General features: G+C 51.3%; 48 protein-coding genes and 2 riboswitches (1 of these 50 only partly in view). Of the genes, 29 read left to right on the top strand and 19 right to left on the bottom strand.

Annotation, left to right across the window (positions count from 1 at the left end; genetic code table 11):
- From ICL55_RS30820 to ICL55_RS30805, 4 genes are all read right to left on the bottom strand, one after another.
- On the bottom strand, positions 1–1,913 hold the 5' portion of the coding sequence (locus ICL55_RS30820; RefSeq protein WP_188105007.1) for a TonB-dependent receptor. Its footprint begins 1,282 nt before the window's first position; only the first 1,913 of its 3,195 coding nucleotides appear in the window; its start codon is at positions 1,911–1,913; its stop codon lies off the left edge, out of view.
- Positions 1,914–2,178: 265 nt separating this feature from the next.
- Complete coding sequence (locus ICL55_RS30815; protein WP_188105004.1) at positions 2,179–3,375, bottom strand: FecR family protein; 1,197 nt, start codon at positions 3,373–3,375, stop codon at positions 2,179–2,181.
- A 109-nt stretch (positions 3,376–3,484) separates the two neighbouring features.
- Entirely contained in the window at positions 3,485–5,011 is a 1,527-nt protein-coding gene (locus ICL55_RS30810) for a DUF6630 family protein (protein ID WP_188105002.1), read from the bottom strand.
- Between the two features lie 5 nt (positions 5,012–5,016).
- Complete coding sequence (locus ICL55_RS30805) at positions 5,017–5,643, bottom strand: RNA polymerase sigma factor (RefSeq protein WP_188104998.1); 627 nt, start codon at positions 5,641–5,643, stop codon at positions 5,017–5,019.
- Between the two features lie 139 nt (positions 5,644–5,782).
- Here ICL55_RS30805 and ICL55_RS30800 point away from each other — a divergent pair, with 139 nt between their 5' ends.
- The 10 genes from ICL55_RS30800 (at position 5,783) to ICL55_RS30755 (ending at position 24,230) form a co-directional block, all read left to right on the top strand.
- Complete coding sequence (locus ICL55_RS30800) at positions 5,783–6,493, top strand: SGNH/GDSL hydrolase family protein (RefSeq protein WP_188104996.1); 711 nt, start codon at positions 5,783–5,785, stop codon at positions 6,491–6,493.
- 490 nt (positions 6,494–6,983) lie between these two features.
- Positions 6,984–10,064, top strand: coding sequence for a SusC/RagA family TonB-linked outer membrane protein (locus ICL55_RS30795; protein ID WP_188104994.1), 3,081 nt, complete (start codon positions 6,984–6,986; stop codon positions 10,062–10,064).
- A gap of 3 nt (positions 10,065–10,067) precedes the next feature.
- Complete coding sequence (locus ICL55_RS30790; protein WP_188104992.1) at positions 10,068–11,762, top strand: RagB/SusD family nutrient uptake outer membrane protein; 1,695 nt, start codon at positions 10,068–10,070, stop codon at positions 11,760–11,762.
- Between the two features lie 71 nt (positions 11,763–11,833).
- Positions 11,834–13,555: an FAD-dependent oxidoreductase gene (locus ICL55_RS30785; protein WP_188104990.1), complete on the top strand. Its 1,722-nt coding sequence runs from the start codon at positions 11,834–11,836 to the stop codon at positions 13,553–13,555.
- A 148-nt stretch (positions 13,556–13,703) separates the two neighbouring features.
- On the top strand, positions 13,704–14,297 hold the full coding sequence (locus ICL55_RS30780; protein ID WP_188104988.1) for an RNA polymerase sigma-70 factor: 594 nt from the start codon (positions 13,704–13,706) through the stop codon (positions 14,295–14,297).
- Between the two features lie 69 nt (positions 14,298–14,366).
- Positions 14,367–15,530: a FecR domain-containing protein gene (locus ICL55_RS35320; protein ID WP_188104986.1), complete on the top strand. Its 1,164-nt coding sequence runs from the start codon at positions 14,367–14,369 to the stop codon at positions 15,528–15,530.
- A 319-nt stretch (positions 15,531–15,849) separates the two neighbouring features.
- Positions 15,850–19,104, top strand: a complete 3,255-nt coding sequence (locus ICL55_RS30770) for a TonB-dependent receptor (protein ID WP_188104984.1) — start codon at positions 15,850–15,852, stop codon at positions 19,102–19,104.
- A gap of 18 nt (positions 19,105–19,122) precedes the next feature.
- A complete protein-coding gene (locus ICL55_RS30765) occupies positions 19,123–20,709 on the top strand; it encodes a RagB/SusD family nutrient uptake outer membrane protein (RefSeq protein WP_188104982.1) in 1,587 nt (528 codons plus the stop codon).
- 5 nt (positions 20,710–20,714) lie between these two features.
- Positions 20,715–22,775 (top strand): glycoside hydrolase family 2 protein, encoded by a 2,061-nt coding sequence (locus ICL55_RS30760; protein ID WP_246496729.1) that lies wholly within the window; start codon positions 20,715–20,717, stop codon positions 22,773–22,775.
- A gap of 9 nt (positions 22,776–22,784) precedes the next feature.
- On the top strand, positions 22,785–24,230 hold the full coding sequence (locus ICL55_RS30755; RefSeq protein ID WP_223151644.1) for an alpha-L-fucosidase: 1,446 nt from the start codon (positions 22,785–22,787) through the stop codon (positions 24,228–24,230).
- Positions 24,231–24,374: 144 nt separating this feature from the next.
- On the opposite strand, the gene ICL55_RS30750 is transcribed toward ICL55_RS30755, so the two are convergent.
- From ICL55_RS30750 to ICL55_RS30735, 4 genes are all read right to left on the bottom strand, one after another.
- Positions 24,375–25,370: a S1C family serine protease gene (locus ICL55_RS30750; RefSeq protein ID WP_188104979.1), complete on the bottom strand. Its 996-nt coding sequence runs from the start codon at positions 25,368–25,370 to the stop codon at positions 24,375–24,377.
- 100 nt (positions 25,371–25,470) lie between these two features.
- Entirely contained in the window at positions 25,471–25,875 is a 405-nt protein-coding gene (locus ICL55_RS30745; RefSeq protein ID WP_188104977.1) for a VOC family protein, read from the bottom strand.
- Between the two features lie 171 nt (positions 25,876–26,046).
- Positions 26,047–26,835, bottom strand: coding sequence for a TlpA family protein disulfide reductase (locus ICL55_RS30740; protein WP_188104975.1), 789 nt, complete (start codon positions 26,833–26,835; stop codon positions 26,047–26,049).
- A 171-nt stretch (positions 26,836–27,006) separates the two neighbouring features.
- A complete protein-coding gene (locus tag ICL55_RS30735; protein WP_188104973.1) occupies positions 27,007–27,663 on the bottom strand; it encodes an NAD(P)-dependent oxidoreductase in 657 nt (218 codons plus the stop codon).
- A 164-nt stretch (positions 27,664–27,827) separates the two neighbouring features.
- Between ICL55_RS30735 and ICL55_RS30730 the strand changes: the two genes are divergently transcribed.
- Entirely contained in the window at positions 27,828–28,463 is a 636-nt protein-coding gene (locus tag ICL55_RS30730) for a 4'-phosphopantetheinyl transferase family protein (RefSeq protein WP_188104970.1), read from the top strand.
- 46 nt (positions 28,464–28,509) lie between these two features.
- On the opposite strand, the gene ICL55_RS35495 is transcribed toward ICL55_RS30730, so the two are convergent.
- Both ICL55_RS35495 and ICL55_RS30725 read right to left on the bottom strand, forming a co-directional pair.
- Positions 28,510–28,641 (bottom strand): hypothetical protein, encoded by a 132-nt coding sequence (locus tag ICL55_RS35495; RefSeq protein ID WP_281392639.1) that lies wholly within the window; start codon positions 28,639–28,641, stop codon positions 28,510–28,512.
- Complete coding sequence (locus ICL55_RS30725; protein WP_188104968.1) at positions 28,625–31,765, bottom strand: lantibiotic dehydratase; 3,141 nt, start codon at positions 31,763–31,765, stop codon at positions 28,625–28,627. The genes ICL55_RS35495 and ICL55_RS30725 overlap by 17 nt, the downstream gene beginning before the upstream one ends.
- Positions 31,766–32,046: 281 nt before the next feature.
- Between ICL55_RS30725 and ICL55_RS30720 the strand changes: the two genes are divergently transcribed.
- The 10 genes from ICL55_RS30720 to ICL55_RS30675 all read left to right on the top strand — a co-directional run bounded on the left by ICL55_RS30720 (position 32,047) and on the right by ICL55_RS30675 (position 42,072).
- Positions 32,047–32,205, top strand: a complete 159-nt coding sequence (locus ICL55_RS30720; protein WP_188104965.1) for a class I lanthipeptide — start codon at positions 32,047–32,049, stop codon at positions 32,203–32,205.
- 20 nt (positions 32,206–32,225) lie between these two features.
- Positions 32,226–32,399 (top strand): hypothetical protein, encoded by a 174-nt coding sequence (locus ICL55_RS30715; protein WP_188104963.1) that lies wholly within the window; start codon positions 32,226–32,228, stop codon positions 32,397–32,399.
- A gap of 30 nt (positions 32,400–32,429) precedes the next feature.
- Entirely contained in the window at positions 32,430–32,588 is a 159-nt protein-coding gene (locus tag ICL55_RS30710) for a hypothetical protein (protein ID WP_188104961.1), read from the top strand.
- A 132-nt stretch (positions 32,589–32,720) separates the two neighbouring features.
- Positions 32,721–33,941, top strand: a complete 1,221-nt coding sequence (locus tag ICL55_RS30705; protein ID WP_188104958.1) for a lanthionine synthetase C family protein — start codon at positions 32,721–32,723, stop codon at positions 33,939–33,941.
- A gap of 129 nt (positions 33,942–34,070) precedes the next feature.
- The gene (locus ICL55_RS30700; protein WP_188104956.1) at positions 34,071–34,703 is read left to right on the top strand and encodes a response regulator; all 633 of its coding nucleotides are present in this window, start codon (positions 34,071–34,073) and stop codon (positions 34,701–34,703) included.
- A gap of 17 nt (positions 34,704–34,720) precedes the next feature.
- A riboswitch (cobalamin riboswitch) is annotated at positions 34,721–34,923 on the top strand.
- A 123-nt stretch (positions 34,924–35,046) separates the two neighbouring features.
- Entirely contained in the window at positions 35,047–37,062 is a 2,016-nt protein-coding gene (locus ICL55_RS30695; RefSeq protein ID WP_188104954.1) for a TonB-dependent receptor, read from the top strand.
- A gap of 5 nt (positions 37,063–37,067) precedes the next feature.
- Positions 37,068–38,219 (top strand): YncE family protein, encoded by a 1,152-nt coding sequence (locus tag ICL55_RS30690; protein WP_246496727.1) that lies wholly within the window; start codon positions 37,068–37,070, stop codon positions 38,217–38,219.
- A gap of 12 nt (positions 38,220–38,231) precedes the next feature.
- Positions 38,232–39,401 carry a PKD domain-containing protein gene (locus ICL55_RS30685; protein WP_188104950.1) on the top strand — a complete coding sequence of 390 codons (1,170 nt, stop codon included), beginning with the start codon at positions 38,232–38,234 and terminating at the stop codon, positions 39,399–39,401.
- Positions 39,402–39,481: 80 nt separating this feature from the next.
- Positions 39,482–39,698, top strand: a riboswitch (cobalamin riboswitch).
- A gap of 254 nt (positions 39,699–39,952) precedes the next feature.
- A complete protein-coding gene (locus ICL55_RS30680) occupies positions 39,953–41,101 on the top strand; it encodes a DUF5074 domain-containing protein (protein ID WP_188104948.1) in 1,149 nt (382 codons plus the stop codon).
- A gap of 35 nt (positions 41,102–41,136) precedes the next feature.
- Complete coding sequence (locus ICL55_RS30675) at positions 41,137–42,072, top strand: PKD domain-containing protein (protein WP_188104946.1); 936 nt, start codon at positions 41,137–41,139, stop codon at positions 42,070–42,072.
- Positions 42,073–42,137: 65 nt separating this feature from the next.
- On the opposite strand, the gene ICL55_RS30670 is transcribed toward ICL55_RS30675, so the two are convergent.
- Together ICL55_RS30670 and ICL55_RS30665 are read right to left on the bottom strand one after the other, a co-directional pair.
- Positions 42,138–42,593 (bottom strand): NUDIX hydrolase, encoded by a 456-nt coding sequence (locus tag ICL55_RS30670; RefSeq protein ID WP_188104944.1) that lies wholly within the window; start codon positions 42,591–42,593, stop codon positions 42,138–42,140.
- 50 nt (positions 42,594–42,643) lie between these two features.
- Positions 42,644–43,207, bottom strand: coding sequence for an AAA family ATPase (locus ICL55_RS30665; protein WP_188104942.1), 564 nt, complete (start codon positions 43,205–43,207; stop codon positions 42,644–42,646).
- 602 nt (positions 43,208–43,809) lie between these two features.
- On the opposite strand from ICL55_RS30665, the gene ICL55_RS30660 reads away from it, so the two are divergent.
- Positions 43,810–44,544: a LuxR C-terminal-related transcriptional regulator gene (locus tag ICL55_RS30660; RefSeq protein WP_188104940.1), complete on the top strand. Its 735-nt coding sequence runs from the start codon at positions 43,810–43,812 to the stop codon at positions 44,542–44,544.
- Here ICL55_RS30660 and ICL55_RS30655 read toward each other — a convergent pair.
- On the bottom strand, positions 44,510–45,586 hold the full coding sequence (locus ICL55_RS30655; RefSeq protein WP_188104938.1) for a DUF2238 domain-containing protein: 1,077 nt from the start codon (positions 45,584–45,586) through the stop codon (positions 44,510–44,512). The genes ICL55_RS30660 and ICL55_RS30655 overlap by 35 nt on opposite strands.
- Before the next feature lie 98 nt (positions 45,587–45,684).
- Between ICL55_RS30655 and ICL55_RS30650 the strand changes: the two genes are divergently transcribed.
- Positions 45,685–46,791, top strand: a complete 1,107-nt coding sequence (locus ICL55_RS30650) for an ABC transporter permease (protein ID WP_188104935.1) — start codon at positions 45,685–45,687, stop codon at positions 46,789–46,791.
- 124 nt (positions 46,792–46,915) lie between these two features.
- On the opposite strand, the gene ICL55_RS30645 is transcribed toward ICL55_RS30650, so the two are convergent.
- Positions 46,916–48,052 carry a glycoside hydrolase family 172 protein gene (locus ICL55_RS30645; RefSeq protein WP_188104933.1) on the bottom strand — a complete coding sequence of 379 codons (1,137 nt, stop codon included), beginning with the start codon at positions 48,050–48,052 and terminating at the stop codon, positions 46,916–46,918.
- 126 nt (positions 48,053–48,178) lie between these two features.
- On the opposite strand from ICL55_RS30645, the gene ICL55_RS30640 reads away from it, so the two are divergent.
- Entirely contained in the window at positions 48,179–48,847 is a 669-nt protein-coding gene (locus ICL55_RS30640; RefSeq protein WP_188104931.1) for a hypothetical protein, read from the top strand.
- 78 nt (positions 48,848–48,925) lie between these two features.
- On the opposite strand, the gene ICL55_RS30635 is transcribed toward ICL55_RS30640, so the two are convergent.
- Positions 48,926–49,729 carry a hypothetical protein gene (locus ICL55_RS30635; RefSeq protein WP_188104929.1) on the bottom strand — a complete coding sequence of 268 codons (804 nt, stop codon included), beginning with the start codon at positions 49,727–49,729 and terminating at the stop codon, positions 48,926–48,928.
- A gap of 159 nt (positions 49,730–49,888) precedes the next feature.
- Here ICL55_RS30635 and ICL55_RS30630 point away from each other — a divergent pair, with 159 nt between their 5' ends.
- Positions 49,889–50,266: a hypothetical protein gene (locus ICL55_RS30630; protein WP_188104927.1), complete on the top strand. Its 378-nt coding sequence runs from the start codon at positions 49,889–49,891 to the stop codon at positions 50,264–50,266.
- On the opposite strand, the gene ICL55_RS30625 is transcribed toward ICL55_RS30630, so the two are convergent.
- Together ICL55_RS30625 and ICL55_RS30620 are read right to left on the bottom strand one after the other, a co-directional pair.
- Positions 50,263–51,321, bottom strand: a complete 1,059-nt coding sequence (locus tag ICL55_RS30625; protein ID WP_188104925.1) for a response regulator — start codon at positions 51,319–51,321, stop codon at positions 50,263–50,265. The two genes, ICL55_RS30630 and ICL55_RS30625, sit on opposite strands and share 4 nt — an antisense overlap.
- Before the next feature lie 4 nt (positions 51,322–51,325).
- A complete protein-coding gene (locus ICL55_RS30620) occupies positions 51,326–52,918 on the bottom strand; it encodes a sensor histidine kinase (RefSeq protein ID WP_246496725.1) in 1,593 nt (530 codons plus the stop codon).
- Positions 52,919–53,081: 163 nt separating this feature from the next.
- Here ICL55_RS30620 and ICL55_RS30615 point away from each other — a divergent pair, with 163 nt between their 5' ends.
- Positions 53,082–53,477, top strand: a complete 396-nt coding sequence (locus ICL55_RS30615; protein WP_188104924.1) for a hypothetical protein — start codon at positions 53,082–53,084, stop codon at positions 53,475–53,477.
- Positions 53,478–53,488: 11 nt separating this feature from the next.
- A complete protein-coding gene (locus tag ICL55_RS30610; protein ID WP_188104922.1) occupies positions 53,489–54,322 on the top strand; it encodes a universal stress protein in 834 nt (277 codons plus the stop codon).
- Positions 54,323–54,328: 6 nt separating this feature from the next.
- Here ICL55_RS30610 and ICL55_RS30605 read toward each other — a convergent pair whose 3' ends face one another.
- Positions 54,329–55,750: an MFS transporter gene (locus ICL55_RS30605; RefSeq protein ID WP_188104919.1), complete on the bottom strand. Its 1,422-nt coding sequence runs from the start codon at positions 55,748–55,750 to the stop codon at positions 54,329–54,331.
- Between the two features lie 84 nt (positions 55,751–55,834).
- On the opposite strand from ICL55_RS30605, the gene ICL55_RS30600 reads away from it, so the two are divergent.
- Together ICL55_RS30600 and ICL55_RS30595 are read left to right on the top strand one after the other, a co-directional pair.
- Positions 55,835–56,239 (top strand): winged helix-turn-helix transcriptional regulator, encoded by a 405-nt coding sequence (locus ICL55_RS30600; protein ID WP_188104916.1) that lies wholly within the window; start codon positions 55,835–55,837, stop codon positions 56,237–56,239.
- Positions 56,226–57,050, top strand: a complete 825-nt coding sequence (locus ICL55_RS30595) for a sigma-70 family RNA polymerase sigma factor (RefSeq protein WP_188104914.1) — start codon at positions 56,226–56,228, stop codon at positions 57,048–57,050. Before ICL55_RS30600 ends, ICL55_RS30595 begins: the two co-directional genes overlap by 14 nt.
- On the opposite strand, the gene ICL55_RS30590 is transcribed toward ICL55_RS30595, so the two are convergent.
- Positions 57,047–57,667, bottom strand: a complete 621-nt coding sequence (locus ICL55_RS30590; RefSeq protein ID WP_188104912.1) for a hypothetical protein — start codon at positions 57,665–57,667, stop codon at positions 57,047–57,049. The two genes, ICL55_RS30595 and ICL55_RS30590, sit on opposite strands and share 4 nt — an antisense overlap.
- Between the last annotated feature and the right edge of the window lie 4 nt (positions 57,668–57,671).

The following is a 57,671-nucleotide window of genomic DNA, read 5'->3' as shown; positions in this document are numbered from 1 at the left end:
TACGTATTGGATTTGGAGGTGAGCTTAGCGGCGGCATTCATGTTTTCCAGCATGGCATCGCTGGAATAACCTTCGCCCACCACCCAGTTGCCTTTGCGGAGGGCTTCCTGCCAGCTGCCGCCTACCAGTACCTGCAGGTCGCCTTTGCCGACATGGGTGGTATAGTCGATCTGTGGTTCAATGATGTAGGTGTTGGCTTGTGTATTGCCATAGTTGGCCATACTGGTCGTGGTGGTATTGGGGTTATTGCTTTTCAGGGGTACCAGCTGCGTTTGTTGCATATCGCTGCGGGTATAGCCTACATTGGCTTTCAGGTTGAGGCCGGGAAACAGGGTGTAGCGAATATCCGTTTGTGCCACCAGGTTATTGGTGCGGGTATCGGAGCTACGGAGCAGGAAAGCCATGGGGTTGAGGCTGTTGGGTGTCCAGTAGTAGTTACCGGTAGAATCATAGATGGGATAGTTAGGAGCCATGTCGGTAAAACCAGCCAGGCTGGCGGCGATGGAGTTATCCCTAAGTGTGGAATAGTTAGCGACAGCGCCGATATGAAAACGGCCATCTTTATTACTATGGTCAATGCTGAAGCTGCCCGCACCTTTGGTGAAACCGAGATTGTTGGGCATCACGGTTGTTTCTTTACGAAAAGTGCCGCCCAGTCTGAACTGCGTTTGGGTGTTGCCACCGGACACGCTGCCTTGTGCTTCTGTCACGTGACCGGTATTGCCGATCATCAGTTTTTGCCAGTCGGTGGTTTTCTGCTGGTCCCAGAGCGTCAGGTCAGGGGCTGTCTCGGTATCGTAGGTTTTGTTATCGTTTTTAAACGCTTCTTTGCGCATCTGCACATATTGCGGGGTGGAGAGCATGTCTACCATGTTCACTACCTTGCTGGCGCCGGTATAAACATTGAACTCCGTCTTTGTTTTACCGGCTTTCCCGCGTTTGGTAGTAATGAGCACCACGCCATTAGCGCCTCTGGAGCCGTAGATGGAGGTGGCGTCTGCATCTTTCAATACATCGATCCTTTCTATGTCGGCCGGGTTAATGGATGCCATGGGGCTTTGATTGCCGTTGGCGGAGGTGAACTCATTGAGGGGGTCTGTGATGAAAGGCACGCCATCGATGATGAACAGCGGCTGGTTGGCTTGTAATACGGAATTCTGGCCTCTGATGCTTACGTTGAAAGCGGAGCCGGGCAGCCCATTGCTGGAAGTGACCAGTAGACCCGGTACGCTGGCCTGCAGGGCAGACAGCGGGTCCATTACGGGATTGGAGGCGATGTCACCGGTTTTAACGCTGCTGACAGAGCCGGTATTGAATCTTTTGCTGGTGGTGCCATAGGCGATGACTACGGTCTCGTTCAATGCGTTCACGGCGGTTTGCAATACCACCGGGATGGCGGTGTTGCTGCCAACGGTGATTTCTTTCGGTTCAAAGCCTACATAGGTGACCACCAGCACGTCGCCTGCATTGGCTTTGATGCTGAATTTGCCTTCTGCGTCCGTGATGGTGCCGGTGCTGGTACCTTTTACCTTCACCGTTACGCCCGGCAATGATACGCCGGCCGCGTCTTTTACGGTGCCGGTCACGGGCTCCTGTGCTACCGGTGTGCTCACAGGCAGCTCGCGCCGTTTGATGAAAACGGTCTTGTCCTTGATCGTGTAATCCAGTGGCTGGCCTTTAAACACGTCCGCCAGGAAGTCCTGCAGCGGCTGTTGTTGCGCCTGAATACTTACCGGCCGGGTGCTGCGCAGGAGTGCCCGGTCATAAAAGAACAGGTAGCCGGTCTGTTTTTTAACAGCCGTAAACACATTTTCCATGGAGATGTTGCGCGCAGAAAGCGACACTGTCTGCGCAGAAGCGCCGGCAGAAACCTTTAGTGTGGCCGCAATCAGTAACATCACTGTTAATCTCATTGTTAGTGCAATTTTGGTTGGTAAAGACCCCGGTATAGAAAGAGTCTTTGCATAAAGATTCAATTGCATAGATTTGCATTGTTTGGATGTAAATAATCAGTATTTAAGTCGTCAAGCTTAATAATGGCTGTCTTCGTCCTGACATTCGCCGGGGGTGGGTCCAATCACCTCCGGTTTTTTTATGGGCAAGACAGCCGTTCCTGTGTTAGTGGTGGCGCATATACGTGATAGATGGCTGGTTTCGCTCGTTGTGAATCATGACAATTTATGGTTGTACAATAATGTTTCTTCCTTTCATATGAAAACGGATGCCTGTTGATTGCAGGCCTTCCAGTATGTCTTCCAGTGGCAGGTTGCGTTGTATTTCGCCCTGGAAGGTGCGGGCAGGGATGTGGCCCTCGTATACCGCATGTACGTCGTACCATCTTTCCAGTTGCCGCATGATGGCGGGTATATCAGCATTGTTAAAATAGAACTCCCCGTTTTTCCAGGCGATGGCGGCGGCGGTGTCTGTTGGGCTTACCCGTATGCTGCCATTGGAGATCTGTGCCTGCTGGCCGGGAGCGAGGGTGCGGGAAGTGCTGCCGGTGTTGACTTTTACCGCGCCGCTCACCAGGGTGGTGCTGATGGTATTTTCGTTGGCATAGGCGCTGATGCAGAAGCTCGTGCCCAGTACGTCTACAGTGGTCTGGTCGTTGAGCCTGACCTGAAAGGGATGGTTGGCTTTTGATGTTACTTCCAGATAAGCTTCACCGGTGATGCTTACCTGTCTGTTGCCTTCGCGGAAGGCGGTGGGGTAGGTGATGGAAGAGGCGGCGTTGAGCCATACGGCGGTGCCATCGGGGAGTATTACCCTGAACTGGCCGCCACGGGGAGTAGTCAGTGTATTCAGTGCAGGTGCTGCGTCCGGATTTTGTACGTCGTAACGGAGTTGCCCGTTCTGTTGCCGGATGCTGGCGGCGCCCTGTGCAATTACCTGCTGTCCGGCGCTGTCCAGCTGTATGGTGGAGCCGTCGGCCAGGGTGAGCACAGCTTTGCTGGTGCCTGGCAGTACAGGGGCCTGTTCCTGCTGTTGGGCAATAGGGGCGGCAGGGCGGGAGCGCTGGACGTACCAGGCGGTGCCGGCCAGCAAAACCACCGCTGCGGCGGTGCTCCAGTGGCGCCAGGTCAGCCGGAAGGTTTTGCGTGGTGCACGTTCTAAGTTGGCATCGGTCAGGTGTTTGGCCCGGAAGGCTTCCCAGGCGGTGTTAACATCGGGTTGGGAATACCGTTGTAGTTTGTCGGCCAACAAACGGGTGTCGTTCCATTGTTCCATAAAACGACGGTTCTCTGGTGTGGCATCCAGCCACGCACGCAGTTCTTCGGCTTCACCGGTGGTGAGCTGATCTTGCTGGTGCCGGCTGATCAGGTAGGCGACCCGTTGTAAAAATGTGGTTGGTTGTTGGCTGTCAGGTACTCCCAAAGTTGATGTTTTACTATAGAAACAACAACTTGTTAACTTCGATGAAAAGAAAAAGCAAAAATTTTGAAATTTTTTTAAAGTTGATGGGTAACTGTTTGAGCGTAAGTGTCTAGAACTCCACGGTTACGTCCAGCGCATCGGCCCATTGTTGCAGTTGCGGGATGCTGGCCACCGGCATACAGGCCAACAGGTAGTTCCCCATGCCGGCGTTTACCCGTACGATCATGGCGCCATGCGGCTGTAATTCCGCATTTACAAAATGCAGGTACGCTTCGCTCACCGGTGCTTCATCATAAGGTGGCGGCGTCTTAAAGTTGGTATTCCGGTAGAGCTGACCTATTTCATTCAGTTTATGTATCTCCGCTGATATAGGTTCACGGTAGGAGAGCTCCGCAAGGAGGCCGTGTTCCAACAGCCCGTCCAGCAGGGAAACCGGCAGTGCGGCGCCGGGCGCTTCATCCAGCCCGCGAAGCGCACTGTCTTCGGGGTAACGGCTATGGATATACGTGTAAGGATATTCAGCTGCCAGCACCACCCGTTGGAAGATAGCAGTAGCTGTGGGAGCGAAATCATCGGTGTTGTCAGCAGGATTAAACAGCCAGACCAACTGCCACAATTGCTCTTTGTCTATATCTCTTTGGTAATACTTGTTCCAGGCGGTTTTGGCGCTGACAACAGAACGGGCTTTGTTGAAGTAGCGGAATAACTGTTGCCCTGTTTCTGAGGTGAGATCGGTGATGGCCTCATACTCGTTTTCGGCGACCTGCTGATGAAAAGACAGCGGCTTGCCCGGCGCGGTGGAAATAAAAAAAGCACGCCCTTCTTTTTCATTGCTGATATAGAGGGTGTCCAGTTTCCAGTCTTCCGGCCTGGGGCCATATTGGGAGAAACGCAGTGTCCACGCCTGTTGCACGACCGTCAGGAAGAAGAGGTCCGGAGCAAATAAGTCATTGCGCAACAGCTGGTAAAAGTCATCTGAAGAAATACTGGTCCGTGTAAGGTCCTGTTTGAAAACGGGTTGTCCATCCCGGATAAGCCGTATCAGATCAGCATTGCCGGCAAAGAGGTAGCCGTCCTTCAACAGTTGAGCGGCCATTTCCGGCAACAATACATCATGCCAGTTCGTGTAATCCGGCGTGGTGATCTGCTCGTCCGGCCCAAAGGTAACTGCCTGTACCTGACCGTGCACGATGGTCTGATGATCGTCTTCTATCCACAGGTGGGCGTGCAGGTCGCCGGCGATGGTCACTTCGCCGTGGTTGTAATATCCGATGAAAGTTTGTTGCACGGTGACGTTGCCATTGACGTAGATGGGAACGCAGCCGGCAATGAGGTTGCGGCAGGTGAGGTTGCCCGCCACCCACAGAAAGCAGGCGTAGGTGTCCGGTTCATAATCGATGATGGAGTTGTCTACCTGCAGGTTGCCCCGGAAAATCATGCCGGCGATGTCCTGTTCTACATAGATATCATACAGGTCCAATAGCTGACCGGTATGTACATCTTCCTCAAAAACCAGCACTTTCAGTCCGGGAACATCTTCGGACAGAAATTCAAAATCGTAGGAAAGACCGGCTGTCAGTCCTTGCCGGATGGCATCTTCCAGCGTGAGTGTAATGGGATTAACGTTTTCGAACATAGGTTTTATCCGTTATAGTCATAGTATCGCAACAGCGTGAGATAAAGCGGCAACAAAGGCAGCACTTGTTTTTTCAGCACGCTGCTGCGTAATAGCTTAATAGCACGCAGTTTCTGGGTCCGTACCGTATTGTAGGAGATATTGAGCGCGGTGGCGATCTCTTCGTTTTTGCGACCTTCCAGGTACCCCATTTTAAATACCCGCTTGCATTGCGTGGGTAGTTGTTCAATGGCGGCGTACAGGTGTTGCAGCAGCTCTGTTTCTGCCAGCAGCGGATCGAAGCCGGCCGGCAGGGGAGCCGTTTGTTCATCCTGATGGTACAGGAATTCCTGTTCCCGTTCGGACAGCCGGTTTTGTTGCTTCAGGTAATTCAGGCAGGCATTACGGGTGGAGATAAACAGAAATGCTTTGATACTGGCGGTGCTTTGAAAATCGCCCCGCTTGTCCCAGAGTTTGGAAAAAGCTTCCTGTACCAGGTCTTCCGCCGCGTGGGTATGGGAGATGATGGAACCGGCAAAATAACACAGGGCTTTATAATGCCAGTCAAACAACTGCCGGAATACCTGTTGGTCTCCTGCCGCCAGTTGCTGTATAAATGCACCCTCTGTGTAATTGTTATGCTGATCACTCATCCCTATAGCCGCTGAATAATTGAACCATAAAAATACCAAATCAATTACGAATTACGAATTACCAATTACGAATGTGGAGCTATATCTTTATCCGGTCCTGTCCAAATTCGTAATTCGTAATTGGTAATTCGTAATTGAAATGCGTTATTGGCTTTTATGCTGTCTGATGGCTTGTATAGCCTGTACGTCACGTCCGTATACCGTGATCAACAAAGGAATTGGTGGTAACAGCACTTCCGATCTGCTAACGAGGGTGGAGAAAGATGTCGTGGCCCTGAAGCCGGAGCTGGTGGTGCTGATGGCCGGCACCAATGATATGGTCAATTCTCAGAAACTGGTGCCGTATGCACAATATGCGTTGCAATACCGGCAGTTGGTGCAGCGTATCCGGGAAAGCGGCGCCACGGTGGTGCTGATGACTTCCCTGCCGGTAGATACCGGATATCTCTTTCAGCGCCACCAGCGTGGACGGTATGATGCGGACCCTAATCGCAGAATAGACAGTGCCTGCGCCCTGGTGCAGGAAATCGCTGCTGCTGAGCGGGTGTACTGCCTCGATCTGCATAAAATTTTTGTCAGTCGTGGTGAACCGGGCAGAACGGCCGCTTCCATGATTGTCAATGCGGCCAATATGGGCCGGGAAGATGGCGTCCATCCCACGGCCGCCGGTTACCGGTTTATGGCTGCGCAATTGTATACTTTTCTGAAGGCGCATCGCTTGCTGCGCCGGCATCACCGTGTGCTCTGTTTCGGTGATAGTATTACCTACGGCGCGTTTATGGACGGCGCGGGCACCGACAGCGGAGATACTTACCCCGCGGCCTTAAAGCGGTTGCTGAACCACGAGTAGGGTGTTTTAGGAAAAGATCTAAGCACGTCCGTGTGTTTTGTTTGCCAGGGTGGCTGGCGGTATCCACCTGTCTTCCTATACTTTTTTATATCCTTTTGTATTTACTCGATAAATTTAAAACCCCTTCCAGTATACGTTTTGATATTGTTTTTAAAAAAATTAATTAATTATGCAGTAATTAATTAAAAGAATTACTATTTTAGTTCTCGCCATGGCATTTATTATAAAGTAGGCATTTTGCGGCCCTGTATTTTATAAACGCAACCAAAATTCTATACACGTTCTGATGAAACTAACACTACCGGTCAACAGCGGCTGGCGGCGATGCCTTACTGCGTATGCCGGCCATCACCATAACAACAGCTATCAACAATATGCGCGAACACTAAACGATCACTAACACCTGTAATCACCGTCACCGGCTGCATGTGGGCCGGCTATGTCAACCATTCATTAAATCAAGCTTTTTATCAATCAAAATTCGTTTTGTATGGGAAAATTTACCCGTCACTGGCGACTGAGCAGCTTCCTGCTCCTGCTCCTCGTCATCCTGCAACAGCCGTACGCCTTCGGGCAGAAAAGCTATCTGTTCAAAGGCAGCGTGAAAGATAAAGACGGTACGCCGCTCATCGGTGTGAACGTGGTCATGAAAGGCACCACCAAAGGAGGTACTACCAACGCCAACGGTGACTTCCAGTTTGCCGGTACAACGGAAACGGCTACACTCGTTTTTTCTTTCGTAGGGTATAAGACACAGGAATGGGAAGCCAACAGCCAGCGGGCGGTCAACATCTACCTGGAACCGGCCAACAAACAAATGGGGGAAGTAGTGGTAGTAGGTTATGGTACCCAGAAAAAAGTGAACCTCACCGGCGCTGTTTCCGTCATCGACGGTAAAACGATGAACACCCGCTCGGTGGCCTCGGCCTCTCTGGCTTTACAGGGCGCGGCCCCCGGGGTGACCGTCACCCAGCAGTCCGGCGTGCCCGGCGGCGATGGCGGCACCATCCGCATCCGCGGCATCGGCTCCATCAACGCGGGCCAGAACCCGCTGGTGCTGATCGACAACATCGAAATGAGCCTCGATGCCATCGACCCTAATAACATCGCCAGCATCTCCGTGCTCAAAGACGCGGCAGCAGCGGCCATCTACGGTTCCCGCGCGGCCAACGGCGTTATCCTCATCACCACCAAACGCGGTATCAACGGCGTGAGCTTAAGTTATAACGGCTATGTGGCCAAACAATCACCGACCCATCTGCCTAAAAAAGTAAATGGGCTGGACCATATGAAACTGTGGGACATCGCCCAGGTGAACGCCGGGCTGCCACCCGCTTTCACACAACAGATCGCGGACTATGAAAAACTGGGGCCGGATAATTTCGCCCGCTTCAATACCGACTGGAAAGACCTGATACTGGTGAACAACGGCATCATGCACAACCACAACCTGAGCCTGTCTGCCGGCAGCGAAAAAATCAAAGTGTTCGGCTCCGGCGGATACCTGGACCAGAACGGCCTGACCGCCAATACCAATTTCAAACGCCTCGATCTGCGCTTTAATACAGACATCGCCATCACCAGCAAACTCTCTGCTGCTGCAGATGTGGTGGTGAACAGAACAGAACGCAACTGGCCCGGCCAGTCATCACCACAAGGCATCATCCGCGCCATGATAGGCCTGCCGGCCATTGCGCCCGGACAATTCAACACCGGCGAATGGGGCGAAGGATGGTCCAACATGAACCCTGCCGCACAAGCGAAAGACGGAGGCTGGGACAAACGTGTCACCGATTCACGTATCCTTACCGGTACGCTGACCTACAAACCCATCAAAGGCATGGAACTGTTGGCCAGCTATAGCTCCAACACTGCCAACGGGCACGCGCGGCAGCTGACCAATCAGTACAAAATTTATACACCCGATATCGCCAACAATAAATTGCTGTTTGCCCGCAACTGGCCGGCCAACAATTCCCTGATCGACAACAATGCACAAACCACCCGCAACGTGTTCCGCTCTCAGGCAAGCTACAACTGGAACATGGGGCAACACGGCTTCACCGTCTTAGGCGGCTTCACCACCGAGCTGTTTAAAACCAGCTACGTGAATACACAACGTCAAAACCTTATCTCTCCTTCACTGCCATATCTGGATGCGGCAGATCCATTGGGACAAACCATGTCAGGTGCGCAGAGTGAATATGCAATGGCATCTGCCTATTCCAGAATTAACTACAACTACAAAGAGAAATACCTGCTGGAGCTCAACGGCCGCTTCGATGCATCGTCCCGCTTCCGCAAAGAAAACTGGTGGAAACTGTTCCCCTCCGTATCTGCCGGCTGGCGTATCTCTGAAGAGAACTTCTGGAAATCCATCAGCCACGTGATCAACAGCGCCAAGATCAGGGGTTCTTATGGTTCGCTCGGTAACCAGGACCTCGTGGTGAACGGCGTGGCGAATTATTATCCTACCTACGCCATGTATAGCACCGGCGGCTCTTTCGACTATTACTTCAACAATGTGGTGAACGGAGGATATGGCCTGACCACCGCCGCCAACCCCTTTATCCGCTGGGAGACTTCCAAAATACTGGACGCCGGTATCGACTTCACCGCGCTCCATGATCATCTGACTGTAACAGCCGATTACTTTAAACGTAACATCACGGATATGTTGCAACTCGATGGCGTACCTACCTACGTTGGGCTGGGCGCGCCTTTCGTGAATATCGGCTCTATGCGCAATACCGGCTGGGAACTGGGTATCGGCTGGAAAGACCGCGCAGGGGAATTTACCTATTCCGTACAGGCCAATGTGTCTGATGTAAAAAATGAAGTAGTGAGTCTGGGCGGTAAAGAATATATCAATGGCGCCCTCATCATGCGTGAAGGCAATCCGCTGAATTCCTATTATGGTTATCAGGCGCAGGGTTTCTTCCAGTCACAGGATGAAATCGACAAAGCTCCATTCCATTTTGCGAACACCAAACCGGGAGATATCCGTTATGCCGATGTGAGCGGCCCTGATGGTAAACCGGATGGTAAAATCAACGCCTACGACCGTGTAGTATTGGGCAACTCGTTTCCGCGTTATGAATACAGCCTGTCGCTCAACGGCCAGTACAAAGGATTTGACCTGAACATCTTTTTTCAGGGCGTAGGCAAACGGAACAACTACATGTCCGGCACTGGTGCGCAGCCTTTTTATTCCGCCAATTTCCAGGGCACCATCTTCGAACACCAGACAGACGCATGGTCACCGGATAACACGGACGCTGCCTATCCAAGGCTGACGCCCAACAGTATCGCCAACAACTATGTTACTTCTTCTTTCTGGATGCGTTCCGGCGCTTACCTGCGACTGAAGAACGTAGTGCTCGGCTATACGTTGCCTAAAACGGTGACCAGCAAAGCGAAACTGCGCTCCGTAAGGATCTACGCCAGTGGTCAGAACCTGCTGACCTGGGATAAATTCTTCCCCGGTTTTGATGTGGAACAAACGAATACAGCAGGAGAATTTTATCCGATCATGAGAACGTTCACTATCGGTCTTAACGCAAATTTCTAAGCCATGAGAAAACTTTTTTATAGCATCATCGGTTGCACCTTTTTCCTGGCGGGCATGTCAGGATGTAATAAATTCCTGGACAGGGCGCCACTCAGCGCACCGGCCACCGGTACTTTTCTGAACAACGAAAATGAGATCAATGTATCCCTGACAGCCGTGTATGGTTCTATCAAATGGGAGTTCGGGCTGGTACCCTACCAGTCGGGCAGCGATGGCTGGACAGACCTCGCCATTCTGCGTGCCAACGAATTGGGAGAAGGTACTTTTGATACGTACAATAGTCATCCGGCGGCCATCTGGTCGTTTGCCTATACCACTATTCAGCGTGCCAATACCATGTTGGACGGCATGGTGAAAGCCAAGCCCAATGTGGCCCCGGCTACCTATGGCCGCATGGAGGCCGAAGCCCGTGTATTGCGTGCGTGGGCTTATTTTTATCTCACCGCTATGTTTGGTGATGCGCCACTGATCACCAAACCCTTACAGCCCAACGAATTTTATAATCAGAAACGCGCGCCTAAACAGGAGGTGGTGAAGTTTATTTACGACGAGCTGGATGCTGCGTCACAGTCGCTCGACTGGATGCCCAGCGTAAGAGGACGGGTCAGCAAATCCATGGCGCTGGGCCTGAAAGCCCGCACCGCACTGTATAACAAAGACTACGCTGTTGCTGCCGATGCCGCCAAACAAGTGATCGACAAAGCGGGTCTTTCCCTGAATCCCCGTTACCAGGACCTGTTTACCCGCAGTGGTCAGAAGCCGAATGCCGGCAATGAGATCATGCTGGAGGTCCTGTATACCGATGCGCTGGCGGGGTCTATCACCTATCTGCCGCTGGGTAATGCTTCCCGCGCCGCAGGGGGGCAGTCAGGCCGCTTTCCCAACCAGCGCCTGGTGGACCAGTTTGAATGTACCGATGGTAAAAGGATCGATGAGTCTCCCTTATATGATCCGCAACAGCCCTCCAAAAACCGGGACCTGCGCCTGAAATATACGGTGGCAATGCCCGGCGATACCCTTACCATGAACAACACCACGTTTGTGTATGATATCTATAAATCATCTACGGCGTTTAAAAACGCGGATGGCAGCTGGTCGGTGAAAGGGAATGCCGATTACGACAATGCTTTCGGTCCGGCTAAAAGTGGTGTAGGTTATTTGTGGACCAAATACACCATGACCGATGAAAATGTGTTCCTGGCCAAGGTGAGCTTTATCCTGATGCGTTATGCGGAAGTGTTGCTCACCTATGCGGAAGCTAAAATAGAATTGGGGCAACTGGACGGCACCGTTACCGCCGCTATCAATAAAGTCAGACAGCGTGCGGGGCAACCGCCGGTACCGGCCGCCATCGAGGCCGATCAGAACGAAATGCGTAAGCTGATACGCCGGGAGCGTACCGTGGAATTTGCCGTGGAAGGCTTCCGCTGGCTGGATATCCGTCGCTGGGGTATTGCCGACCTGGTGATGCCGGGCAAGGTAGTGGGCATCGCTAAAAGTCCTGCTGCCATGCCGCCGGTACCCAATTTCAAAAAGACCGCCGCACATGACCTGAACAGTATCCCTGATTACACCGGCCAGCTGGACTTGCGCTATACCCGCGAAACACGCTTCTGGACACCGAAGCTGATGTTGTTGCCCGTACCACAGGCAGAAAGGGATATCAATCCGGGATTGACGCAGAACGAAGGCTGGTAACTGTGATGGACATGATGATTAAATCCGTCAATACAAATCAGTAAATGGGTAAATGATAAAATAGCTAAATAATGAAACGGAGGAACTTTTTAGAGATGCTGGCGCTAAGTAGTGGCGCTGTGATAGCACAGCCTGCGCTGGGATTGGCGCAGGAGAAAAAACAGCAGGCGAGGGCGAAAGGGAAAGGAAAGGCTAAGCCGGAAACCATTACCGCCGATGTGATAATTGCCGGTGGCGGACTGGGGGGCGTGTCGGCAGCACTGGCGGCGCTGCATAACCAGCAAACAGTGGTGCTGACAGAAGAGACGGAATGGATAGGCGGACAGCTTACCCAGCAGGGCGTGCCGCCTGACGAACACCCGTGGATTGAAACCCATGGAGCGCCTGCCCGTTATCGTGAACTGAGAAACCGTATCCGTGAATACTATGTCCGCAACTATCCACTCACGGCCGATGCCCGGCAACGGACGCACCTGAATCCGGGCGACGGCTCCGTGTCCAGGCTCTGTCATGAGCCTAAAGTGGCCTTGGCCGTGATGCTGGATATGCTGACGCCTTTTATCAGCAACGGCCAACTGGTGTTGCTCATCGATACCAAAGTGGTGCGTGCGAACGTGTCGGGCAACAAGGTATTGTCGCTTGCCGCGGAGGACCTGCGCCATCATCGGGAGATGGTCTTACAGGGCAGCTATTTTGTGGATGCCACCGAAATGGGGGACCTGCTGCCCTTGACCGGCACCGAGTTTGTGACCGGTACTGAATCCAGGCAGGAAACGGGGGAACTGCATGCCCCCGAAAAAGGTAATCCGGAAAACAACCAGGCTTTCACCGTTTGTTTTGCGTTGGACTATGTGCCTGGTGGCAACTTCGTCATCGAAAAGCCCGCAGAGTACGAGTTCTGGCGGAACCATGTGCCGAAGCTCACACCTGCCTGGTCGGGCAGGCAGCTGGACCTGCACTATTCAGATCCGCGTACGCTGAAACCTAAATTGCTGGGTTTCCATCCGGAAGGCATCGCCACCGGCGATGCGCTGAACCTGTGGAACTATCGCCGTATTATCAACAAAGGCAACTTCGAAGAAGGGATGTACAGCGGTGATGTGACCATCGTCAACTGGCCACAGAATGATTATATGCTGGGCAATCTGATCGGCGCCAGTCCGGAGCAATTCCATCATCATGTGGAGCGGGCCAAACAACTCAATCTGTCGCTGATCTACTGGCTGCAAACCGAAGCGCCCCGCCCTGACGGCGGTAAGGGCTGGCCCGGCATCCGTTTGCGTAAAGACATCATGGGCACCGCCGACGGGATGGCCAAATATCCCTATATCCGGGAGGCACGGCGTATTAAAGCAGTGTTCACCGTGCTGGAAGAACATGTGGGCGCTGAACAACGCGCACAAAAAAGTGGTCAGACACAGCAACCGACCGCGGCAACTTTCCACGACAGCGTAGGAGTGGGGTATTATCATATAGACCTGCATCCCAGTTGTGCTGGCGTCAACTACGTTGACTTTGGCTCTTTGCCTTATCAGATCCCGCTCGGCGCCTTGTTGCCTCAACGGATGGAGAACCTGTTGCCCGCCAATAAGAACATAGGCACTACGCACATCACCAATGGCTGTTACCGTGTTCATCCGACAGAATGGAGCATTGGCGAGGCGGTGGGCAACCTCATCGCTTTTGCCCGCAGTAAAAACGTGACACCTCGCCAGGTAAGGGAACAAGCGCCATTGCTGCAGGAGTTTCAGGATTATATCCGTGCCAGGGGCGTGGAAACAGCGTGGACCTGACCATTTTGGTATTTAATTATTCTGATATTGACCTTTCGTATGTAAGGCTGCCTCTTATAAAGAGGTAGCCTTATTTTTTTAGGGAACTATGCCAACGAAACCCAATATCAAAATATCCAAATAACCAAATTGTTTTATATTGTGCACTGTGAAAATATACGAGGACAGGATACTTTTTTCGCGGATTGCAGGTGGGGATGAAGCAGCGTTTCGAATACTGTATCATCGTTATAATGCAGTGCTGTCCGTATCTGTGCGGAAAATACTCCGTTCTGAAGAAGCTGCGCTGGAGGTGCTGCAGGAAGTATTCCTGAAAGTATGGCAGCTGCGGCATACGCTGGAAGATATCGACAATCCGGCCGGATGGATGTACACCATCGCCTCTAATTATTCCCTCTCTGCCCTCAGAAAAATGGCCCGTGAAAAACTCCGGGTAGAAGCCATTACGCATGATGATATAGAAGACCATGAAGATATGACTGCCGGATTCCGGGTAAAGGAATTGCAGTTGCACATACGGAACGCCATCGACCAGCTGCCGGCTTCGCGCCGTGAGGTGTTTATCCTGAACACGCAGGAGGGCAAGTCCCGCCGGGAGATCGCCGAAGCACTGGCTATCTCCGAACATACCGTGAAAAACCAGCTCGTCACCGCCCGGAAATTTATCCGGGAATATCTGGAAAAACACACCGGTGACTGTCTCCCTGTCTTCCTGATAGGGGTGATGTTAAGAATTTTTTAATTTTTTTTCGGACGACGTAGTACACCTGGAATTTTTGAGCGTCTGATTACGTAAAAGCGGGAGACCACAGTGGAAGCAAAAGAGTATTACAGGTTTTTGTTGCAGCGATATGGCGCTGGCATCGCCACACCGGCGGAGGAGGAGGAGCTGTTTGCCGAACTGGGGAAACAGTCCGACGACGCGGAATGGGTGGCTATGCTCAACGAGCTGCATGCACATACCGACGCAGACCCGCAATACGATCCGGCGGAATATGAGCCGGTGCTGCAAAGTATTTTGCAGCACGGAAACGCAGTCCGTGTACGTCCGATACGCCGCATGCGCCGTTGGGTGGCCGCTGCAGCCGCAGCTTTGTTGCTCATGGCTGCCGGCAGTTACTGGCTGCTGCCTACGCGGACATCATCGCCGGCAACACCGGTAGTGGTGGGGGCAGATGTGCAGCCAGGTAAGAATGGCGCCGTGCTCACGCTGGCCAATGGCCAGCAGGTAGTGCTGGACAACCGCGATGATGGCCTGATCAGCAGTGCGCAGGGCACACAGGTGATCTTAAAAAACGGACAGGTGGAATATCAGCCGTCCGGCACCGGTGCTCCCGAGAGCAATACGCTGCATACGCCGAGAGGACGTAAGTTCAGAATGCAATTGCCCGATGGTACCCTGGTATGGCTCAATGCCGCCAGTGCCCTCACTTTTCCCACTGCCTTCACCGGCACGGAAAGGAAAGTGGAACTTACCGGGGAAGCCTATTTTGAAGTGACGAAAGGGAAAACACCTTTTGTGGTGACGCTGAGTAATAAAACGTCCGTGACAGTGTTGGGCACCCATTTCAATGTCAGTGCCTACGCCGATGATCCGGGTATCAGCACCACGTTGCTGGAAGGGGCCGTTCGTGTGAACGTGCCGGAACACCCCAGTGTACTGAAGCCCGGCCAACAACTGTTGTTCGACAAAGGAGCCGGCACGGTGGCACTCCATCATCACGTTGATACCGCTGCTGTAATGGCATGGAAAAATGGCGTGCTGAATTTCCAGGATAAAAAATTAACGACCGTCATCGCGATGATAGCGCGCTGGTACGATATAGAAGTAACTTATACCACCACGCCGCCCGACATAACTTTTGTTGGGGAGATAGGCAGTGATGTAAATCTTTCAAGTGTATTAACTTTTTTAAAGGAATCTGGAGTAGCATTCCGGTTAGAGAACAGAACATTGATCATTGGGAAACAGTAAACAATCGAATCTAAAGCTAGATCTAAATCAACCAGTAACCGTGCCCGCTGGCGGGCCGTTATGGAAAAAACAGTGAACAACAATTTCAAATATCAGTCTGATGTCTGCCTGTAATAGAAAACCGAAAGTGCTTCGACCCACTTCCGGCTGGATGGTTACAGTCATGCAAAAACGTTGAGTGTTCCAGAACACCATTTTTTACAAGCCAAACCACTGCAAAGTTATGCAAAAAACTGCTCTTTGCAACCAGGCGTGCTATGCCCCTGTGCCAACAGGAAGCCGTGTCCGTCAAGGGTTGCCAACCAAAATGCTGTTAGTCATGAAGCTGACTTTTTTCTTCCTTACCGCTGTAATGTTGCAAGCCAGTGCCGTCGGATATGCCCAGCTGATCACCTGGTCGGGCAGGAATGTGCCGGTGGAAAAAATTTTCGGTATCATCCGGCAACAATCCGGTTATACCATCGTCGCCAGCAGGGACGTGCTACAGAAAGCACGCCCGGTAACCATCTCCGCGGAGAACATGCCGGTGACCGAATTCCTCGATCTGGTGCTGAGAGATCAGCCGCTGAAGTATGTGATCGAAAACAAATCCATTTTTATTTCTCCTAAAACAACCAACCATACCGCTCCTGCTTCCATCACCCTGGAAGCGGCCGCACCGCTGGACATCAAAGGCAGGGTTACCGACGTAAGCGGTAGCCCCCTGCCCGGCGTTTCGGTAAGGGTGAAAGGTACCGCACAAGGCGCCTCTACCGGCGCTGATGGCGGCTTCGCACTGCGCGTGCCCGCTGAAGGACCCGTAGTATTGCAGTTCACCTACCTGGGCATGGTGCCCCAGGAAGTAACCGTATCCGCCAGTACCACGCTCAACATCACCATGAAAATGGCGGTGGAACAACAGAATGAAGTGGTGGTAGTGGGATATGGCACCAAAAAAAGAAGCGATGTCACCGGCTCTATTTCTTCCGTACCTACCGAACGTCTTAAAAATCTGCCTGTGACCAACGTATTGCAGGCAGTACAGGGCTCTGCCGCCGGTATCAATATCGTCAACAATACCAGCAAACCAGGCAGCTCCCCTGCATTCTATCTCCGTGGCATGAAATCCATCAACGCCAGCAACGCACCGCTGATCGTACTGGACGGTGTGCCCTTCGGCGGTACCTATAACGACATCAACCCGAATGATATCGCTTCCATCGATGTACTGAAAGATGTTTCCGCTACGGCTATCTACGGCGCCCGCGGCGCCAACGGTGTGATCATGATCACCACCAAAAGAGGGAAGTCCGGTAAACCCGTGATCTCCTATAACGGTTATGCCGGTCCGGAATTTCAATCGAATGTAATGAAGAACATGAACGGAGAACAATACCGTACCAAAAACCACTGGTACAACATCCAGGCGGGCCGTCCAACGGCGCCCGACCTGCCATACCTCTCCGAACAGACCAACTACGCCAACGGCGCACCGGAAGTGAACTGGCAGAAAGAAATAGGCCAGCAGGGCTACATCCAGAGCCATGAAGTGAGCCTTTCCGGCGGCACCGACAACGTAAAATATTACGTGTCCGGCACCTACCTCAAACAGGAAGGTACCATTAAAGGGTTCCAGTTCAACCGTAGCAGCATCCGCGCTAATATAGACGCGAACATCACCTCCTGGCTGAAAACAGGGCTGAACATGTTCCTCGTCAACAACAACAGCGACGGCGGTAAAGCCACCCTCTTCGACGCCAACTCCCTGAGCCCTTACGGTACGCTGTACAACGCGAAAGGGGACTATGAAGTATACCCCATCGCGCCGCAGACACTGTACCAAAGCCCGCTGGTGAACACCTACAACCCTGGCCTGAACCGCAACAAAAACATGTCGGCCAGCGGATATGCGGAAGTGGCGCCCGGTTTTGTGAAAGGCCTCAAATACCGCGTGAACGGGTCCTACGGTTACAGACCAACGCGCACCGCCGATTACTTCGGCCGCAAAGCCGGCGACCAGCTGGGTTCTGCGGAGGTATACAATGAAGAAACCAAACAATGGATCGTAGAAAACCTGTTGACCTACGCGACCAGTTTCAATAAACACGGTCTGGACTTCACCGCCCTGTACAGTGCTCAGCGCGATGAACTGTTCTCCACCAGGCTCAAAGCCAATTCCTTCATCAACGATAACCTCGACTTTAACAACCTCACCGCGGGTCAGGTACAGAAAACAGAATCAAAATATACCGGCAGCAGCCTGCTGTCGCAGATGTTCCGCGCCAACTATACCTACGACAGCCGTTACCTGGTGACAGCCACTATCCGCCGCGACGGTTTCTCCGGCTTCGGCCAGAATAACAAATACGGCGTGTTCCCCTCGGTAGCGGTAGGCTGGAATGTACACAACGAAAAGTTTATGGCCGCCACCGCACCGGTGATCTCGCAGCTGAAACTGCGCGCTTCCTACGGTAAATCCGGTAACCAGGCCATCGGCGCCTATCAGACAATGACAAGGCTGAACACCGCCCAATACATCTACGACGGTATCACGACCATCGGCGTCGTGCCCGATGTTCTCGGTAACCCCAACCTCAAATGGGAAACGACCAAAGGCCTCAACGTAGGCATCGACTTCGCCCTGTGGAACAACCGCTTAAGCGGTACCATCGAGGCGTACAGCACCAACACCTACGATCTGTTGCTCAGCCGGAAAATACCAGCGATCAGCGGTTATACTTCCGTGTTCGATAACATCGGTAAAACAGCCAACAAAGGCCTCGAAATATTACTCAACAGCCGTAACGTCCAATCGGATAATTTCACCTGGCAAACATCTTTCAATATCTCTTTCAACAAAAACAAAGTGGTATCACTGTATGGAGATAACAAAGATGATATCACCAACAACCTGTTTATCGGTAAACCACTGTTAGGCATATACGATTATACCATGGTGGGCATCTGGCAGGAAGGAGAAGACATGAAAATAGACCCGGGCGCAAAACCAGGCTACATCAAGTTCCTGGACCGTGATGGCAACGGTAAAATTGATGCGGCCGACCGCTCTTATCTGGGCACACAATTGCCTAAATACATCGCCGGCCTCACCAACACATTTACCTACAAAAACTTATCACTGAATATCTTTATTCAGGATGTACATGGACTGCTGCGTCCAAACAGCTTCCTCGACAACCGCGACCAGGGCGGCACGGTGAACCTGCCTGCTGAAATCCCTTACTGGACATCGGAGAATAAAATCAATACGAATCCGTCGCTGGTATATACCAATCCCAGAGGATATAAATACGCGCAGGACCCTTCCTTTATCCGTATCAAAGACGTAACGCTGAGTTACACCTTCGATAAAAAAATGCTGGAGCGTTCTAAAATCGGTAACCTGATGATGTATGTGAGCGGCCGAAATCTGGGCACGTTCACCAAATGGAATGGCTGGGACCCGGAAACAGCGCCTTCCGGCCAGGTGTCCACTGCCGCCAAGCTGAATAACGGCCAGGGTGGCGGGCAACAGAGCTCCGACTTCTATCCGCTGTCAGCCACTATCGTGTTTGGCGTTAACATCAGTCTGTAATTTTAAATAGGTAAGACCATGAAGAAATCATCTTATATATACGGTATCTTGCTGGCAGGCCTGGTTATCACCGGCAGCACATCCTGCAGCAAACATTTCCTCGATGAAGAACTGAAATCCCAATATGCACCAGACAACACGCTGGTGGACGAACTGGGCTTTGAAGCCGCCAGCACCGGTATGCAAAGCATTGTCCGTAATGACTACGGCAATATCCAGGGGCTGCTCGCTACTTTTTATGTAGGCACCGACATGGCCATTACCGGTCAGCCCAACACAGTACAGGCGCCCTACGAAGATTACCGCAACCTCAACTCGCAGACCGGTTCCCTGTCCAACATCTGGAACTGGAACTACCGCGTGATCAATGCGGCGAATAACATCATCGTCAGCACCGACAACCCGAAAGCCACGCTCACACCACAGCAACGTGCTTTTTATAAAGCGGAGGCCAGCTTCTTCCGGGCATATGCTTACAATCAGCTGTCCATCCTCTTCGGCGGCGTGCCTATCGTCAAAGAACCGGTGACCGTGCCACGTACGGATTATACCCGTGCGTCTGAAGCAGAAGTGGTAGATTTTATCGTCAGCGACCTCACCTTCGCGGAAGCTAATCTGCCTGACCCGGCTAACGTGAAGAAACAAGGCCGTATCAATAAATTTGCTGCCTCCCAGCTGCTGGCAGAGGCGCTGCTGCGTGCCAACAAACCCGCTGACGCGGAAGCTGCCGCCAAACGGGTCATCGACAGCAAATTTTTTACACTCATCACCGCCCGCTACGGCACCAAAGCCTCCCTGCCCGGTGATCCTTTCGCGGATATGTTTACCTACGGTAACATGCGCCGCAGCCAGGGCAACACGGAAGCGATCTGGGTGATCGAGCAACAATACAACATCCCCGGTGGTGGCAGCACAGAATTTGATCAGCGCCGCCGCGAATGGGGGCCTTTCTATGTGAACGTGCAGGGCATGAAAGTAGCTGATACGCTCGGAGGCCGCGGTATCGGCAGGATAAGGCCCACCAACTGGTGGACATACGAGCTGTATGAGAAAACCGACATGCGTAATTCTCCCTACAATATCCGCCGTACTTATTATTACAACGATCCTGCTTTTTCTAAGTACGGTCAACAGGTATTCCCTACCGGTTTTGATACCATTCAGAACATGTACGCACATACGACGAAATGGTACGAGTTCCAGCCACAGGACATCCAGGGGGCACAGTCTTACAAAGACCGTATCCAGATGCGCCTGGGTGAAACTTACCTGTTGTTGGCAGAAGCACAGCTGTTACAGGGCCGTAATGCCGATGCTGCTGCCAGCATCAACGTCATCCGTGGCCGTGCGAAGGCTACGCCGGTACAGCCTGCGGAAGTAACGATGGACTATCTCCTCGATGAAAGGGCCCGTGAACTGACAGCGGAAGAATTGAGAAGGCTCACGCTCATCCGCACCAAAAAGCTGGTGGAGCGCGTACGTAAATACAATCCGAAAGTAGCGCCTACCATCGCCGATTTTAACATACACCTGCCTATCCCGCAATCGGAGATCGATGTGAATAAAGATGCGGTGCTGACGCAGAACGACGGTTATCAGAAATAATTTTTATGAAGAAATTTTCACTGGCCGCTATGCTGTGCGTATCCCTGTTTTCACGGGGATACGCGCAGGAAGGCCGCAGCGTATTGCCTTTCAACGATGGCTGGGCTTTTCGCAAAGGAGCGCTCACCACTGACAAAAATCAGCCGGACACCGGCTGGATGAATGTAACGGTGCCGCATACCTGGAATAACAAGGATATGCAGGAAGGTAAAAACTTCTATGCCGGCGAAGCCTGCTACCGCAAGGTGTTTACGGTGAACCCGCAATGGAAGGGCAAACGCCTGTTCCTGCGTTTTGAAGGCGTGGGTTCCGTTGCCAGTCTGTATGTCAACAACCGGCTGATAGGGGAGCATAAAGGCTCTTATTCCGCTTTCTGTTATGAGATCACCCATTCGGTGAAATACGGCGAAGAGAACACTTTTGTGGTGAAAGCCAACAACAGCGCCCGTGAAGATGTGTTGCCCATCAATCATTTCCTGTTTGGTATCTTCGGCGGTATCTACCGGCCGGTAAGCCTGATCATTACCAACGATATCCATATCACCACAACGGATTATGCCTCACCGGGTATCTATATCCGCCAGGGTGAGGTCAGCGCACAAAAGGCTGCGATCAGTGTGACCGCCAAGATAGAAAACAAACAGCTGCATCATAAAGACATCACGGTGCAGACGGTCATCAAAGACCGTCAGGGTAAGCAGGTGGCGGCCAACAGTAAAAAAGTCAATGTCAGTCCGCAGGGTATCAATATCATCCGGCAGGACCTGCTGCTCAACCAGCCACATTTATGGAACGGCCGGAAAGACCCCTACCTGTATTCGCTCACCACTACGGTGATGGCCGATGGTAAAGTACTGGACGCGGTCACGCAGCCGTTGGGCATCCGTCGTTTTGAAGTGGTGCCCGGCAAAGGATTTTTCCTGAATGGGCAGCCTTATGTGATGCATGGCGTTACCCGCCACCAGGAATGGCAGGACTATGGCAACGCGCTGTCCAATGCGCAACATAAAGCAGACCTGGACCTGATCGGGGAGATAGGTGCTACCGCTATCCGCTTCGCCCATTATCAACAGGCGGAGTACCTGTACGCGCAGTGTGATAGCATGGGCTTTGTGATATGGGCGGAAATACCTTTCGTAAATAATTCTTCCGGTAAAGAAGGGGATAATGCCAAGCAGCAGCTGACAGAACTGATCCGGCAGAATTTTAACCATCCGGCTATTTATGTATGGGGACTGCACAACGAAGTATACGCCAAAACACCTGATGAACATGTGGCCGTGCTCACGCGCCAGTTGAACGACCTGGCCAAAACAGAAGACCCTGACCGTTATACCACCGCTGTCAGCGGTTATGGGGAGATGGACCGCCCGGCGAACCTGGCAGCCGATATACAAGGCATGAACCGCTACTATGGCTGGTATGAAGGCAAGATCGAAGATATTGAAGGCTGGGTGAAGGGACTGGAACAAAAATATCCGGACTATAAACTGATGCTGACGGAATATGGCGCAGATGGTAATATCCATCAGCACACCGATTCACTGTCCACCAACTTTAATCCGGTAAACGGTCAATTTTTTCCTGAGACCTATCAGACGGCCACACACGTAAAACAGTGGGCAGTTATTGAGCAACATCCTTATATTGCTGCGTCTTACCTGTGGAACACCTTCGAGTTTGCCGTGCCCATGTGGAACAGAGGTGGCGTAAATGCCCGTAACCTGAAAGGGCTGATCACCTATGACCGCAAACAGAAAAAAGACGCTTTCTTCTGGTACAAAGCCAACTGGAACCCGGAGCCGATGATCTACATTGCAGAGCGTCGTCACAACATCCGTAAGCAGGCAAAGGTACAGGTGGAAGTATTCAGTAATATGGAGAAGGTCACCCTTTCCGTGAATAACGGGAAACCATTGACCGGTAAGCAGGGAGCTAATAAAAGAGATATTCTTTTTGATGACGTTATCCTGCAACCCGGCAGTAATACCATCACCGCCACTGGTGTTCAGCACGGGAAGATATTAACAGACACGATCACCTGGCAATTACAGGCATCAGAATAAAACAGGACCATGATGATGAATAAAATGATTACCGGCATTCTGACCGCCGCCTGCTGTACTTTCATGCTGCAGGCTACGGCGCAGGAAAAGCTGCCGAAAAAAGATACCATTCCACTCCTGCATGGCGCGCACCGGACAGGCAACCGCACCGATGCTGATATGGCCCGCTGGCGGTCACTCCGCTTCGGACAGTTCATTCACTGGGGACTGTACGCCATCCCCGGCGGGGAATGGAAAGGCAAGACCTATAACGGCGCTGCCGAATGGATACGTTCGTGGAAAGAAATGCCGCACGAGGACTATGATCGGTTGTTCCGTCAGTTTAATCCGGTAGATTTTAATCCGCAGCGGTGGGCCGCACAGGCAAAGAGCATGGGCGCCAAATACATGGTCATCACCACCAAACACCATGATGGTTTTTGTTTGTGGCCCAGTAAGTATTCAACATATACCATCGCGGCTTCCCCCTGGAAAAAAGATTTGCTGGGGCCGATGATTGATGCGTACAACAAAGCGGGCATCGATGTGCACCTGTATTTTTCCATCATCGACTGGAACCATCCCGACTATCGCGCTTCGCTGAAGAATGCCGCTGATTCCGCCGCTGGTAAACGTTTTCAGACCTTCGTCAAGAATCAGTTGACAGAACTGTTGCAGCGTTATCCCACCATTAAAGGGTTCTGGTTCGATGGCACCTGGGACGATTCCTGGAAGAATGACGGTGCTTTCAGTGATGAACTGGAGCAGCATCTGCAATCGCTGCATCCCGGCCTGGTCATCGGCAGCCGCCTGCGCGCCGATGAAAAAGGGGCCCGCCACTTCGATTCCAACGGCCGCCTGATGGGCGACTATGAGCAGGGCTGGGAAAGGAAGCTGCCGGCGACGATAGACGACGTGCATGGCAACGACTGGGAGGCGGTAATGACCGTGCCGGAGAACCAATGGGGCTATCATGCCAAATGGGCCGGGCACGTCAAGACAGTCAATGAAATACTGGAGATGCTGGTGAAGAGCGTATCGCTCAACGGCAACTTTGTGCTCAACTTCGGTCCCAAAGCAGACGGTACTTATCGTGCCGAAGAGCATCTGCTGATGGAAGGTATTGGTGAATGGATGAAAGTCAATGGGGACGCTGTTTATAGTGGCACCTATGCCGGTTTTGAAAAGCAGGACTGGGGCTATTACATTCGTAAAGCCGGAACCGACAGCGTGTATATGGTGGTATTTAATATACCCGTTTCCGGTAGTCTGCGGGTGAAGCTGCCGGCACGTACCGAACTGACAGGCGTGTCTATACCAGCAGGCAGTACTGCCCTTACGCCGGAGTGGATTGGCCGCAACGAATATTTCATTCATCTGCCCAACAAAACAGCGAATTCACCGATGGTCATCTTACTAAAAACGGTTGTTGGAGAACATAAGGAGAAGGGAAATTTTGAAAAAGCCAAAACGTGACATGTAGGGATTTTTTGATGTACGATTTTTTGATTTCGTGGATCACAATACGAATAAACAGAGAAGACCGAAGCAAATTCAATTCGCTTCGGTCTTCTCTGTTTATCAGATGATGAAATCAAAAAATCGTACATCAAAAAATCCCTACATATCATTTGGTCCCGGCGTAACGGTGATGGTTACCTTGTGCCCGCCGCGGAGCACGTCTATCGGCACTTTGCGGCCGATTTGTTTTTCGGTGAGCAGCTGATGCATGTCATCCACGGTAGCTACGGGGATGTTGTCGAAAGCCACGATGATATCGCCGGTATGTAACTGGCTGTTGTCATAGTTGCCGTCAGGAACGGTTTCCACAATGTATACGCCGCTTTGTGTGGTGAGTTTATTGGCGGCGATCATGCGGGCCGTGAGCTTCACCGGTTGAGCAGCGATGCCGAGCTGTGCGCGTCTGACTCTTCCGTGCAGGATGAGCTGACCGGCTATCTGGGCAGCGAGGTTGGATGAGATGGCGAAACATAGTCCCTGTGCGGCCGGTATCATAGCGGTGTTAACACCGATGATCTGTCCGAGGGAGTTGACCAGCGGTCCGCCGCTGTTGCCCGGGTTGAGTGCCGCGTCGGTTTGAATGACGTTGTCGATCAGCCTGCCGTTGCTGGCGCGGAGCGTGCGGCCCAACGCACTGACCACGCCGGCAGTAACGGTGTATTGCAGGCCCATGGGATTACCGATGGCGATAGCGATCTGTCCTACCTGTAAGGCAGCAGAATCCGCGAAAGACAAAGCTTTTAGCCCGGTTTCATCAATTTTGAGCACCGCAATATCAGTAGAAGGGTCGGCGCCTTTTATTTCTGCGTTGACTTTCCTGCCGTCAACAAAAGAAACGCGGATGCTTTCCGCCTTTTCTATCACGTGATTATTCGTGATGATAAAGCCGTCAGAAGAAATGATGAAGCCCGATCCCGAGCCGCCCTGCGTTTTTCTTTCCGGGTTGCGTCTGTCGTTGACAGGACGTTGTACTTCAATGTGTACAACGGATTCGGCGACCGTGCCTACCACACCGGTAACCGTTTGAGAATATGCATCCAGTAAACCGGCATCGTTTACCGGATGATGTGCTAAGAAAGTGAGTGCATTTTCCATAATGGATCAGGCGCTCAAATATGCATCCAGAATAAATTTCCGCCTTTTTGGCAAGGCACGCCCGAACATGCTGCCAGATTGGTCAGGACGACTGTCAATTTTACTGATGACCGTTCAGGGAATAGAGGATCCAATAGAAGCCATATTTATCTTTCAGCGCCGCTATTTTACCGGCGTAAAAATCATGCACCGGCCTGGTCCGCTCGCCGCCGGCCGACAACTTCTCAAAAGCTTCCTCCAGTTCCTCGCCCGTATCGCAGGTGAGATTAATGCTGATATTGTTGCCGGAAGGATTTTCGCCCATATCTGAAGCCAGTAACAGCAGCGGTCCTTTGGTAATACTGCTGTGCAGCACATGGTCCTGTTTGTGGGCAGGCCAGTCTTTTGCCATAGGAGAATCCTTTACGATCTGTATAGTCAATTCACCACCCAGACAGGTTTGGTAGAACTTCATTGCTTCGGCACACTTGCCGTCAAAGTTGAGGTATACGTTGATCTGTGACATACCGTGGTTTTCTACAAAACTACAGCATGCTGCAAGATTGCGTCGGGGGGCGTTGCGACAATTTTAGGGGACATTACGACGCCGGGCGTCCCGGGGCTGAAGCCCTGGCTACGATTTGTTCAGGCTGTTTTGGGGAATGGTTCTTTCTTTACCTGTGGAATAACGATATTTTCAATGTTGTAGGTTATCCTCATAATCATTCAATGCATCGATAAGGTCTTCTGCGTTGCCGGCTGCTTTTTGGATAATGCCATCCCGGATGATCATATGCGTGGGATAAGATGTCACCTGTAGCGTATCGTTAAAGAATTGTTGTGTTACGGGAATGACGGCATAGTCGAATTGTTTCTTTTTTAGAAAAGCAGATAGTTGTTGCGGTGTATCAGAAGCAAGACTCAGGAAGACGATATCTTTTCTGTTTTTATTGTCCGCAACCAGCTGGTTAAGTCTGGGCATTTCATCTACGCAGGCTACGCAATGAACGAACCAACATTTCAGGACGACCGTCTTACCTGCGAGCGTGAGGCTGTCGTAATGTTTGCCGGTAAGATCGGTGAAGTCCATAGCGGGGAATTTTTTTCCCTCCCGTGCATAATCAACATACAATTGCGCGCCGGTCTGAAGAAGCACCTGCTTTGCCGAAGCGTTGGCAGACGCCGGCACCACGCAGAGCTGATAGCTGACAGCAGAATCAGTTGTTTTGAGCCGGAGAGGAAGGTAGTCGCCCGACCGGATAGCCTGAAAAAACGCGGCCCTGTCTATAGGAGCGAAGCTGGTATCAACGGCGGTGAACTTTCCATGAAGCCTGAGGTAGTCTCGTTGGTAGTATAAAAAACTCACCATGTCTTTCATGATACGATCTGCCGGGACAACCGGCTCTATTTTGTCGGCGTGGCCATTGGTGGAGCGGCAGGAGAGGATAAGTCCTGATAGCAGTAACGAAAGGAGAATAGCACGCATAAAAACGGGATATGTTATGGCTTTAAAATAATCAATTTTTAAATCCCGGAGAAGAAGCTCCCGGCTATGATTTGTTCTGGCTGTTTTTGGGGGACTAACGTCTCCCAACGCGTCAACAAAACGTTACCGTGGACTTCAGCCCCGGGATTTAAAATGATGCCTCCTCTTATGTTATGGCGTCTCTATCGACGCTACAAAAGGCGCTTTTCGTATATACGTGCTGTCTTCCAGCTGGCCGGTCAGGAAAACGGCCAGGTCTCCCGCGCGGATGCGGGGTGCGGAGCAGTCGCGCAATGATGCGCTGACGGCGCCGGTACCAGGTGTTTGCTCCAACAGCGGTATACGGACGAGCGTCCAGTTAGCTTCGCTGCGGCTGAGCAATGAGTATTCCTGTTGTTTGTCAGCGATCGTGTCGGGATACTGCTGTCGCATAAAAGCGGAGGCCTGCCGGCACCATTCGCTTTTGTCATCACCCGGAATATCTATGGACAAACCGGTCACCACGATGTAACGGGCAAGGTGATACGTTTTCATGGCCGCCAGTATATTCGCGGTGGCGCTGCTGAAGTTGGGCGGTAAGGCGCTGCCCTGGGTGCTGATCACAGCATCGCTGCCCTGTAGCCATGCTGAGACGGCATGCAGGTCCTGTACATCGCCCCGGATAACAGATACGGTGGGTGACGGGTGTAGCAGCGAAGGTTGTTGGGCGTAAAGTTTGTCCGGGTGCCGGACGAGCAATCTGAGGGCATATCCTTCGGATAACAGCTGTCTGATCAGGAATTGGCCAGCTTTGCCGGTGCCGCCTATAACGGCGATCGTTTTCTTCATAAACTTGTTTTAAGGGAAATAAAAACCAGGTACAAGACAACCTGAAAAGTGTCTTGTGTCTATAACCGGCTATGGTAGCGGTTATGCTGCGATGGTATTATTTTATGCAACAAGTTTGATGTTTTAAATATAGTCAAATCCGGGAAAAAATATATCTTCCGTTTATGGCTGTCTCGATTTATTATTCCGTTTTTGACACTCCGTTGTCAGAGCATCGTTTTGAGCGGTTGTTGGCTGTATTGCCGGAACAGGCGCGGCGAAAGGTGCTGAGGTTTTACCGTTGGGAGGATGCGCATGCCGCTCTTTTAGGTAAACATTTGTTGCTGCATGCATTTGAACAATTAGGCCGACAGGGCGACCTGGAGTCGGTATTGTATACGCCGGCGGGCCGCCCGTATTGGACGGACGGACCGGACTTCAATATTTCCCATTCCGGTAATATGGTGGTGTGTGCCGTGGATACCAGCGGCAGGGTGGGCATCGACATAGAACAAAACAGGGGCATCGATTTCCGTGATTTCAGGGAACAGTTTACGGAAAACGAGTGGCAGCAGGTGATGGGCGCTCCGGACCCGATGTGGCAATTCTATCAGTACTGGACCATGAAAGAGGCGGTGGCCAAGGCGAATGGCGTGGGCATTGTGGAATTGCCGGCAGTACATATTCTCTCCAACAGTGCGGTGGAGCTGCAGGGCTTCACCTGGACGCTGACCCCATTGACTTTACAGGAGACCTATGCCGGGCATCTGGCAACAGAAGCCAATCCGGCGTTTATTTCTATCGAAAAAATTACCTTCTGAACAGAACAAAGAGTTGCGTTACGGATGGTAACGCAACCCGGAATTGTCAGCAGTCAAATGTCCGAATAACAGTAGTAGTAGGACGAGTGACGCCAAAAGCATTCTTTTCCTGAATCGCTGTCAGTCTGGCCACTTTAATAGTGGTCAGTTTCATTTTTTTCTCATTTTTCTTTTTCATACTGTATCGATTTTATGTGATGAATAGAGCCGGTGGTAGCTTGTTGCTTCCGGATGGCGGACTGGGAAGCGTAATATTTGCTCAGGAAGTGATAGAGCACCAGTTCCTGCTTGCGCTGATTGGCGAGGAACAGGCGATTGAGGAACATGTGTATGTAGCTGGGGAGGAGGGCTCCTCTTTCGGGGAGCGGCCCGTAATGATGCAGTAGTTGCCGTATTTTTTCTGAGCGCTGCCGGAAGAAGGCCACCGCCTCCTCCACGCCATTACGCTCATCGTCGTGTGGATTCAGGATACTTTGTACTTTCCGCATCTCTTTGCGGTATTTATCGTTGAGCTGATGTAATAATGTTTTTTCTCCGCCAAACTCCCGGAAAAAGCCTTGTTGCAGATTTTCCATGAAAGCGGTTTTTTCGTCCGGCGTATACCCGAAGTCCTGCAACAGCATATCCGTGCCGCGCAGCGCCAGTTGCCAGCGATAGTCTTCTCCCTGTTCTTCGTCCAGCAGCCCGGTGATTTGCACCACCGCCTCACTGTCATAACAGAAAACCGTTTCGCTGAGCTCCATGGTGTTTTCGCCATAACGTTCTGTTTCCCGTTCATACGTGTCCGTTTGTACGCGGTATATCAGGGCTTTGCCGGAGAACTCCTGTACGGCGGCGTAGAACCGTTCCAGTACCGTTTTCCAGAAGTCGGGCTGCGTGCCGTGGTGAAAGCGGATGCGCAGGTGATGGTCCGGATCGGTGTAGCGGATAAAGAACCATTTATCGATCAGCGAGGCGTCTGTGAGTTGTTGCGCCAGCGGCTGCAGGGTTTCTTTCAGGAAATCTTCCGCGGTGCGGGTGCCGCAATATACTTTCAGGTACAGCCATTCACTGCCGGGCATAAACTGTCGCGGCGGGGGAGCTGTAGCTGAACGTGTATCCGTAGGGGTAGTTTTCTGAACGGCAGCGGTGTCATGTACCGGGATGATAAACTGATTGGTATGCCTGCCCTGCGGGCCTTCTATCCAGCAGTTTTCGGAGGTGCTGAGAAACTCCTGGATGGTGAGGGTACCGTTTTTGCGCAGCTGCCGTAAAAGCAGTTGCAGGGCAGCCTCCTGGGTAGTGTCTATCAGCAGTTCGTTGTCGCCTTCCACGATCGTTACATGGGAGGGTAGCTGCCAGCGGTTTTTGAAAGGCTGGAAAATGGCGATGGACGATTTTCCGCTGTCGAGGTCCGGCAGGTCTTTTTTATCCAGCTTCCAGGTGCATTTGGCGAGGATGATGTTGCGATAGCGTACCCGCGGGAAGAATGTTTCGCCGCCGGGGAGTAGCCAGTCCCAGCCGAGGTTGCCCAGGAAATCCTGGTATTGCAGTTCACAGAGGAATTTATACACTGGCAGGCCATTTCGATAGTTATGCGCAGTACTCATCCGTGGCACAACGATCTTATTCAGCTTACGGGACCGTAGTATGATGCGGCCTCGTTGTACGCTGATCATCAGGTCTGACAGTGGCAGCTGATGATCTTCGGGCACCTGTGAATTGGCGAGATATACGATTTCATAATCGCGCAGCTGCGGGCGCATTAAAATATTGCCGGTGCGGGCTTCCGGCAGGTGTACCACTTCCGCAAAGATTTTATCCGTTTCCTGCGCGGCTTCGCGGTCGAGGCAGGCTCTCACCTGTGCTGCCAGCTGCTCGTCGCCGTGACAGAAACGTCCCAGCAGATTAGCGGCGGAGGGGCCGGTGCAGCCATTCATTTCAAACAGGTAGTCGCCGGCATCTATGGCGGCGGCACTGGTGCCCAGCAGACTGCCCATCAGGTACATACTGTAAGGCAAGGCGGGCGTCTCTTTTTCCTGTAACGTATCCAGGTCTGCGTCTGTGAGCAGTATTTCGGTATGGTTGTCCCGCAGGCAACGGTACAGTTGCTCTTGCTGGAACCGTTGTAGCTTACTGGTGGGCCGGCCTGTGGTGGTATCGGCGCCGGCGATCATGATGTCGTCGGCCAGCGGCGTATGATCAGTATGATGTCCCAGATGGCTGCCATAGCCGATGCCCGCTTCCGGGTCCAGGGCGAGGGCAAGCGGGACTTCCTGTTCTTCATAACGGCGGCTGAAAGCCTGACTGAAATTTTCCAGGTCCGTATGGGGGCGGTGGCGCATCAGTTTACGCAGCCGCTCCACCTGGGCCATGATATCATGGACGAGGGTACGACTCAGTGTATTTTGGACTGTTGTGACAAACAGATCGGTCTGAATAAGGTCTTTTTCGCTGGTGTCGGGCACCAACGATTTCACCAGCGAATGTACGCGGCGGTATGCTTCGATACTGCTTTGCTGGTCTTGTAACAGGGACTGTATCTGGCCGAGAACGGATGGCCAGTCGCCGGTGTGCTGTAATGTTGCCGCGCGTTCGAGGAAACGCCGGAAGAACTGTTCGCCTGTAACGGTGGGTTCCAGTTCGCTGACCAGCAGTTGACTTTGCAACAGCTCTTCCGTGAAATCAGTGGCGTCGGCTTCAGTGATGCCGGCTGCTTCATCGATGAGGCTGTTGCGTATATCCTTCAGCGTGGTACCCCTGGCGGCCATATGTAGTACCGCGTCGAGGTAGTCGCTGGCGTTGACGGCCGTAAGGAAATAGTGCCGGAATTTGTTGGTCAGCTGATAGGCGGCATAACGGTAACGGCTACCTGATTTATATAAGGAGTTGTTAGGGTAGAAGAGGAGCTGCTCCCTGACTGCAGGGATAGCTGTGAAGGCGGTGACCAGTTCCGCCACATAGTTCATATCGAGCCGGCTTTGTTTGACGTGCTGTTGATAAGGACGCAGCCGGATGCCCGACTGCTCACTCACTGCGCCCGTGGCGCAGCCGGCAAACAGGCCATAGGGGGTACTGCGGCTGCTCATCCGCAACAGGTAGCGGTACAGGGAGTATACCATTTTATCATCTTCGTCTCCCTGTTCCCATTTCTCCAGTTCCTGGTATAGTTCCGGTGAGGCGATGTAGATAGCTTCACGAAGAAAAGGTTGTTGTAATAGTTGCCGGATATGTTGGGCAAGATGTGGGTGGGCCAGACTACCGGTGGTGTCTACCGGCAGGAGCGGTGTTCGGACAACATAAAAATTTTCAGCCTTGATCATGGTTTTCAGTACGCGCTTAAGTTATTGAAGGTAGCGGAAACGGGTACGAAAGGATATCCCGTAAAACCGGTAAATTTCATGTTTAAACAAATAAATTTTTAAAAATCACGTTTTTCCGTGAGCTATGGTTTCATGGTTTCTGCTTACATTTATCAGTATCCTGTAATCCGTAGAAAACCTGATTTAATCACCCTCAAAGTAGAATGTCTGTCCAAAATCCATTTATCTGTTTATCAATCATTCTTCTTTTATTTTTTATTTAAACCTATAAAAATTGTTTTATGAGAAAAACATTTGAAAAAAAGCTGGTGCTCAACAAGATTAAAGTAGCAAAACTGAATGGTTCCCAAAAGGGTAATATTGATGTAAAAGCGCCAACTTACACAGGATGCAGCCTGATGGCCAAATGTCCCGCTCCGTCAACTAAAGTGGGTTGCTAATAACAAAAAAACGATAGCTGATGAAAAAACAAGCTGAAAAAAGGCTCAGCCTGGGCAAGATCAAAGTATCTGACCTGAGCAAAAATATGCAGGCTACCGAAGCTGACAACCGCTCTGCTGCCTGCAACTCCCATCCACTCTCTTGTCTGAGCCAGGGAGCTCCTATATGCAGTGTAGATTCCTGCCGGTTTTAAACAATCATTTGTTTTTAAAAACGCTAGCTTATGAAAAAGCAAACTGAAAAAAAACTCAGCCTGGGCAAGATCAAAGTATCTGATCTCAGCAAAAACGTGCAGACAGCCGGTGTAGACAACCGCGCGGGTTCCATGAAGTGCGTAAGCACTGGTGCTCCCATCTGCAGTGTAGACTCCTGCTTGTATTAAACGGAATTCACGGATTACAGATGCCCCGGGTTCATGCCCGGGGCTATTATGTTTTAGGGTATGCATAACAACGCTGTTCACCACATTCTTAGCCCAGCGCTTTAGCCCTGGGAACCTTTATATTCAGGAACGATGGATTACATGGATTACAAAGACGACATGAACGCCGTGCTGGAAAATATCAGCCGGGAACTGGATGACTTTACTGCCAACGATAACAATGCCGGGCTTCTGGGAGGATATACCGGCTGCGCCTTGTTTTATGCGTATTATTATCAGCTTACTTCCCGTGATGAGCATCTGGACAAGGTGTTGTTTATTATACAAAAGAGCATTCAGGCTTTGTCTGAACAGCCGCTGAACGGTTCTTTCTGTGGCGGTGTGTCCGGCGTGGCCTGGTGTGTACAACATCTCACGCAGATGGGGTTCATAGAAGAAGATGATGTGGAAGATGCTTTCGGGGAAATAGACCTGATGGTAGCCGCCTTTATGGAAGAATCTTTGCTTGCCGGCAAAAACGATTTTCTACACGAGGGACTGGGCACGGCACTTTATTTTCTGGAACGGCCGCTGCCAGTGGCCACACCCATACTGGAGCGCTTTGTTGGTTACCTCGAACAATCGGCGCACCGCTTTCCTGCGGGCATCACCTGGAAGGACATGTTTTCCTCACAGAGCGAACAATACCCCAACAAGGATTTGTACAATCTTGGGCTGGCCCATGGCGTACCGGCTATCATTGCCATACTTGGACGGATATACGAAAAAGGCATTGCGCGCGACAGGGTGTTGCCTCTCATAGAAGGAGGCATTAGCTGGCTGATCTCCAACAAAAAAAGCCATGGCGGTGGCGCTGAATCATGGTACCCGGTATTGACAGAGGCATCAGGCGTTACGGTGGGCGACGCTCACAGTCGCCTCGGCTGGTGTTATGGCGATCTGGGCATTGCTTCCGCTCTGTTAGGGGCCGGAAAACGCCTGCAACGGGCAGATTACAACGAGATCGCACTGGCCATGCTGCGTGATATCGCGCAACACCGCGATGCCCAAAACGGGGCCGTGCATGACGCTTGTATCTGTCACGGTAGCGCAGGTGTGGCGCACATATTGCAACAGGCCGCTATAGACACCGATGACCCGGTCATAGAAAAAGCCGCTGAAAGATGGCTGCAAGTAACACTCAGCATGAATACCTGGAAGGATGGGCCTGCCGGGTATAAATTTTTTCATCACCCCGGTTATTACGACAGCTACAATGTACTGGAAGGTATTGCCGGCGTGGGACTGTCATTAATGGGTTTCCTTCAGCCGGAAGTTAAGCCGGGATGGAACAATAGCCTGCTGATTTCGTAAACTTTTCATGATACGTTTTCATCTTTCTTTTTTTTATAAATTACGGGTAGTAAATGAAATCTAAAACACACGGTTTACCCGGAGATGCCATGCCGATGCATGCCAACGTTACAGCAAATATGAAAAACCATGATCAGATTATACTTTGTGGATGATCATCCATTGATATTAGAGGGACTACGCGCTTTACTCAGTTATGAAAAAGATATAGAACTGGCAGGAGAAACAAGGACCGGGGAGTCTTGCCTTAATTTCCTGCTGCACCACCAGGCCGATGTCGTACTGCTCGACACCATGCTGCCCGACATTGCCGGGGCAGAATTATGTCACCTGATTAAAAAGAACCATCCCGACACGATGGTGCTGGGACTCAGCTACCATAAAGACGGCCGCGGCATTCAGGATATGATGGACAGCGGCGCCAGCGGCTGCCTGATGAAAAATGCCGATAAAGAAGAGCTGCTGAAAGCGATTCATGATGTCTATAGCGGTCACACCTACCTCTCCGCCGTATTGGCCGCCGAACTGCAGACCGCTGCCGGCGTAGCCCGCACAAGGGAGCTGCACATCACCAAAAGGGAAAAAGAAGTGCTCTGGCTGATCGCCAACGGACATACGAACCACGAAATAGCTGAAAAGCTGTTCATCAGCAGCGATACGGTAGACAGCCATCGCCGTAACCTGCTGGGCAAACTAAAAGCCCGTAACACTGCTATGCTCATCAAATGCGCGATCGACCATAAGCTGCTGACAACTTTTTGAAGAAATAAATTAAACCACTACCTTCGCACCGCAATGGTTTACCCCCTCCGTTGCGGTGCGGGGTGATTAAAAGGGAACACCGGTGTAAATCCGGGACAGTCCCGCTGCTGTAATTCTCTATAAACGCCTGGGCAACCATCGGGCCACTGTTGAAAATTCAATGGGAAGGCCGCTCAGCGCAGAGATAAGTCAGAATACCTGCCATGCATTTGTTTTTTTAAGCCTTCGTGGAATGAGGCTTGGAAATGAGTCATGTTGCAGGACTGACACCTGCTATTATCTACCTTGATTTTATTTCCTGTTACGAAGGCCGTTGGATGAACTATCAAAACGGTGAATTAACATGCGTATCCCCCTACTGAGGAGTACCCTGTATGCAGTGCTCGCAGGATGTCCTATTGTGTCTGTGATAGCACAGCAGCCATCCGACAGCACCCGCACCAAAGACCTGCGGGAAGTGGCCGTCATTGCCCCCCGGGGCGGTAAGGAAATAGCACCCGGGCAACAGCTGAAAGGGGCGGAACTACAGCGGCTGAATGCGCAGTCTGTAGCAGACGCACTGCGCTTCTTCTCGGGTATCCAGATAAAGGACTATGGCGGCATCGGTGGCCTGAAAACAGTAGACGTACGCAGTATGGGCACCAACCATACCGGCGTGTTCTATGACGGAATTGAACTGGGCAACGCCCAAAACGGCGTGGTAGACCTGGGCAGGTTCTCGCTCGACAACATGGAGGAGATCACCCTGTATAACGGTCAGAAAAGCAGCATCTTCCAACCGGCAAAAGACTATGGCTCCTCAGGGTCCATCTATCTCTCTACCCTCAAACCCCGTTTCGCACAAGGAGAAAAAAGACACCTGAGAGGTACTTTTAAAACCGGTTCCTTTGGCCTCGTCAACCCCTCGATACTATGGCAGGAAAAGATCAGCAACCGCGTGGCAGCGTCTTTTAGCGGAGAATGGACCAACGCCAACGGCCGCTATAAATTCCGCTACCGGAAAACAGATGCACATAACCCTGCCGCCGGATACGATACAACCGCTGTCCGCAAAAATGGCGATATCAACGCCTTCCGGCTGGAAGGCAGCCTGCATGGCGTGATGGACCGCGGCGAATGGAGCTCCAAAATATATTTCTATGATTCGGAACGCGGCCTGCCCGGCTTTATGGCCAACAACCTGTTCAAACACGTGGACCGCCAATGGGACCGTAACTTCTTCGTTCAGTCTTCCTGGCGTAAAGATATCTCCCCCAGATACAGCCTGATGCTCAACGGTAAATACGCGTACGACTATACGCATTACCTGGCGCCGGATACTGCCTACTATACAGAGAACTGCTACTACCAGCAGGAAGTGTACCTGTCGGCGGCCAATCAGTTTACCGTCACTAAATGGTGGAATGTGGGACTGTCGGGCGACTTTCAATGGAACAAACTGAATGCGGACCTGAAAAATTTCTCCTATCCCCAGCGCTTTACCACCCTGGTAGCACTGGCCACATCGGTCAACTTCCAGCGTTTCAGCGCACAGGCCAGCCTGTTGAACACCAACATGAACGAACAGGTGAAACGTAATGCCGCGTCGCCTTTCCGACAGGAGCTGACACCGGCAGTTTTTGTATCGTGGCAGCCGTTCAATAAAATACCGGTCACCTGGAGATCTTTCTATAAGCGCATTTTCAGGATGCCGACCTTTAATGACCTCTACTATACGGATATCGGCAACTCCAACCTGAAACCCGAGTTCACAACACAGTACAATACCGGCCTTACCTGGAATCATACCTTCCACGGGAAAGTATTGCAGGAGATAGGCATGGAGACAGACGTATACTACAACGAAGTGACCGACAAGATCGTGGCGGTACCGGGCGCCAGTCAGTTCCGCTGGACCATGATGAATCTCGGCTTTGTGAAAATCAAAGGCATAGATGTAAAAGCCAGAGCGGCATGGCAGGTGCTGGAAGAGCTGCAGGTGACCACACGTGCTACCTATACCTACCAGGAAGCCCGCGATTACACCGATAAGTCAGATTCGTTTTACGGCCATCAGATCCCCTACATCCCCTGGCACAGCGGCTCGCTGATCATAGGCGGCCTGTACAAAGCCTGGGACGTAAACTACAGTTTTGTGTATACCGGCGAACGTTACAATGCAAAGGCCAATATACCGGAGAACTATGCACTGCCATGGTATACCAGTGATGTATCGCTGGCGTATGCACGCACGGTTAATAAAACCCGCTTCCGGCTTACGGCGCAGGTCAATAACCTGTTGAACCAGTATTACGATGTGGTGATCAACTACCCGATGCCGGGAAGGAACTTCAAATTTATTCTCTCTGTAAATATTTAATGAAGATGATTAAACAATTACGTTTTATCAGGACCGCTGCTGTGTTGACAGTGCTGGGAATGGCGGGGTGTCGTAACGGGGATTATATTGTGCCGCCCGTGGTAACGCCCGTGGATACACCGGTTGCACATCAAAAGTACAAAGGTTTTTATCTCCTCAATGAAGGTAATATGGGGAGCAACAAATGTACCCTCGATTTCTTTGACTTTACCACCGGGGTGTATAAGAAAAATATCTATGCAGAAGTGAATCCTAACGTCGTAAAGGAGCTGGGCGACGTGGGTAATGATATCAAGATATACGGCAGTAAGTTATACGCTGTCATTAATGTGTCCAACAAGGTGGAAGTGTTGGATGCTGCGACGGCCAGGCGTATACAGCAGATCGATCTGCAAAACTGCCGTTATCTTGCATTTGCTAACGGGAAAGCCTATATCAGCTCCTATGCTGGCCCCGTAGTGATAGACCCACGTTCACCGCTGGGTATTGTGGCAGAAGTGGATACCGCCACGCTGCAGATCACCCGTAAAGTGGAAGTAGGCTACCAGCCGGAAGAGATGGCCGTGATAGGCAACAAACTGTATGTGGCCAATTCCGGTGGTTATCGTCCGCCGGACTACGACAGTACGATATCCGTCATTGACCTGACGACGTTTAAGGAGATCAAAAAAATCCATGTGGACATTAACCTGCATCGGTTGAAAGCAGACAGCGACGGCGATTTGTACGTGACCAGCAGGGGAGACTACTATAGCAGGCCTTCCGCGCTGTATGTGGTGGATACGAAGACCGACGCGGTCAAAAACCGCTTCGCCGTTGCCGCGAGCAATCTTTGCATCGCCGGGGACACGGCCTATCTGTATGGTTCTGAATACAGCTACAATACTGCTTCCTGGAAGATTAACTACGCCATGGTGAATGTGAAAACAGAGACCCTGCTGTCCGGCAATTTCATTACCGATGGTACGGAGAGAAATATTAAAATGCCTTATGGTATCATGGTAGATCCCGAAACCAAAGATATCTACGTAACAGACGCCCGTGATTATGTGTCTCCCGGTACGCTCTATTGTTTCGATAAAACGGGCAAAAAGAGATGGTCGGTGATTACCGGTGATATCCCGGCGCATTTTGTCTTCCTTCCTGCAAAACAATAAAACTCAACCATGATGAAATACAAACTTTTACCAATTTCTGTGCTGGCAGTGCTCCTGGCCGGTAGCTGTTCCAAGTCTGATGATACGCCAACGGCCAAGCCAGACGTGTCTGTCAACGTTCCGCAAGGTGGCGTGACGACCGCCAATATGAAACTGGTGCGTGTATCCGCTACCGTAAAAAATGAAAACGCCTCTACTTCCTTTGTGTGGAAACTGGGTAATGATACCATTGCTACCACGAAAGAACTCGTGTATGCTTTCACCAAAGCAGGTGACTATACCCTCACTTTCCTTGCCAAAAATAGTGTTGGTGAAGAACGTGTAACCGTTCCTGTTAAAGTGACGGCGGGCAAGTATACCAATGGTGTTGCCCGTGTGTTTGATTACTTCCCGGCTCCGGGCCAGTTTGTGCATGAACTGCCGAAATGGGAAGCTGGCGATGATCAGGCGAAGATGACGGCTAAAGCTGAAGAGTCGCTGAAGACTGGTACGATGATCCATCTCGGCGGTTTCGGTGGTTATGTGGTAATGGGATTTGACCATACCATTGTGAACGTACCGGACTCTTTCAACTTCAAAGTGCTCGGTAATGCTTTCGCCCAGTGGTCTGAAGCGGGTATTATCGAAGTGGCCTATGACGCCAATGGCAATGGCCTGCCGGATGATGAATGGTATGAAATCGCCGGTTCAGAATACAAGAGCCCTAAAACCATCCACGACTATAAGATTACCTATTTCAAACCGAATGAAAACAAAACACCAACACCCAATAATGATTATAAATGGCTGACGGATACCACTTACATCCGTTGGAAAGACAATCAGGGCAAATCCGGTTATCTCTCACGCAACCAGTTCCACCTTCAGCCCTATTATCCGCAGTGGAAAGGCGACAGTATCACGTTGACGGGTACACGCCTGACAGATGAAAATGTAAAAGACCAGTCCGGAAAAGGAAGCTTTTATGTGAGTCCGGCATTCCCATTCGGCTATGCTGATAACTGGCCGAACAGTGACCCCAATGCTGGTATTAAAATCAACTGGGCAGTGGACAAGAAAGGTAACTCCGTGCGTTTGCCGGGTGTGGACTTTATTCGCGTGTATTCCGGTATGCGTGCAGAAGCTGGTTGGGTAGGTGAAATTTCTACTGAAGTTATCGGTGTGACTGACCTCAATTTGTAGGCTGTTTTTATACAGAAAAATATTTCAGGGCCCGGGGAGATTTCCCCGGGTTTTTTATTGGATATGATGGGAACTTAACGTACGTTTGTAAAGCAACTGGTTGTTCTGTTCATGCAGAACATTAAAAGGGAATCCGGTGTAAAACCGGAGCTATCCCCGTAGCTGTAATCCTGCCCGCCGGCTGTTCCCGGCGATGTTTTTCCGGAGTATGCTCCATACCACTGTCTGCTGTTGCAGATGGGAAGGTTTCCGGAAAAGCAGGAGAGCCAGAAGACCTGCCAGCTGTAGTTACCATTCGTCGCTTTCGGGTGAAAGGCTGTAGAATGTAGGCCTGCCGGCTTTATATTCACGTATTTGTTTTTTTTGTTTCACCTGCGTGCGGGTACGGGAAAGAAAACCTGTACTGTTTCCCGGGCTGTCTTAAATGCAGCCACTGTAGCAAATTGTTTTTGAGTGAAAAACAAAATGGATAACCCTTGCCTCCTATGAAGGATCGGATGCCCTATGATGTGTTCATTTTTTATTAAAAATAACCACACAATTTGTAAACTATGAAATCAATCAAGTGTTTGGCCCTGGCGGCCTCGCTGTTAATCCTGTTTGCCGCCTGTAAAAAAGAAAATGCCGACTCCGGATTAGGAGTGCTCACCAAAGAAAGTGCTGAATCTGTACACGGCCTGAAACTATTCGGGAAATATGAAAACGGCTTCCTGATGGTACATGAAGGACAGTATGGTGTCAACAACGGCGATCTCTGGTACTATAGCTATGACAGTAATAAAGTAGCGAAAGACATTTACAAAGCAGAAAACCCCGGTAAAAATCTGGGCCCTACTACCTCCACACTGCAGTTTGCTACTATCTACAACAACAAGGTATATATGGTGGCGAAAGTTGGTGGGCCGCTGGTGGCCACCGATGCGCATAGCCTGGTGGAAACAGGCAGGATCACTAATCTGCCGCAGAGTGAAGGTTATGCTTTCGTAGGCGTAGATGCCACCCGGGGCCTGCTGAGCGCGGTGGACGGCGTATACCGCATCAATCTGTCAGGACCGTCCCTCGGTACTAAAGTATCCGGTATCAATGGTCCTGCGGGCGATATGCTGCTGGCAGGCAGCTACGTATTCGTGATGACCAAAGACGATGGAGTAGTGGCGCTGAATGTGTCCGACTACAGCATAGCGAAGAAATTTGGTATCGGCGACGCCGGCTTCGCCCGCACCAATGACGGCACCGTTTGGGTAACCGGTAAGGACTCGCTCGTAGCCATCAATCCCACTTCTCTAGCCATGTCCCGCGTGAAGCTGCCTTTTACGACTACTAACCCATGGGCTTATCTGTCCTGGCGCTCCGGTTCACTGACATCCGATGGATCAGCAGTATTTGTTGCGGCCCGTCAGTCTACCGGCGGTATCGGTGGCGACATCGAGTACGGCGGCACACAACTATACCGTTATGTGCCGGGGAATGCGGCATCCCTTTCATCACCTTTCCTGACAGTGCCTGCCGGTCAATATTTCTACGGTTCTGCCGTACGGTACAATGCAACACGTAATGAACTGCTGGTGATCACGCTCACCGACCAGTTTGGCGCCAGCAACGATAACCGCTGGTTGATGTATGACGCCAATACTGCTGCATTGAAAGAAACAGTGCGGTATACAGGTTATTATTTCCCTGCACTTCCGGTATTTTATTGATCACGTTCCTTCTTTTTCCTCAAACCTTACAACATATGAAAATTTCCTATCTGCCGGCATTCGCACTGGCCACCTTGTTTTTCTCGCCTTCCTGCCGCAAAGATGCTTTGACGGATACGGCGAATACGGCTGAAGCAGTATCCCAACGCACTGGTATTGCCGGCAATGTGGCCATCCGGCCCGCCACGCTGACCAGCAGTCCCCTTATCAGCACCGTATATACGTACATGCCGGCACCGGGACAGTACACCAATGAATCCGGACTGGGTTCTGTTACCGCAGCACAGGCGCTGGTGGGCAGTACCACTAATATGGTCTCGCTCGGCGGCTACGGCGGGTATATCGTGTTCGGGTTCGACCATTCCGTGGTGAATGGCACAGGAGCCGACCTGGGTATCTACGGTAACCCGTCCGGCCCTACCTATCAATGGTCGGAGCCGGGCATTGTGATGGTAAGCCAGGATATCAATGCCAATGGTATTCCTGATGATCCGTGGTATGAGCTGGCGGGCAGCGAGTACAACGCGGCCGGTACCATCAAAAACTACCAGATCACGTATTACAATCCACATGCTGCGGGCACCAATGTGAACTGGAGAGATAATCAGGGTAACAGCGGATATGTGCAGGCCAATGCATTTCATACCGCCAATAACTACTATCCGGCCATGGCGCCCAATCAGGACTCTGTCACCTTTACCGGTACCAAACTGGTGAATACATTGGTGTCCGGCGGGATACTCACCAACCTTGCTTTCGCATGGGGATACACCGACAGCTACTCGGGCGAGTTTCCCGCGCTGGGATATAATACGGTGGATATTTCGAACGTTGTGAATGCCAGCGGTCAACCGGTAACGCTGAATGCCATTGATTTCGTGAAAGTGTATACTGGGCAGAACTGCAATGCAGGCGCCATGTTGGGCGAGATCTCCACAGAAGTGAAAGGAGCGCGCGACCTGCACCTGTAAACAATCAAGTTTCCGCTTTCATCAAAAACGGCAAATCTTTGCTTATCAGAACGTAGCCCAGGGCTTCAGCCCTGGGTTGCTGATAATTCATCGATGAATGCCGCCTGTTGTGAATTGATCATTTTCTTAGCGGTCTCGGCATCGAACCAGCCAGCCCGGTCGATTTCGGGAAACTGTTTTTTTTTGCCGGAACGCGGTGGCCATTCTATCTCAAATAGATTGCCGACGATGGTTTCGTGGTTCAGGTCACCTTCGGTGGCCCAGCAGAGCACCTGCTTGCCGCCTTTCTGGGTGATGGGCTGAAGGGGAATGAACGTCCCTTCCGGCCGGTAGCCGGTTTCTTCTTCAAACTCGCGGATGGCCGCCTGCAGCGGCGCTTCTCCCGGTTCTATTTCTCCTTTGGGTATGCTCCAGTGTCCGGCATCTTTTTTAACAAAGAAAGGCCCGCCGGGATGTACCAGGAAGTATTCCGTTGTGTCGTTGTTTTTTCGGTAGAGCAGAATGCCCGCACTTTGTTTCATATGATCATGATATGAGGGGTCCGTTACCTGACAACGCCGGAAACAGGGACTTACTGCCGTGAGGCTTCCCGGCATTTGATGCCGGCGAGTTTCTCCTGCATCCGTTGCAGTCTCTCTGCCAGCGGGAAGTCTCCTTTAATTTCCAGTACCGGTATTTTCAGTTGCCCGATCCAGTCTTTATGGAGGGTAAGGCTTCTGCTGGGGAAGCCGGGTTCGTCGTACCGGGATGCCCAGGCGAGGAAATCGGCGTTGTGTTGTTTGAGCCAGGGATCGGATTCCAGCAGGGAGCCATAGCGTTGTTTTTCCCGCAGTATAAGGCGTTGCATCCGGATATCCGGGGGCAGCCAGAGGAATACGGCAAAGTCAAACGATTCAAACAGGACCGGGTCCCACTTAAAGATAGAACCTGCCACCACTACTTTATCGTGGCTGTGGAGGTCTTCGAGGAACAGTCTGTTCCGTTCTGCAGGGTCGCGCCTGGTTTCGTATGGCCGTTCGGTTTTGAGCCAGTAGTAATTGTCCGCCTCAAGATGCTCGTAACCGTTTTCTCTGGCAAATGTTTTGGCCAGGGTGCTGGTGCCGGCACCGGAAGCTCCGAAAATAATGATCTTCATTTTTGCTGGATATTCTTTGGGTGTTACAATCGGGTATAACAAATATACTCATATCTTTTTTTTATCATGATAGTGATCATGATAAGCTGAGCGAAAATAAAATGGCGAGGCCGGAGCCTCGCCAGGTTGCTTCAAAATTGAAACTAGTAGGATTAACAATTCGGGGGTAATTCAACAGTCAAAAAACTCATGACAACCTTAACACAAATTCAATACTTTTTTGGGGCTATTAGCAGTGTCTGTACAGGGTCAGTACAGGCATGGACCTGGATTGGACCGGTCCATGCGCCGTAGCTGTATCCCTGGGGGGACATTGCATCAATGAGGATGGGGCTTTTTCTAACAAACTTTTCCTCGGTTTTTAACACATTCCTTTAAACAACTTTTGGGCTGTAACCACTACCTGCTGCGGTCTCCGGTTCTTGCCTCCTTGCCGGACCATCAGCCGGGTGAATTCGCTGGACAAAAGGCCTCTTAAGCGGTCTTTCCTGCAGATCCATTTCGGATGGTTTACGGACGCAAAATTACCAGTAGGTTCATAATCAGTCAACTGCGTAATTACGCAGGTTGTGATATTATTTTTACTTTTATGATAAAAACGAATGGATCCTGATAAGCTGGGGCATTATTCCAAAACATTTATTACTGACGTACCGGCCGACCTGAGCAGTCCGGAAGCACAGCATTTTAAGCAGATCATCCGGCGGTTTCCGGATGAGGCGATTTATATCTATTCGTTCAAAGAGAACCGCATGTTATATGCCGATGGCTGGGAGCCGCTTCTCGGCTACCGGGATGATGAAATGACCATGATGACGTTCGTCAACATCACGGCGCCGGAATATGCTCCCTTCTCCAATGAGCTGAACGACAAAGCGTTGATGTTTCTGCATAACAAAACAAAAGACCTCGAACAGTACAGCTTTACCATAGAACTGAAAAAGATCCATAAAGACGGTACCCATGTGCCGCTGATTACCAAGGTAGGCGTCTTTGCCACGGAAGAAGGAAGGGTAACGGCCATCATCGGGCATTCCCAGAAGAATGAAAGTATTCAGCTGGGCAACGTGATGCGCTACGCCGCCTATGGCCCGGAAAAATCGGCTTTTGAAGAAGAGCTCAATAAACAACTGTTCCGGCACTACGCTATTTCAGAAAAGGAAAAAGAAGCCCTTTCACTGGTAGCGGAGGGCTTTTCCTTTAAAGAGATCGCTGCCCGGTTTGGGGTGTCCCAGTCGGCCATTGAAAAACGGATCATCCCGATGTATAAACGTTTCGAGGTAAAGAGCCTGACCCACCTGATCAGCTTTGCATACGCAAATCATATTCTGCCTTAGCAGCAGGCGCCTGGCTATATAGCTGGAGATTGAGAGACAGCAGTTTCTCTTTCTCCACGCCGATACCCGTCAACATATCCTTCCATCTTTCCGACAATTTCCTGGAAGCGTCATCATCTCCCAATACCCAGATCACATTGGTCTGGCGGAGTACTGTGCGGTTTATATCGTTGGTAGAAAAGGTATCGACAAAGCTGAGGAACCGTTCGGGTGTAATAATATCTTCCTTGATAGGGTCTCCCGGGTTAATATCATCAATCACCAGAATAGAAGCTTTCCGCCAGGTCCATAATACGTTGGCCGCGCTGTCATCGTCATGTTCAAAGAACATGCAGTACAGCTTCATGGCGGAGGTGTATACGGCCGACTGGTGGCGGATGGACAGTTCTGTGGCGATGCCCACGCTCAGGCTTGTTTTACCGCTGCGTTTGGGGCCGAAGAGGAACAGGTGCATGCCCTGTTCTTCGTTGTCCAGAAAACGGCGCACCAGCGCAATGTCTCCTTCCGGGATATGTTCGGTGCTCCACTGGCTCAGCCTGAACTGGAAAGGATAGGAGGGCACCTGCAGGTACATTTTCGTGAGATACCAATAATAGGCAGGATATAGCACCAGTACCGTTAATACCAGCAGGGCGATCAGCGCTGTTGTCGTATAGGCGCAAAGGATAGATGCCATCAATGCGCCGGACCAGAAATACATCAGGTCAGTAATGGTATCAAAAGCGATGTTGCCCCATGCCGGCTGGAAGACGTAGCTGCTCCTGGATTTGCGCGACAGCAGCGGCCCGAGGAAGTTAAAGATTTCAAATGTGAGCCAGAAAAGGCTCACCGCCATTGCAGCGTATAGGGAAGCCCGTTGTTCGGGGAGATGTCGCTTCAGGATAAGATAACCTACGAAGGTAGGGATGAAGCCGAGGGAAAAGTGGCCAAACTGATTAGCCAGCCAGGTATAAGTCAGCGTAACTCCGCGGTAGGAGTCTTTGCCGATCAGATCTGCTTTGAGTTGGCGCACGATGTCTTTGCCTGTGATCACTTTTTTCATGAGTAGCCTTGGGTATTAGGGGACGGCGTTGTGAAGGGCAAATATAATATGTTCCCGGAAAATGAATCTTTGAAAGAATACTGTAGCTTTGGTTCCCTATGGCAAAAAAATATAGTCAGCTCAGGGCCGGTCTGGTGATGGCCCGGGCTAGCCTGATTGCTACCCTGCGTAGCCCTACTTCGGTTGTATTCGCCCTATTGTTTCCCATCATTTTTGTGACGGTGTTCGGTGCAATGGTTGATAACACAGCGGTGAAAATCCCGGTGGCCATTGCGCCCGGCAGTGATACCAGCAGCCCTGTATACCGCGCTGTAAAAGAGATCAGCATCTTTAGCCTCTCCAAAGAAACAGATTCACTGGCGCAACTCAAAGCCCTGAAAAAAGGACGCATCGCCGGCATCATCCGCATACCCGCACCGGTAATGGCTGCCCCGGTGCCGCAGTATGGCCTCACCCTGTTCAGCTCCGGCGCGGTGGCCGACAAACGGCCGCTGGTACAGGCTGCGTTGCAGGAGGTGACCAGCCGTATCAATCAACAGGTGTTGCAGGGCCAACCGGTAGCGGCCAAACTGGACGTGGTAACGATACCCGGCCGCGTATACCGGCAGATCGATTTTATCCTTCCCGGTCAGCTGGGCTTCTCTTTGCTGATGGCGGGCGTATTCGGTTCTGCTTTTCTGCTGTTTAACCTGCGGCATACGCTGGTGCTGAAACGTATTTTCGTGACGCCTATCAGCCGCGCTTCGTTGTTGTTTGGCGAAATGTTGAGCCGGCTGGTGTTTCAGATCATCTGCTTTATCATCATCACCGCACTGGGCTATTTCGCATTCGATTTCACCCTGGTCAATGGTATCCTTACTTTCCTCGAAATGTTGCTGCTGTCGGTATTCGGTCTGGTGATCTTCACCGGGATCGGCTTTATGATCAGCGGCGTTATCCGCAACGAAAGCTCCATTGCGCCGGTGGCCAATACCATCACGGTGCCGCAGATATTGCTGTGTGGCCTCTTTTTCCCGGTAGAAAACTATCCGGTATGGCTGCGTACTTTCTGTGAATACCTGCCCCTCACTTTCTTCGTGGACGGCCTGCGGAAGATCGCTTTTGAAGGCGCACATATATGGCAGGTGCCCGTAGAACTGGGCGGCTTAACCGTATGGGCCGCTATTGTCGCCGTGCTCTCAGTGAAGATGTTTAAATGGGAATAACCCCTCTAAAGGGAATGACGAATGACGAATGACGAATGACGAATTGAGGACTCACTCCCGCAAAGGTTATTAAATAACCTGGCGATAAGGAAGCTCTCAATTCGTCATTCGTCATTCGTCATTTTTAATTGGTTTCGAGTTCATTCATGGAAGGCAGCTTTGGAAACGGTGCATGTGGCTCCCGCTGGTACCAGAATACTACGCTGCTGATATCAGACTGCTGTGGCAGGTAACGGCCGCCACTGCGCCAGCCCAGGTCCTGAATGGTTACCCGCAGCTCTTTTTCAAAGCGGACAGGGTCCATGATATGCCAGCGGTACAGCCCGAACCGTTGTTGTGATTTATACAGTCCGTCAGGACGTATCACCTGCGGCAGGCCGGCATAAGGCGTAGAGAACTCCTGATATTTCCCTTTAACGTCGAAATTATAGGAGCCGCAGAAATAGTCCTCTGTGCCGGTACCGCAGATGGTAGGATATTTACCATCGCCGTCCATAAAAAATTTAATCTCGCCTTCTCCCCACCAGCCGTTGTTATTAACGCCCCAGGCAAGATAAGTACCTACATATTGGCCTTTCCCGCGGATACCATCTACCAGGGTATAGCTGGCGTCTTTTACGGGATTGCTGCGCCGGAACTGCGCATGGAAATACCCTGCGTCTTCAGGAACGGTTGTCAGCGTATAGTCGATCTGGTAATACAGCGTCATTTTTTCGGTATGGATATTTTCCATGGTGATCCGGCATTTTTTCCGGAACGGCATGGACCAGTAGCAGTTGAAGGCGCTGCCGGGATTAACGCATACCGCGAGGGAATTGAGATGTGCATATTCACCCCATCCCATGCCAAAGAAATCACCCACCGGCACTTCCACGGAAGGGGTGGTTTCATCGTCCCAGTAGAAGCGGAGAATACTATAGCGCCAGTTGCCGGTAGGAGTCATCCAGATGTGCTGGATAGCGCCGGAGCCGTTGATCTCGGCCAGCGTAACGGTTTTACCCGGTTCTATGAAGATGTAGGGATTCACTTTCCAGCCCTGTCCCAGTTCTCTGGCAGCGTGACTGGCATTGCCCTGCTCCAGCGTGGCCATACCGCCTTTGCCGGCTTCACCGGTGAAGTTCTCCGGACTGATAGACCGGGTTTTGGCGTCTGACAGCCGGGAAAGATTGCCCATGTTCATGTCAAGGCCATTAAAAGGTTGTTGGGTATAGGCCGACAGCTGTGCACAGGCTGCAGCCAGCAGAAAGAAGAGTTTTTTCATGTCGTGGAATTTAGCGTTTTGCAGCAGTCTGATTAAAAGTAAGGTTAAACGTTTTAGTATGCAAGCGCTATGCAGATTTTTTTATGAATGGTATGCAATACCTTTGCGGCCTTTCCGTTAAACTGCATGACGAAACTGAACGATCGTATGTACCGTATTGCGTTATATAGTGTGTTATGTTTACTGCTGGTGATGATCAGTGCCTGTAATATCAAAACAGACCTTTATCAGCACTACTGGACCATGGACGTGAACAGTTATATGAACTACAGGGAGCATGTGGTGAGCCAGGAACCGATTACAACGCTGCCCTGTAAGATGATTGATAAGGTGCGTGATTTCCGCTACGGAGATTTGCTGTTTTCGGACGATTCCCGTGATACCACCGGGGCTGCCGGTGGCTGGGGTAAAAGCATTTCTTTTTTGTTTGACGATGAAGCCCGTACCGGTAAAGCAGGTGTGGAAATTGTGGAAACCAACCTCGCTGCGAGTCCGCGCAATGCGGAGATGGTAACGCGACTGATGGCGCTGCTGGGAACTAACGTTGACCGCTATACGGACGGAAAAGACAGTGTATATATCTGGACCGGTAAACCTGCCAGCGGGCATACGGTCGTGTTCTCCCAAAATCACGGCGGCGGCACTGCTGCCGGTTATGTTACTTCCCGCTTATTTATGATCAAACAATCGGTGTTGATCCCCGCTACCGCTACCACCGCGCTCGATAAGATGGTCAATACCCTGACAGCAAACAAGTATTCAATTACGAATGACGGATTACGAATGACGAATTGAGGGATTCGTTATAGCCAGGATAGTTAATAACCTTCCCCGGCGTGGGTCCTCAATTCGTCATTCGTCATTCGTAATGAACTAGCGGTGCGCGATAAACACCGGCACCTGATGGGCGCGCAGTGTATCCTCCACAAAGCTACGCCGGAATACCCTTGACAGCAATGAACGGCCATAAGCACCGCAAACCACCATCGGATGCGGGATGTCACTCAGCCAGGTGTTGAAATACCTTTCGGGAATGGTATTGATCGACCCGGTACTCAGATTAGGAAAATGATACTGTACCAGTTCCATAATGCCTCCGGTATCCGGCGGCGGTGCGCCATCGGTATGACTGTACAGCAAGGTGGTCTTTAAACTGCACAATTGAGGGAACAACCAGGCAAAACTTTTGATCGCATATACGGAAGAGGCGCTGCCGTCGTATGTCAGGATCAGGCTTTCCGGGAAAACGGCGTCTTCGGGAACAGCGATCAGCGGGCAGGCCGACTGATGCAGGGCGCTGCCCAGAAAGCCGCCGGGCCCAAAGAGCAGGTCTGCATAAAATTTCTCACTGCTCAACAACATCAGGTCTGAGAAGAGCGACTCTTTCCGCAGCAACTTCAGCGCATACTCCTGCAGGTCGTGGTGTACGAGGTGATGGATGTTATACTGCCGGCAGTATTCCCTGAAAGTCTGCACGCTTTGCTCAATAGAAATAGCGGCATAGTTTTCTGTCAGCGGTATAAACAACGAGGTGTAGTTGAGATTGGCGGTCAGGTCCAGCTCCGGTAAAAACACGCCGCAGAGGGTAATGGGCTCCAGTTCGTGCATTTTCCGGGCAAACCGGAAGGCGCCTTCCGGGAAGTGGCCGTCGTCTACGGCCAACAGTATCTTTTTCATCTGGCATCGTTTACAAGACACTGAAAAATAACCTGTAACAAAGGTCGTACGCGCCCTGGCGGGAGGCAATGACGGATATCATTGAGGTGACTGATCCCAGTCATAAATAAGCAAATGCCGCTTCCCTAATTTGTGCCGGATTACTATAAACAACGGACGATGAAGGACAAGTTGGAGGAACTGCGGGCACAGCAAGAATCACGTAAATACCTGCTAAAGGTCCTGGAAGACGAGAACATATGTTTTAAGCTGAAGCTGGCCCGGATTTTATCAACAGACTTTGACCGGAGGGAGCTGGGGCGGCTGGAATATTTTCAGAGCCGGTTCCTGAAGATGGATGAACAAATAGCCCTGCTGCGCCATGAAATCAGTGAGCAGCAGGGCGTACTGGCATCAGTTCAAACCACAACGGGGCTGAAAGAAGCCACCGTGTCGGAACTGATGATGGAAAGAAGATTTACCACCGTGCAGCAGCATTTTGATATGCTGGACGCTGACTTCCGTCATTATCTGCGGCAGTCTTTCCCGCTGGTTTAAGCCAGGATACCGGCCAGTTTTTTTTCATTGAGGATCACCACGGCGCCTTCTTTTATCTCGATCAGTTGCTCATCACGGAAATCGCTCAGGGTACGGATCAGCGACTCGGTGGCGGTACCGGCGATGTTGGCCAGGTTCTCCCGGCTGATATTGATCACCAGTGGCGTATCCTTGGGTGGATTATATTTTTTAAGCAGATTCAGTAAGGCCTCTGCTACTTTTTTGCGCAGGGAGTTGTAGGCCAGGCCCAATAACTGCTGCTCTTTGTCGCTCACATTTTTGGCCAGCATCCTGATGAGCTGGGTGGCCACTTCATGATTGTTGTTCAACAACTCCTCAAAATCGGTGGCAGGTATCACCGCGATCTCGCTTTCCTCCATGGCCACGGCTGTTTCTTTATACAGTGAGCCTTCCAGCAGGGCGTTATAACCGAGGAAATCGCCTGCTGCATAAATATCCAGCACCAGCTCTTTACCCTGGTCGTTGGTCTTACAGGTTTTTACTTTGCCTTTCTGCACAAAGAAGAGGCGGGTAGGGTGGTTGCCTTCTGTATAGATGACCTGTTTTTTGCGGTACTTATCGATATTGCGTCCTTCTGCCAGGGCTTCCAGGGAGGCTTTGCCGGTAGCTTCCAACATCAGGCGGTTCATGCCCTGCAGGTTGGGCGGGAATTCTTTTTTGCGGATGGCGGCTTTACGCAGCCTGTTCTCCACGGTTTCCCATAGTTCCGTGCCACTGAATGGTTTGGTCAGGTAGTCATCGGCGCCCATGCTCATGCCTTTACGGAAATCGGCGCGCTCTGTTTTCGCCGTGAGAAAAATGAAAGGAGTATCCTTCACGGCTTCATGCTGCTGCATCAGATGCAGCACGCCAAAGCCGTCCAGCACAGGCATCATGATATCACAGATGACGAGGTCGGGCTTATGTTCCAGCAGTTTCTCAAAGCCGGTCATACCATTCTCCGCGGTCAGTACATGATAACCGGCAATCGCCAGGATGTCTGCCGTGTTTTCCCTTAATTCTTCATTGTCTTCAATCAACAGGATCGTTTTCATATGCTTACGGAATATTTATAGGATCAGCAGGGAAAGTAATGGTGAATACGGTGCCTTTGCCTAGCTCGCTGGCACAGGAGATAGCGCCGTTCATCAGTTCACTGTATTTCTGTACAATATGCAGACCAAGGCCGGTGCCCTGGATATTGCTTACGTTGGTGCCCCGGTAAAAACGCTCGTAGAGATGTTGCTGGTCGTCCTGCGACATCCCGATGCCATAGTCTTTGATCATCAGGGTAAACAGGTTGTCTTCCATGCGGGTGTACATCTCGATGGTGCTGTCGGCAGCAGAGAATTTAATAGCGTTGCCCAGCAGGTTCATAGCGATATGCCGGAGCAACGAAGTGTCGAGCCAGCAAACATCTCCACCGGTATGCTCATACCGGATGGTTTGTTTTTCCCGGATGATGCCCTGCATTTCCTGTATAATGGTCTGGAAATAATCTTTGATCTGAAACATGGAATACCGTGCCTGTAGCTTGCCTTCCTCGATTTTGCCGACAGACAGGAAATCGTTGAGCGTGTCGGTCAGAAAGCTGACGGCATTCACGATGCGCTGAATATGTTTGTTGCGCACCGGTTGCTCGCTTTCTGCGGCATAGTGTTTTACCAGGAAAGCGGACGACAGGATGGTACTCAGCGGTGTACGGAATTCGTGAGAGGCCATAGACACAAAGCGGGACTTGAGATCGCCCAGTTCCTTTTCCTTGCTGAGTGCAATGGTCAGCTCTTCTTTGGAGGCTTCGAGGTCGGCCAGCGCTTTTACCAGCTGCTGGGTACGTTCTTCCACCATGCTTTCCAGCTCGTTATTCAGTCGCTCGATACGTTCTTCCGCTTTTTTTCTTTCTGTGATATTGCTGATATAAGCGATCACAAAATGTCCTTCTTCATTGGAATAGTGACTCAGGCTGATTTCCACGGGAAACTCAGAGCCATCGCGGCGAACGGCGAAGAGGTCTAGACCGATGCCCATCGGCCTGCTTTGCGGGGAGGCATTGTATCTTTCGCGGTGACCAATATGTTTCTGATGCAGGCGGCGCGGGATCAGCTTCTCCACTTTCTGGCCTGTCAGCTCTTCCCGCCGGTAATCGAACTGGGAGAGGGCGAAGTCATTGATCAGCGTAATGTCACCGTCCTGATTGGCCACAATGATACCGATGCTGGCATAGTTGAATAACGCGCCAAACCGCTGTAGTTCCTTGCTGAGCTGGAGTTTATAGCGACGGTCAGACTGGCTGTCGGTGATCCGGAAGAAGCAGTACTGTTCATTTTTGTGTTTCAGCACCATTTCTTCGTAAAGACTGGTGTAGGTTTCCCCTTGTATGTTTTTCCATTGTCTTTCCTGCAACAGTGGCTCGTCGGGAGAGAAGGCAGCACCCTGTACGGCTTTACCGGTGCCCAGTTTATTTTGTTCCAGTAACACTTCCAGCGTAGGAAAATCGTCGGAGCCCAACATCCGGATACCGGTTTCATTGATGTATTTCAATCGCCCGGAGGCCATTTCCCTGACGGCCACCAGCCCCGGGGTGCGTTCCATGACGGCCGCGAAAATACTGAGCTGCAAGTCGATATCCAGATCGCTGACATGTAAATTCATGATCGATGAGTCTTAATATATAAAAACACAATTGGCGGAAAGTTAAGGATTTATGCGGTCGCAGCAAAGCATATGACTATTGTCAGCCTTTGTCCTGACTGATCTCATTGGCAAAAAAAACGCGTCATCGTAGTATTGTATCAGCATTTTAAAGCTATGGGTTATGCAGATTTATATTAGTGAAGAAGCGATTATTGCCGACGTCCAGGAACGGTTTCACCGCCAGTATCCCAGGTTGAAGCTGGAGTTTTTCCACAAGTCAGCATTGCCGGGGGAATGCTGTGACGAGAAAGAGAAGTTTGCCGCTAATACACCGATAGAGAAAATCAGGATCCTGCACAGCTTCGGCTGGCTGGACATCAGCCATTACCGCACCGCATTGGCGGTAGAACATGACCTGACATCCCTTTTTGGCCTGCACGGACATATATTTCATAAGGCCGGGGATATCTGGTTACAAACCACCACTACCGGACACCTGACGCTGGAGGAACTAAATGCCGGAGACGTTGAAAAAGCCACTGCCTTCCGGTTACCCGAAGAACCTGAAAAAGAATAATCTCCCATATCATGGAAAAAATATTATTTGTAACAGATGCTGTATGCATGAGCAAAAGTTGTCTTGACTTCGCTTGTTATCTGGGAAACCTTACCCATTCCCGGGTGACCGGCGTATTCCTGGAGAACCAGGAGATGGAGCTGCGTTCTGTGGAAGACATCCGTGAAAAAGGCGTGACAGAAGCGGTGCCCGGGGCACCTATTGCACAACAGAAGGAACTGTACCGGGATGAAAATATCAAACGTTTCATCAGTCACTGTGAGCTCAACGGGGTAGCCAGTGCCGTGCACCAACATGCTGGCATGCCGCTGAAGGCCGTATTGAAAGAAAGCAGGTATGCCGATCTGCTGGTGGTGGATGCTGCCACCTCTTTTTCCTGGCGGCCGGAAACCACACCGACCTCGTTTGTCAGGGATATACTGGAACAGGCGGAATGTCCGGTGATCATCGCTCCGCCGAAATTTGACGGGGTAGACGAAATTATTTTTACCTACAACGGCAGCAACGCCTGTATGTATGCCATGCGACAGTTTACCTACCTGCTGCCGCAGCTGTCCTGCCACAAAGCCACCGTGCTCAGTGTTACGCCTAAAGATCAACCTGCCAAAGGCGACATGGAGAAGCTGAAGGAATGGTTACATACACACTATCCTGACGGCTCCCTGATCGTGCTGGAAGATGACTTCGTACAGGCGCGACTGTTAGAATATCTTTTTGAAAAAGAAAAAGTAATGATCGTGATGGGCGCGTTTGGCAGAAATATGTTGTCCAACCTGCTGGTGCCTAACCCCATGAAACCGGTACTGAAGCTGATTAGTCAGCCCGTGTTTATCACCCATCACTGATATCTATTAATGTATAGCCATTTCCGTTATGGTCTGCTGCCCTTCGGGCAGGATATACAGGAAGATGCTTACCAGCGCCAGAAACCCGATATTGACGCCGGTAGCGATCTGGTACGCGTGCAGGTACACAGACAGGGAAGGGGCGTCGCCCAACAGGCTGAAGAAGATACCGCCGGTAACGCCAATACCCAACGCCACGGCTGTTTGCTGGAAAGTAGAGAACGTGCCGGAGGCCGCACCCGCAAAATGCACAGGAATACTTTTCAGGGCCATGGTTAGCAACGATGGCAATACAGACCCACAGCCGGTACCATAAAAGAAGAGCGTTGCCAGCAACACCGGCCTGGGCATATGGTCAGCACGGAAAAATACCAGGTGCATCAGCAGCGATATCATCATGATCAGTACACCGCCCTGCAATACCCGCTTACCATAACGCTTTACCAACGGAATAGATAACAGTGACGCCACTACGTAGCCTACGCCCTGAAACACAAAGAGAATGCCTGTTTCAGCGGAACTATATCCCAGTCCCGTTTGCATGAATATAGCATTGATGAGGAAATAGGAGTCCTGCACCATAAAATAGAACAAGACGGCACAAAGCCCGATGTTAAAATCTTTATAGGAAAACAGCCGGATATTGATCAGCGGGTTTTGTTGCGTGGCCAGCTTACGCTGCTGGTCGTAGCCGAAAAGCAGCAGTGCCGCTATCGCTCCGGTGAGCGACAAGATACTCCACCACGGCCAGCCCAACTCACGGCCACGGATCAACGGATATACCAGGGCAAAGAGCGCAACGGTAAGCAACGCCACACCACTGATATCGAAACGGCCTTCGCGGTGCTGCGCGGTATCGTTGAGGTAACGGCCGGCCAGCGCCGCCGCTGCCAGCCCCAGTGGCAGATTGATCAGAAACAACAACCGCCAGCCTTCCACGATCCAATGCACATCGGGCAACAGCCCGCCCAGGAACTGCCCGATAACGGAAGCGGAACCGGCAATGCTACCGTAAATACCCAGCGCCTTGATCCTTTCTTTATGTTCGGGGAATAAGACATGTATGTAACTGATGCCCTGCGGTATCATGAAAGCGGCACTGGTGCCCTGAATGAACCGGGCGGCATTCAGCTGCCACGCTGTTTGCGCCAGGCCGCACAGCAGAGAGCTGAAGGTAAACAACAACATGGACACGATAAATACCCTTTTCCTGCCGTAATGATCGCCCAGCCGCCCACCGGTGATCAGGAACGCTGCATATCCCAGCAGATACAGCGCAATGATCAGCTGCATATCCGATTCACTGCCCTGCACACCCCGACGGATGGACGGCAGCGCCACATTCACAATAAAAATATCGATGACGGCCAAAAATACCGAGGTAGATACGATCAGGAGCGATAACCATTTCAATTGTAGTCTGTTCATAATGTCCGATTTGTTAACTTTATCGCTGCCAAAGTTGAGGCGGACAGTGAATTGTAACAAGTAGTTTAAAGATTAATACCTGGTATGAAAAAAAATACTATTGATGATAGTCAGTTAGATACGCAGTTGGAGAAAGGTGTATGGGAGGAAGAAAATAACTGTGCCATGACAAAGGCCATGAAGGTGATCGGTGGAAAATGGAAGCTGCTGCTGCTGAACGCCATCCGCAAGGGATGTCCCCTGCGCTTCGGTGAGCTGCGCAAAAAAATGAAGGGTATCACACATGCCACGCTCACGATGCAACTACGCGAACTGGAACGCGACGGCATCATCGAAAGGAAAGTATATGCTGAAACACCACCCCGGGTGGAATATAAACTCACGGCCATCGGTATAAAGCTGGTGCCTACTATTCAGGCGCTGTGCGACTGGGGTGAGGAGTACCATGCGTTGCAGGGACCTAAAAGCTGTTCGCATGAAGGAATTTGAACGGCATAAGCCCACCCTGTTTGCGGTCGCTTATAAGATGACCAAAAACGCCATGGATGCGGAAGATATCCTGCACGATGTATTCCTGGCGTATTCCCGGCAAGACGCGACCAACATCGCACATCCGGAAAACTACCTCGTCAGGGCAGTGATGCACCGCTGCCTCTCGCTGCTGGAAGCCCGTAAAAAGACCGTATATCCCGGCATCGATCTGCCTTCTCCGATTTTTCAGGAGCGTTTTTCGTATATGCATGACAGCGATATTTCCTTTGCGCTGTTGATTTTGTTACAGACACTGAATCCGTTGGAGCGGGCGGTATTTATCCTGCGGGAAACGTTGAGTTATGGATATGAAGAAATAGCCACCGTCCTTGCGTTGGAGCAGGACCACTGCCGGCAGCTGTTTCACCGTGCCAAAGAAAAAATTGCGGCAGGTAAGATGCGTCACACCGCCGCGGGCGAACAACAGGCTGCCCTGTTCCAGGCGTTTCTGGAGGCATGTAGCAGTGGAGACATGGCCCGGCTGATGACTTATCTGAAAGAAGACATCACCATTTATTCTGACGGCGGCGGAAAAGCTGCGGCCGCGCGGGTGCCGCTGGTGGGCCCTACGGCAGCAGCAGCTTTCCTGTTGGGGTTATACGCCAAACAAAGTACAAGGCTTACTTACAGCATCGCTCCGGTCAACGGGGCACCGGGCGTCATCTGTTACGATGCCAGCGGCGCGGTGGATACTATCCTGCTCGTGTCTATGGACGAAGAAGGCGTGCATACGGTGTATCTGGTGCGTAACCCTGATAAACTCCGTTAACCGCCAACAGACTGCCGGATAAACTGCTCATTGGCCGCTGGCATATGCCGCCAGCGGAAACCGTTGGTGAAGCCGGTGATGATCAATACTGCCGCCAGCAACCCGGTAACGGCAATAGCCCCGGACCAGCGCCGCGAACCGGTTTTGATATAGTGAATGGCCGCCACGTGCAGTGAAATAGCGGATACCGCCAGCAGGTAATACGGTATAAAAAAGAAGGTGGCCGGATATATGTTCAGCCCCGCAGCGGCGAAATAGAAATTGGTATCGAGCCCCCGTGAACGGCCATATAATACCGCTCCCACATGAAACAACAAAAAGAACGAAAGGTATAGGCCGGAATACACCTGTATTTTCTCCGCCAGGGAGCTTCGTTTCCGCGTGAAAATCAACAACAGCCCCGTTATTACCTGAAACGCCACCGCCGCCAGTAATATGGTTTCTGCCACCGGATGCCGGTATACGGTACGAAAGGCCTGCATCACCGTGATATGCGCGTTTGCTCCCATGAGAGAAGCCAGCTGGTTAAAGAGATGAAATCCAATGAATACAGCCAGGGTAATGCCTGACCAATAATGCCCCGCTTTAGTGTAAAGGGCGGTGGTACGTTTAGTCATAAAA

This window comes from Chitinophaga varians, assembly GCF_014529945.1.
In the GTDB taxonomy this organism is placed as follows: domain Bacteria; phylum Bacteroidota; class Bacteroidia; order Chitinophagales; family Chitinophagaceae; genus Chitinophaga; species Chitinophaga varians.
The sequence above is the reverse complement of the archived record's forward strand: the minus strand, read 5'-3'. Positions and strand labels throughout refer to the sequence as shown.

Excerpts from the sequence above, each read along its gene's own strand:
- ICL55_RS30710 (WP_188104961.1), top strand. The coding sequence starts at position 32,430 with ATGAAAAAGCAAACTGAAAAAAAACTCAGCCTGGGCAAGATCAAAGTA.
- ICL55_RS30760 (WP_246496729.1), top strand. The coding sequence starts at position 20,715 with ATGAAGAAATTTTCACTGGCCGCTATGCTGTGCGTATCCCTGTTTTCA.
- ICL55_RS30590 (WP_188104912.1), bottom strand. The coding sequence starts at position 57,667 with ATGACTAAACGTACCACCGCCCTTTACACTAAAGCGGGGCATTATTGG.
- ICL55_RS30705 (WP_188104958.1), top strand. The coding sequence starts at position 32,721 with ATGGATTACATGGATTACAAAGACGACATGAACGCCGTGCTGGAAAAT.
- ICL55_RS30620 (WP_246496725.1), bottom strand. The coding sequence starts at position 52,918 with ATGAATTTACATGTCAGCGATCTGGATATCGACTTGCAGCTCAGTATT.
- ICL55_RS30745 (WP_188104977.1), bottom strand. The coding sequence starts at position 25,875 with ATGTCACAGATCAACGTATACCTCAACTTTGACGGCAAGTGTGCCGAA.
- ICL55_RS30690 (WP_246496727.1), top strand. The coding sequence starts at position 37,068 with ATGATTAAACAATTACGTTTTATCAGGACCGCTGCTGTGTTGACAGTG.
- ICL55_RS30805 (WP_188104998.1), bottom strand. The coding sequence starts at position 5,643 with ATGAGTGATCAGCATAACAATTACACAGAGGGTGCATTTATACAGCAA.
- ICL55_RS30610 (WP_188104922.1), top strand. The coding sequence starts at position 53,489 with ATGGAAAAAATATTATTTGTAACAGATGCTGTATGCATGAGCAAAAGT.
- ICL55_RS30770 (WP_188104984.1), top strand. The coding sequence starts at position 15,850 with ATGAAGCTGACTTTTTTCTTCCTTACCGCTGTAATGTTGCAAGCCAGT.
- ICL55_RS30810 (WP_188105002.1), bottom strand. The coding sequence starts at position 5,011 with ATGTTCGAAAACGTTAATCCCATTACACTCACGCTGGAAGATGCCATC.
- ICL55_RS30740 (WP_188104975.1), bottom strand. The coding sequence starts at position 26,835 with ATGCGTGCTATTCTCCTTTCGTTACTGCTATCAGGACTTATCCTCTCC.
- ICL55_RS30720 (WP_188104965.1), top strand. The coding sequence starts at position 32,047 with ATGAGAAAAACATTTGAAAAAAAGCTGGTGCTCAACAAGATTAAAGTA.
- ICL55_RS30640 (WP_188104931.1), top strand. The coding sequence starts at position 48,179 with ATGACGAAACTGAACGATCGTATGTACCGTATTGCGTTATATAGTGTG.
- ICL55_RS30635 (WP_188104929.1), bottom strand. The coding sequence starts at position 49,729 with ATGAAAAAGATACTGTTGGCCGTAGACGACGGCCACTTCCCGGAAGGC.
- ICL55_RS30665 (WP_188104942.1), bottom strand. The coding sequence starts at position 43,207 with ATGAAGATCATTATTTTCGGAGCTTCCGGTGCCGGCACCAGCACCCTG.
- ICL55_RS30655 (WP_188104938.1), bottom strand. The coding sequence starts at position 45,586 with ATGAAAAAAGTGATCACAGGCAAAGACATCGTGCGCCAACTCAAAGCA.
- ICL55_RS30685 (WP_188104950.1), top strand. The coding sequence starts at position 38,232 with ATGAAATACAAACTTTTACCAATTTCTGTGCTGGCAGTGCTCCTGGCC.
- ICL55_RS30700 (WP_188104956.1), top strand. The coding sequence starts at position 34,071 with ATGATCAGATTATACTTTGTGGATGATCATCCATTGATATTAGAGGGA.
- ICL55_RS30790 (WP_188104992.1), top strand. The coding sequence starts at position 10,068 with ATGAGAAAACTTTTTTATAGCATCATCGGTTGCACCTTTTTCCTGGCG.
- ICL55_RS30675 (WP_188104946.1), top strand. The coding sequence starts at position 41,137 with ATGAAAATTTCCTATCTGCCGGCATTCGCACTGGCCACCTTGTTTTTC.
- ICL55_RS30660 (WP_188104940.1), top strand. The coding sequence starts at position 43,810 with ATGGATCCTGATAAGCTGGGGCATTATTCCAAAACATTTATTACTGAC.
- ICL55_RS30765 (WP_188104982.1), top strand. The coding sequence starts at position 19,123 with ATGAAGAAATCATCTTATATATACGGTATCTTGCTGGCAGGCCTGGTT.
- ICL55_RS30695 (WP_188104954.1), top strand. The coding sequence starts at position 35,047 with ATGCGTATCCCCCTACTGAGGAGTACCCTGTATGCAGTGCTCGCAGGA.
- ICL55_RS30595 (WP_188104914.1), top strand. The coding sequence starts at position 56,226 with ATGAAGGAATTTGAACGGCATAAGCCCACCCTGTTTGCGGTCGCTTAT.
- ICL55_RS30715 (WP_188104963.1), top strand. The coding sequence starts at position 32,226 with ATGAAAAAACAAGCTGAAAAAAGGCTCAGCCTGGGCAAGATCAAAGTA.
- ICL55_RS30600 (WP_188104916.1), top strand. The coding sequence starts at position 55,835 with ATGAAAAAAAATACTATTGATGATAGTCAGTTAGATACGCAGTTGGAG.
- ICL55_RS30785 (WP_188104990.1), top strand. The coding sequence starts at position 11,834 with ATGAAACGGAGGAACTTTTTAGAGATGCTGGCGCTAAGTAGTGGCGCT.
- ICL55_RS30750 (WP_188104979.1), bottom strand. The coding sequence starts at position 25,370 with ATGGAAAATGCACTCACTTTCTTAGCACATCATCCGGTAAACGATGCC.
- ICL55_RS30725 (WP_188104968.1), bottom strand. The coding sequence starts at position 31,765 with ATGATCAAGGCTGAAAATTTTTATGTTGTCCGAACACCGCTCCTGCCG.
- ICL55_RS30645 (WP_188104933.1), bottom strand. The coding sequence starts at position 48,052 with ATGAAAAAACTCTTCTTTCTGCTGGCTGCAGCCTGTGCACAGCTGTCG.
- ICL55_RS30800 (WP_188104996.1), top strand. The coding sequence starts at position 5,783 with ATGCGTTATTGGCTTTTATGCTGTCTGATGGCTTGTATAGCCTGTACG.
- ICL55_RS30735 (WP_188104973.1), bottom strand. The coding sequence starts at position 27,663 with ATGAAGAAAACGATCGCCGTTATAGGCGGCACCGGCAAAGCTGGCCAA.
- ICL55_RS30605 (WP_188104919.1), bottom strand. The coding sequence starts at position 55,750 with ATGAACAGACTACAATTGAAATGGTTATCGCTCCTGATCGTATCTACC.
- ICL55_RS30615 (WP_188104924.1), top strand. The coding sequence starts at position 53,082 with ATGCAGATTTATATTAGTGAAGAAGCGATTATTGCCGACGTCCAGGAA.
- ICL55_RS30650 (WP_188104935.1), top strand. The coding sequence starts at position 45,685 with ATGGCAAAAAAATATAGTCAGCTCAGGGCCGGTCTGGTGATGGCCCGG.
- ICL55_RS35495 (WP_281392639.1), bottom strand. The coding sequence starts at position 28,641 with ATGAAAAAGAAAAATGAGAAAAAAATGAAACTGACCACTATTAAAGTG.
- ICL55_RS30795 (WP_188104994.1), top strand. The coding sequence starts at position 6,984 with ATGGGAAAATTTACCCGTCACTGGCGACTGAGCAGCTTCCTGCTCCTG.
- ICL55_RS30730 (WP_188104970.1), top strand. The coding sequence starts at position 27,828 with ATGGCTGTCTCGATTTATTATTCCGTTTTTGACACTCCGTTGTCAGAG.
- ICL55_RS30755 (WP_223151644.1), top strand. The coding sequence starts at position 22,785 with ATGATGATGAATAAAATGATTACCGGCATTCTGACCGCCGCCTGCTGT.
- ICL55_RS30670 (WP_188104944.1), bottom strand. The coding sequence starts at position 42,593 with ATGAAACAAAGTGCGGGCATTCTGCTCTACCGAAAAAACAACGACACA.
- ICL55_RS30625 (WP_188104925.1), bottom strand. The coding sequence starts at position 51,321 with ATGAAAACGATCCTGTTGATTGAAGACAATGAAGAATTAAGGGAAAAC.
- ICL55_RS30630 (WP_188104927.1), top strand. The coding sequence starts at position 49,889 with ATGAAGGACAAGTTGGAGGAACTGCGGGCACAGCAAGAATCACGTAAA.
- ICL55_RS30680 (WP_188104948.1), top strand. The coding sequence starts at position 39,953 with ATGAAATCAATCAAGTGTTTGGCCCTGGCGGCCTCGCTGTTAATCCTG.